We start from the raw sequence: 43,122 nt of genomic DNA, 5'->3' as shown, positions 1-43,122 counted from the left end.
TGTCATCGAGGCCTTGGTTTCGATTATTTTACAATGCTATATTGCAGCATAGCGCGTCCGTCCGGGCGCGCTTTTTTTGTATAGCGGTTCCAATCGCAACTGGATGAAGGTTGGGGGTCACGTCATGGGAACTCCATGTTGTAACATTGCATCAATTCCGGGACGATTGCGTCGTTTTTTGAATTTAAGCTGACTCCGGTCAACAAAGGCGCTAGAACTGTCTCACCGTCAGTGACGTTCGCCCGGCGCGAGCCTTGGGAGGGGATGCGAAAAAATCGCGCCGTGCCGGGCGTTACGTCAGACGAGTAGCCTTGTGAATTTCCGCGCGGCGGGTTTGGCTCGGCGATTCGTTTCCTGCCATTTGCTGCGATGCACGGACGGCGCTATAGACGGCGTTCGCGCAGCCCGGCGCTGTGTGACCGGTGGCGGTTGACGGATAGGCATCATGAGCCTCGGCTTTGCAGCGCTGCTTTCCCTTGCACTCATAGCATTGCTCTTTGCGGTTGCTGCGTTGGTCGAAGCGCGCACGAAGCACCGAGCGGGCGTCGCTTCGATTTCCCCGCGATTGCGGCACATGGTCTATACCTTGGGGCTTGGCGTCTACTGTTCCAGTTGGACGTTTTACGGCTCGGTCGGAAGCGTCGCCCGCGAGGGCTGGACGTATCTCCCGATTTATCTCGCGCCTTGCCTTGTACTCGTGCTTGCGCCCGGCTTCCTTCAGCGGCTTGGCGACGCGGTAGATGAGGAAAAGGCCGCGACGATTTCCGATTTCATCGCAGCGCGCTTTGGACACGACCCCGCTATGGCGCGGCTTGTCACCTTGACGGCGCTGAGCGCCATTGTTCCCTATGTCGCGTTGCAATTGCGCTCCATCGGTACGGCGATCGCGCTGCTTTCCGATCGCGCTGTCGCCGGACCGGTGATGATTGCGGCGGCAATGGTTCTGGGCCTGTTTGCGATTCTGTTCGGTGCGCGGCGCTACGAGGTTGCGGGGCGCACAGAGGGCATGCTGTTTTCGATCGCGCTGGAATCGGTGATCAAGTTGCTGGCCCTCGTGATTGTCGCCGGCGTCGGTATCGTCGTCATTGCCAAGGCGCCGCATGAACACGTCGATGCGGGGATCGCAGTGTTGCAGGCGCATTTTCGCCCGGCGGCGCTGACGATCGATTTCGCCGTGATCTCGCTTATTTCCGCGCTGGGAGTGGTGGTATTGCCGCGCCAGTTTTTCATGGGATTGGCGCAGGCGCGCGATCCGCATGATTTGCGTGACGCGCGGTTCGGCGCAGCCGGATATCTGATGGCGATGGCGCTGCTGGTCGTGCCGATTGCGCTTGCGGGGATGGTGGCGTTCCCCGGAGACGCCGCGCCCGACTTGTTCGTGCTGCGCCTGCCAGACGCGGCGGGAAGTCATTGGGCGGTGATCGCGGCTTTGCTTGGCGGCATCAGTTCGGCCGCAGCGATGGTTATCGTCGATACGACGGCGTTGGCGATCATGGTTTCGAATGACCTGATCTTTCCTGCGGTCTTGCGCAGCAGCGGTGGTGAAGGGGGGACGGGCCACCTCGGGCGGCAGATGATGGGCGTGCGGCGTCTGGCGATCATCGCGGTGATCGGGATGTCGTTGGCCTGGGCGCTGCTTGCGCCTGCGCGCAGTTCGCTGTCTTCGATCGGGCTGATCGCTTTTGCCGGGATGTCGCAATTTGCGCCGCATTTTCTGCTGAGTGTCTATGGCAATGGCCGTGACCCCGTTGCCGGGCGGCTGAGCCTTGCGGCGGGGTTTGCGCTGTGGCTGTGGACGCTGGCGCTTCCGCCGATCCTGCCGCCGTCGTGGCTGGCGGGCATGCAGGGAATGCCGTTCGATCCGCTGCACTTGTTCGGGGTGGGCCACGCGAGCCCGCTGGTCCATGGCGTGCTCTGGTCGCTGGCGATCAATTGTCTCGTGTTGTTCGCCACGACCGCGGGACGCGACGGCACGCGCGGGCGGCCCACTTTCCTGCGCGGCGCACGTCATGTGCGCAATCAGGGTGAGCTGGCGCAACTGGCGGCGCGTTTTATCGGCGAGGAAGCGGCGGAATCCGCATTTCCGCCGGCGTTGCACAACGCGCCGGTCGATCGCATCGCCGCGCGGCGGGCGCAGGATCTGATTGCGTCGGTGGTCGGTCCTTCCTCGGCGCGCGCGCTGGTCGCCTCGGCGCTCGCCGGCGGGCAGATGGGGCTCGACGATGTAACGCGCCTGCTCGACGAGGGCGGGCAATCGCTGCGGTTTTCGCGTCAGTTGCTGGCTGCCAGCTTCGAAAACCTGCCCTCCGGGATCAGCGTCGTCGATGCCGAGATGAAATTGATTGCGTGGAATTCGTTGTATGTCGAACTGTTCGGTTATCCGCCGGGTCTGATCCGTGCCGGTGTGCCGATTGCCGAACTGATCCGTTTCAACATCACGCGCGGGCATTTTTCCGGCCCGATCGAAGATCAAGTCGAACGTCGGCTCGATCGCCTGCGCGCGCGTCGACCCTATGTCTCGGAGCGAATTCGCAATGATGGGCGCGTGATCAAGTCGGTCGGCGGGCCGATGCCGGGTGGCGGCTATCTGACCAGCTTTACCGATGTCACGAACGAGGCGCAGACCCGCGACGAATTGCAACGCACGCTTGAGCAACTCGAAAGTCGTGTGGCCGAGCGGACGCACGAATTGTCCGAGGCCAATCGCCGCCTTGCCGAATCGACGCGAGACAAGACTCGCTTTCTTGCCGCCGCGAGCCATGATCTGTTGCAGCCGCTTCATGCCGCGCGCCTGTTCCTTTCTGCGCTCGATCGCCAGTCGGGCGAAGCGCAGCGGCCTTTGGTGGCGCGGGTCGAACGCGCGATCGGCGCGGCCGAAGTGTTGCTGCGCGCGCTGCTCGACATTTCCCGACTCGATGCCGGGGGCATACAGCCGCATCCGGAACCGATCGCGCTGGCCTCGTTCTTGCGCGATATTGCCGAAGGGGTGCGTCCGCTGGCCGAGGAAAAGGGGCTACGGCTGCGAGTGGGGCCCCTGTTTGGCGTGGTTCATACCGACGCCGGGCTGTTGCGATCCGTGGTGCAGAATCTCTTGTCCAATGCAGTGCGCTATACCGAGCACGGTGGCGTGCTGATCGGAGTCAGGCGGCGGGGAGCGGGGCTGCGCATCGATATTTTCGACAGCGGGGTCGGCGTTCCTGCCGATCAGAAAAAGGCGATCTTTGGCGAATTTACCCGGCTTGGCGCGGTCGAAGCCGAAGGTCTGGGACTGGGGCTGGCGATGGTTGAGCGTATCGCACGGCTGCTTCACCTGGGAATCGAGGTGGAGTCGACGGTCGGGCGGGGCAGCCGCTTTGGCGTGACGATCGCCGCGACGGCCATGCCCGCGCCCGAAATCGTGGCCGCGATTACCGACGCTGGTCGGGCTGAATCCACGCGGCCGCTGACTTTGCTGGTGGTCGACAATGATCCCCTGATCATCGAGGCCAGTGAGGCGCTGTTTGAGGGGCAGGGGCATCAGGTACTCGGCGCGCGCACGATTGCCGAGGCACTCGCGCTGGCGCCGGATGTCGATGCGGCTTTGATCGACTATGACCTTGATCGCGGGGAAACCGGACTGGAATTGATTGATCGGTTGCAGGAAACGGCGCCGCAAGTTGCGCTGGCGATGATCAGCGCGGCACAAGATCCGGTCTTGCAGGCCGCCTTGCGTCGGCGCGGCGTGCCGTTCTTTGCCAAGCCGGTTCAGCCCGAAGTGCTCGCCACGTTTCTGGCAAGCCTGTCAAAGCGCGAGGTCGAGCCCCAGTGAGCGCGCCGCCAGCGCGGCTTGCGTGCGGTTTTGCACGTCGAGCTTGCGCATGATGGCGGTCATGTGGGCTTTGACAGTGGCCTCGCTCATTCCGAGATCATAGGCGATCTGTTTGTTGAGCTTGCCTTCGAGCACGGCGAGCAGAACCTTGAGCTGGGTCGGGGTCAGCCCCGCAACGGTGCCGCGGACGCGATCGACCGGGTTTGGCGCCGGGGGTGCCGCCGTTTCGGCATTGGCCTCGGCTTCGTCATTGGCGGCGCGTAGGCGTGAGCCGTTGAGCGCAGCGCGAATGGCCGCTTCGATTTGCGGCAGGTCGGCATCCTTGCGCAGGAAGCCGACGGCGCCAAAGGCGCGCGCCTCATCGGCGGCATTGGCATTGTCGGCGCCCGATACGACCAGAATCGGCACAGTCGGACGTTCGGCGTGAAGCAGGGCAATGCCCGAATAGCCTACTGCGCCCGGCATTTTGAGATCGAGCGTAATAAGCGCGAGGTCGGCTGTTTCCGCTGCGGCTTTGGCCGCAGAGGCCAGCGTGCCAGCTTCAATCACGCGCGCTTCGGGCACTGCAGTAGACAGCGCGAGCGCCAGTGCCTGGCGGAACAGCGGATGATCATCCGCGATGAGGACCGTACAACTCAAGATTTCTCCCCGTTCCGGAAATCTCGTGTCGGCCCGTCGCCACGCCTCTTTGCGCAGTGTCCGCACCGACCCCCGTTTTTGGGCAAGTCCAGCCTCTTTATACCCCAAGCGAGCCACCGCAAGAGCGAGACTCGTGCAAATGCGTCCTCATTGCATCAAATTTTCGCAAGTCAGTGCCCGCCGGTGGACCGCACCGGCGGGCTATGCATTTTTTTCGCCCCGATCGGGCTTGTCATCTGGCCCTTGGGCGCAGCCCGGTTCAGGCCGGGCTGAGCTCCGGTCGGTTGGCCAAGAGGTTGTCGACCACCGACGGGTCCGCCAGCGTCGATGTGTCGCCCAGGTTCGAGAGGTCGTTTTCGCCGATCTTGCGCAAGATGCGGCGCATGATCTTGCCCGACCGGGTCTTGGGCAGGCCCGGCGCAAACTGGATGACATCGGGTGTGGCGATCGGGCCGATCTCATGGCGGACCCACTGGATCAAGGCCTTGCGCAGCGCATCGTCGGGTTCGACTTCGGCGTTGCAAGTGACAAAGGCGTAGATGCCCTGGCCCTTGATCTCGTGCGGCATGCCGACGACGGCGGCTTCGGCGACTTGCGGGTGGGCGACAAGCGCGCTTTCGATTTCCGCCGTGCCCATGCGGTGGCCCGAGACATTGATCACATCGTCGATGCGTCCGGTGATCCAGTGATACCCGTCTTCATCGCGGCGGCAGCCGTCGCCGGTGAAATACATTCCCTTGAACGTGGTGAAATAGGTCTGGAAAAAGCGTTCTGCGTCGCCCCAGACACCGCGCATCTGACCCGGCCAACTGTCGGTGATGACGAGGCAGCCATCGGCCGGGCCGTCGATGAAATTGCCGTCGTTGTCGACAAGCGCGGGTTTCACGCCAAAAATGGGCCGGCTCGCCGAGCCTGGCTTGAGCGCCGTCGCGCCGGGAAGCGGTGTGATCATCGCCCCGCCGGTTTCGGTCTGCCACCAGGTGTCGACAATCGGGCAGCGACCATCGCCGACCACTTTGTGATACCATTCCCAGGCTTCGGGATTGATCGGTTCGCCGACCGAGCCAAGCAGGCGCAGCGAAGCGCGGCTGGTCTTTTTCACCCATTCGTCGCCTTCGCGCATCAGCGCGCGCAGCGCGGTGGGAGCGCCATAGAAAATTTCGACGTCATACTTGTCGACGATCTGCCAGAACCGGCTGGCGTCGGGATAGTTGGGCACGCCTTCGAACATGACCGTGGTCGCGCCGTTCATCAACGGGCCATAGACCACATAGGAATGGCCGGTGACCCAGCCGATGTCGGCGGCGCACCAGTAGATCTGTCCGGGGCGATAATCGAACACGTATTCGTGCGTCATCGAGGCCCAGACAGCATAGCCGCCGGTGGTGTGCAGCACGCCTTTGGGTTTTCCGGTGGAGCCCGAGGTGTAAAGGATGAACAGCGGATCTTCGGCGTTCATTTCTTCGGGAGGGCAGTCCGCCGACTGTTGCGCGACGGCGCTTTCCCAGTCGATGTCGCGCCCTTCGTGCATGGTCACGGCGCCGCCGGTGCGCTTGAGCACGATCACCGTGTCGACATCGGGGCACTGCTTCAGCGCATCGTCGACATTGGCCTTGAGCGGCACCTTGCGACCGCCGCGCAGGCCTTCGTCGGACGTCAGGACGATACGGCTGTCGCAATCGACAATGCGCCCGGCGAGGGCATCGGGCGAGAATCCGGCAAACACGATCGAATGGATCGCGCCGATTCGCGCGCAGGCGAGCATCGCGACGGCCGCCTCGGGCACCATCGGCAGATAGATCGTCACCCGGTCTCCGCGCTTGACCCCGCGCGATTTCAACAGGTTGGCCAGGCGGCCGACATCGGCATGAAGCTGGCGATAGGTAATGCGACGTTCCGGCTCGGTCGGGCTGTCGGGTTCCCAGATGATCGCGATGTCGTCGCCGCGCGTCGCCAGGTGCCGGTCAAGGCAGTTGGCCGAAAGGTTGAGCGTGCCGTCCTCGAACCATTTGATGCCGAAATCGGCTTCGTGGAACGAGGTGTTCTTGACTTTGGAAAAGGGCTTGATCCAGTCGAGCCGCTGCGCCTCGTCGCGCCAGAAAGCCTCCGGTTCGTCGATCGAGCGACGATACATCTCGAAATAGCGCGCTTCATCGATCAGCGCTGATGTGGCCCACTCGGCCGGCACCGGATAAATTGCCTCGCCCATGTTACAGGCTCTCCTCTCTTATTTGCATCCAATCTAACCCAGCTGCGTCGTCGCCAACGTCTAGACCATGGTCGTAAGTATAGGACTGATTGGCGGTCGCTTGCAAAGCGGATCGCGCGACCCGGTCGCGGTAAGTGTCTCAGCAAACAGACACTGGCGGATGCTGCAAATGTCTTGCCCGGATGAGCCCTGCGACGAGCCCATGCGCCCTCGCAAACCCGTAAATACGCATCTCCGGGCGGCTAAGTAATAATTCTCATATTCATCAAGCCGTAGAATTAAAAAGAAAAACTCTATGAAATAACCTGCCGGTCCAGACGTTAGTCGTAGATCTAAGACCAATATCTCGCTGGTTGCCTGGGTGGTGTGCAGAGACAGTGACGCCAGTGCATCGGCAGAAGCTGGCACCAGGGAGAGGATAGCGATGAATAATTCGTTTGCGCGGCGCGCGGCCGCGCTCATGGTCGCCACCGCAATGGTGGTGCCCGCGGTGGCGATGGCCAGCCCGGCACACAAGAAAGGCGGCAGTCATGAGGCAGAGCTCGAAGCACGTCTGAAAAAGCTGGAACAGGAAGTGACGGACTTGCGCGACGCGCTCAAGACCGCCCACGCCGACACGACCCAGGCCGCCGCCACGCCGGTTGCCGTGGCCGCCGTCAGCCAGGATGCCGCCGCCGCCCATGCCGAGGCGATTGCCGCGACGCAAACTGCGCAAGCCGCCGATGCGAAAGCGGCCGATGCCGAGCGCAAGATCGCCGCGCTGACCGACGCCACGCCCAAGCTGGGCTTCCATTCGGGCAATTCCACCGTTTCGCTGTCGGGCTATGTCAAGCTGCTCGCCAGCAGTGCGCGTTACAGCGGCGGAGATGTTCCGACCAACACGCTCGGCCGCGATCTTTACTTGCCGCAGTCGGTGCCGGTGTTCAATCCAGCCAGCCCGACTTCGCCGACCCGCGTGACCGATTTCAGCGCGAAACAGACCCGCTTTTGGGTCGATGCCAATACCAAAGTCGGCAACCATGCGCTCAAGGCCTATATCGAATTCGACTTTCAGGCCGCGCCCGGCACGCCGATGGCGCTGGGCCAGGGCACGCAACGCACGACCAACGCCTATGACCTGGCCATGCGGCGCGCGTTCATTCAGTTCGATCGCTGGACCTTTGGTCAGGATTTCACCAACTTTGAAAACGTCGCGGTTCTTCCGGAAAGCACCGACTATGTCGGGGGCATCGACGGTCTGATCTTCATCCGCCAGCCGATGGTGCGCTATGCGCTGCCGTTGCAAAAGGATCTGAAGCTGATCATGGCGGTCGAAAATCCGGAAACCGCTTCGTCCACGTCAGGCTCTGCGGCGCTCATCGAAAATGGTGAAGACCATGCCCCCGACGCCACCGCGCGGCTGGAATATACCGGCAAGTTCGGCTTTCTCGATCTGGCGACGCTCTGGCGGCAATTGCGGATCGACAATGCCAAGGGCGGCGCTGCCCATATCACCGATTCGCGCCTCGGTTGGGGCGTCAGCGCTTCGGGCAAACTGTTCCTTAACGAAAGCCACAGCAGCGATCTGCGTTTCCAGGCGACGTATGGCGAAGGGATCGGCCGCTACATGGGTCTGAACTTCAGCCCCGACGCGGTGCTTCAGTCAAACGGATTGCTGGCCTCGGTGCGCAATCTCGGCATCTATGGCGCGGGCCATATTGCGCTCAATTCCCAATGGCGCGTCAACGTGATCGGCAGCTATCAGAAAGTGTCCTATTCTGACGCCCTCGATCGCAGTGCGGAAGGGATTGGCACCTATAACCGCGAAGCCTGGAGCGCCGCGGGCAACCTGTTCTATTCCCCGGTCACCAATGTCGATCTGGGCGTCGAATATCGTCACGGCAACCGCGAACTGGTGAACACGCTGAACGGCCATGTCGATCGTTTGGACTTTGCTGCAAAATATAGCTTCTGATGCATGATCGGCGCGGTCGATTCGGCTGCGTGGCTCAATAAAAACATAAAAAAGGGGGGGAGGCGGTTCCGGCCATCGGGCCGCCTCCTGCATACCGGCAACGCGCAGGCGCCGTTGTCAACGGGAAGGGATCCGGCAACCATGGCATCGACATTCGACGACATACCCAAACATCACGTCGCCACGCACAGTGAAAAGATGGTGATCACTGCCAGTTCGCTGGGCACGGTGTTCGAATGGTATGATTTCTATCTTTACGGCCTGCTGACGGCGATCATCGCATCGCAGTTTCTGACCGGGCTCAATCCGACCACCGCCTATATCATGGCGCTGCTGGTGTTTGCTTCGGGCTTTATCGTGCGTCCGTTTGGCGCGCTGGTGTTTGGTCACATCGGCGATCTTGTCGGGCGGCGCTACACCTTCATCATCACGCTTGCGGTGATGGGCGCTTCGACCTTTCTGGTCGGCTGCTTGCCTACCTACAAGACCGCAGGCGTTGCCGCACCGGCGATGCTGGTCGCGTTGCGCATGGTGCAGGGCCTTGCGCTTGGCGGCGAATATGGCGGTGCGGCCAGCTATGTCGCCGAGCATGCGCCCAACAACAAGCGCGGCCTTTATACCAGCTGGATTCAGATCACCGCGACAGCGGGGCTCGCCATGGCACTGCTTATCGTGATCACGGTCCGCTCTCCGGTGACCGGCGTGGGCGAGGCGGCGTTCAAGGAGTGGGGCTGGCGCATTCCCTATCTCCTGTCTGGCCTGTTCCTGGTGATCGGGCTGCGGCTGCGGCTGAAGCTGCACGAATCGCCGGTGTTTCAGAAGATGAAGGACGAAGGCACCGGTTCGAAAGCGCCGCTTGCCGAAGCGTTCGGGCAATGGGGCAACGTGAAGGTCGTGATCGTCGCCTTTTTCGGCGCGATCGCGGGGCAGGCGGTGATCTTCTATGGTTGCCAGCTCTATGTCATGACGTTCCTCGAAAAGATGCTCAAGCTCGACGGCCTGACCGCCAACGTACTGCTTGCCGCGGCGCTGATCCTGGGCAGCCCGTTCTACCTCGTGTTTGGCGCGCTGTCGGATCGTATCGGGCGCAAGCCGGTTATTCTGGCCGGCTGCCTGCTTGCCGCCGTGACGCTGTTTCCGGCGTTCGAAGGGCTGACCCGCGCGGCCAATCCTGCGCTCGCCGACGCCCAGGCCAATGCGCCGGTTATCGTGACCGCCGATCCCGCCGAATGCAATTCGCAGTTCGATCCGGTCGGCGGCAAGACCTATGACACGACGAGCTGCGACATCATCAAGGCGATGCTGGCCAAGTCCGGGATCAATTATCGCAATGTCGCCGCGCCGGTGGGCACGATTGCCTCGATCACGATCGGTCAGACGCGGTTTGCCGCGCCCGATCCGGCCAAGCTCAAAGGCGATGACAAAAAGGCAGCGATCGCCGAATTCACGGCGGCGGTTGTCGGGAAGGCGGCCACTCCGGCCAAACCCTCCGAAGGCGGCAAGCCGGCAGTCGCGGCCAAGCCTGCCGTGACAGGGGCGCTGGCCAATGTCGGCTATCCGGCCAAGGCCGATCCGGCGAAGATCAATACCCCGCTGGTGATCGCGATCCTGTTCTACCTCGTGATCCTGGTCACCATGTCTATGGCCCGATTGCGGCGCTGCTGGTCGAATTGTTCCCCAGCCGGATCCGCTATTCGGCGATGTCGCTGCCCTATCACATCGGCAACGGCTGGCTTGGCGGGCTGCTCCCGGCGATCAGCTTTGCCATGGTCGCGGCCAACGGCAACATTTTCTACGGGCTGTGGTATCCGGTGATTGTCGCCGGCGCGACGGCGGTGTTTGGCGCGCTGGCTCTGCCCGAGACGTTCCGCCGCAATATCGACGGCTAAGCGCGGGACGAAGACGCGGTACGCAAAGCAATGGGCAGGGCGGCAAAACCGTTCCTGCCCATTTGCACATCAGCCAAAAGTCGCGCTCGTCCCCGGCCAAAATGTGAGCCACAACACGCAGCATAAAGTTCGACGCACAGCGTAGAAAAAAAGGGATCGAGAGGATGAGCGAGGCTTACGCCCAGGCATGGCAGCGGAGCATGGACGACCGCGAAGGATTCTGGTCCGACGCGGCCCGCGCGATCGACTGGACGACCGCGCCCGACGCGGCCTGGTCCGATACGGACGGCTGGTTTCCCGGCGGCATGCTCAACACGTGCCATAACGCGATCGACCGCCATGTCGCCGCAGGGCGCGGCGATGCGCTTGCGCTGATCCACGACAGCCCGGTCACCGACACGATTCGCCGCTTTACCTATGCCGAACTGGCCGAAGAAGTGGGCCGGGTCGCGGCGATGCTCGCTTCGCTTGGCGTTGGGCGCGGCGACCGCGTGGTGATCTATATGCCGATGATCCCCGAAACGGTCTTTGCCATGCTCGCTTGCGCGCGGCTGGGGGCGATCCATTCGGTGGTCTTCGGCGGCTTTGCTCCGCTCGAACTGGCCAAGCGGATCGACGATGCCGCGCCCAGGCTGCTGCTCGCGGCCTCATGCGGGATCGAGGGATCGCGCACGATCGCGTATAAACCGATGGTCGATGAAGCGCTGCGGCTGGCCGATCATCCGGTGGACCATGTCGTGCTGCTGCAACGCGAACAGGCGCCCGGCGCGATCGAGGGGCCGCGCGATGTCGATTGGGCGCAGGCGCGCGCCGCGACTGCACATGACCCGATCCCCGAGCCGGTCCCGGTCAAATCCGACGATCCGCTCTATGTGCTTTATACCTCGGGCACGACCGGCACGCCCAAGGGCGTCGTGCGCGACAATGCGGGCCATGCGGTCGCTCTCGCCTGGTCGATGGCCAATATCTATGGCATCGGCGCGGGCGATGTGTTCTGGGCGGCGTCGGACGTGGGCTGGGTCGTCGGGCACAGCTATATCGTCTACGCCCCGTTGCTGGTCGGCGCGACCACCGTGCTGTTCGAAGGCAAGCCGGTCGGCACCCCCGATGCGAGCACATTCTGGCGCGTGATCACGAGGCACGGGGTAAAGACCTTTTTCACCGCGCCGACCGCCATCCGCGCCGTGCGCAAGGAAGACCCTGATGCCGCGCTGCTCAAATCCGTCGGCATCGGGCAGTGTCAGGCGATTTTCCTCGCCGGCGAACGCGCCGATCCTGACACGATCGGCTGGCTGGAAGAGCACAGCGGATTGCCGGTGATCGATCACTGGTGGCAGACGGAGCTCGGCTGGCCCGCGCTTGCCACATGCGTCGCGCTTGGCGATACCCGGCGGCGGCGCGGCAGCGCGGGCTTTCCGGTGCCGGGCTATGATTTCGCCATCCTTGATGAAGGCGGCCATCCGGTCGAAACCGGCGCCAGCGGCTCGGTCGTGATGCGCGAACCACTGGCCCCCGGCGCCTTTCGCACGCTGTGGAACAACCACGCCGGCTACGAAAAGAATTTCCGCACGTTCCCCGGCTGGTATGAAACGGGCGATGCCGGGTACATCGATGACGAAGGCTTCGTCCACATCATGGGGCGCACCGACGACATCATCAATGTCGCCGGCCATCGCCTTTCGACGGGCCAGATGGAACAGATCGTCGCCGCCACCCCCGGCGTTGCCGAATGCGCGGTCATCGGCGCCGATGATGCGATCAAGGGCATGATCCCGGTGGCCTTTGTCGTCCCGCGTGCGGGGATCATCGACGAAGGCGCGCTGCACGATGCCGTGATCGCCTCGGTCCGCCGCGAACTGGGCGCTGTCGCCGCGCTGAAGACCGCCTATGTCGTCGCGGGCCTGCCCAAGACGCGTTCCGGCAAGATCTTGCGGAACCTGCTGCGCAAGATCGTCAACGGCGAAGATTTCGTCACGCCGCCCACGATCGATGACCCCGCCGTGCCCGAGGCCCTCGTCGCCGCCGTCCGCCAACCCGCCACCGTGTGATAAGTGTTGCAATGGGCCCACAAACCCCATTGCAACCCCGCGTTCCCCCCGTTAAAGGCACCCAACCCGCCCAAGGGCGAGCCGCTTTAGCTCAGTCGGTAGAGCACATCATTCGTAATGATGGGGTCAGGTGTTCGAGTCACCTAAGCGGCACCATTTTTCTCCAATAAAATAAAAGCATTGGCGACCCAAGGGCCTCTGTCGAGGCTGGAGACAAAGGTCTCCCTGGAGGTCGTTGTCTCCATTTTGTCTCCAAATTTTGTTGCCCAGCGTCGATTTGCCGATGCCCATGTCCGCAGCAACCCGCTCCTGTGAAAGGCCGCTGATCAGCGCAATCCGTACCGTCTCGCGCTTGAACTCATCTGCATGCTTTGTCGTCATCTCGTCGATCCCCTGTTGCGAGCATAAATCGCTCAGGTGACCGGCGCAAAACCGTTACAAGTCCACTGAACCTGCATGTTCATGGGGAAAACCTCCATGACGGGCGCCGAAAGCCTCTCTCTCGGCACTCAACCCGTCACGGAAAACTCGTCCGCACTCTCACTCTCCTGGGGCGTTGCTAGTGGTCCGATTCTGACATTTGCTACCGCTCTCGGCTAGGTGGTGCGCAAATGTCAGAATCTTTTCGGACCACTAGAAGGTTTTGATTCTAGTGGATTTTCCGATTCTGACATTTGCGGCCGAGCTATCCGGATGGCGGGATGCAAATGTCAAAAACAATCCACTAGGTTGGCGTCCATGCCGTCAGCTGTTCAATTAGCCAGGCAATCGCGGGATCCGCGGCATGCGCGCGATGGCACTGGATCGTCGAGCGCATTGGCGGAATTTCCACCGGCAAGGGCCAGTAGCGAATAGGCAGGTAACGCGCGGCCTTGCGCGCCATCGATTCATGAAGAATGGCCAGATACCGGGTGCCGATCAGCATCTGCGGCAAAGCGGCGAAATAGCTGACAGTCAGGGTATGATCGAGTTCAAAGCCCAGGCCGCGCAATTCGTTGATGGCGTAGGAGCCGGTCCTTTGCCGCCCGATCACGGCGGATATGAAGCGGGCTTGGGTCATGTCGCTGATCGTGGTGGGCAGGGCCATCACCGGATTGTCGACCCAGCCCGCCACCACGTGATGTTCTTCCATCAAGGGGATCATCGGGTGGCGGTCGCTCAGATAATTTTGCGGCGTGATGATCAGATCCAGTTCGCCAGCCTCCAGCATGGCTGTCGCCTGATCGCCCGTCGGGGTTATCACAAACCGGATCCCCGGCGCGCTCGCCTCGATGGTGGGCAAAAGATCGCCCAACACCGTCACCAGAATGAAGTCCGACGCCATCAGGCGAAATGTGCGTGTTGAGGTCGCGGGGTCGAATTTGGCCGACGTGGAGATCAGCGCATCGACATCGGCCAGGACCGATTTGAGATGCGGCTGGATGCGCAAGGCATAGGCGGTCGGGATCATCTGCTTGCCATGCTGCACCAGCAGCGGATCATTGAAATGGCTGCGCAAACGGGCCAGCGCGGCGCTGATCGCCGGTTGGCTGATGTGCAATTGCTCGGCGGCACGGGTGACGCTCTGGCGCTCGATCAGCACATCGAGCGCGGCCAGCAAATTGAGATCAAGCCCCTTGAAGCGCATCGCATCAATCCGTTTTTGTGATCGTTTTTATAACAACAAACTATTTTTCAAATAACAAGCTCTGACGCACATTGATCTCAATCAAAAAACACCGGGGAGATCACCATGCGATTCCGTGCCATCCTGCTAGCATCTGTCGTTTTCAGCACGCCAGCCATGGCGCAAACAACAGCGCCCGCCCAGACCCCTGTAGCCGACGCGCCCGCGACCGGGCTGCAGGATATTGTCGTTACCGCGCAGCGCCGCGAGGAAAATCTGCAAAAGGCGGCCCTGGCGGTCAGCGCTGTGGCAGGCGATGATCTGGTCAAACAGTCTGTGACGCAGGCCAATGACCTGACCCGGCTCGTTCCGGCCATTCAGGTGGCATCGGCATCATCCTTCACCCAGATCTATCTGCGCGGCATTGGCAGTTTTGGCGCGAACGCCTTTGCCGAACAGGGCGTGGCCTTCAACCTCGACGGCATCTATCTCTCGCGCCCGGCGGCCCCTGCGGCGCTGTTTTATGATCTTGAGCGGCTCGAAACGCTCAAAGGCCCGCAAGGCACATTGTATGGCCGCAACGCCAGTGGCGGCGCGCTCAATGTCATCACCGCAAAGCCCAAGCTGAATGAAACCAGCGGCTTCCTCAATGCCGAAGTTGGCAATTACAACACATTCAAGACCTCGGCCGCCATCAATGTGCCGCTGGGGCAGCAATGGGCGGCGCGCGTGTCGGGGCAATATGCCCGCCACGATGGCTATTTCAGCGACGGCTATGATGATGAAAACACCGGCGCGGTGCGTGGCCAGCTGAAATTCGACAATGGCGCAGGCATCAATGCCACTTTGATGACCGACTATGGCCATGTCGGCGGCAAGGGTGCGGGCGGGACGATCATGCCGTTGATCGGCAATGGGCGTCTCGGGGTCAGTGACCCGGCGGTGCTCGCCGCTTATCAGGCCGCGCAACCGACCGCGCCCGTGCCGCAGATTCTCGCCAAAAGTGACGGGTTTCAGGACAACAACTATTATGGCGCAGCGCTCACCGCCAATGCGGATCTAGGCTTTGCCAAGCTAACCGTGATTCCGGCATGGCGCGAGACCGACCTCAATTTCCTCTCCTATGCTTCGTCCTTCCTGATCCGGGACATTGAAAAATCGCATCAGGGTTCGGTCGAAGCCCGGCTGGGCAATCGTTCCGGCGCGGTGAACTGGGTAATCGGTGGCTATTGGTTCAGCGAACACGTCAATGCGCTGCAGCATTACGATCAGGGCAGCAATTTGCTCGACATCAATTCCCTGCTGGACACCAGCAGCCTTGCCGCCTTTGGGCAGGCGACCGTGGAGGTCGCGTCGCACGTCCGCCTGACGGGGGGCCTGCGCTATACCGACGATCACAAGCAGCAATCGACCAATTTCACCAATGCGCCCTTTGTCGGCTTTGTCAGCCCCGCGACGGGTAATTTCACGCCGATCTTTGCCAGTATCCCGGCGGTCGCCACCAGCGATGTGCATTTCCGCAAGACCACCTGGAAGGCCGGGCTGGAATATGATGCCGGGCCGCGCAGCCTGGTCTATGCCTCGGTGGCGACGGGCTTTAAATCCGGCGCGCTCTATGCGGCAACCGGTCAGAATTACTCGCTGCCCGAAGGTCTGACCGCCTATACCCTCGGGTCCAAGAACCGCTTTCTCGACAATCGGCTGCAGTTGAATGTCGAAGCGTTCCTGTGGGATTACAGCAACCAGCAGGTCTCGCATCTCGGCCCGGTGCAGGTGGCATCCACCCCGGCTGGCGGCATTTATGCGCCGGTGTTTCTGACCGAAAATGCCGGATCGGCCAAACTTTATGGCGTTGAGGCGGAATTGTTGTTCAAACCAACTCCGCAAGATATGTTCAGCGCGGATATCCAGTGGCTGCACGCAAGGTACAAGACTTTTGCCTATCAGGCCTATTCGACCTCGGGCGCGACCCCGGTCGAAGGTTGCGGCGTCACGCCGACCGGCCTGATCGCGGCAACACCGGGCGCTGCCATTTTCAATGTGAACTGTTCTGGCCGACCGTTGGTCAATGCGCCCGACTGGACGATCAATCTGGCCTATGAGCACAAGTTTGCTTTGGGCAGCGGCGGCGAGGTGAGTCTGGGCGCCGATACGCGCATTCAAAGCGGCACCTATGTGTCGATCGACTATCTGCCGGATGGTCATCAGGACACCTATATGATGTCCAACGCGCATCTCGGCTTCGAGCCGGTGGGCGGTCGCTTCTCGGTCACCGCCTTCGTCAACAATCTTGAAAACAGGACCGTCTTTGCCGCCAGCTTTCAGAGCCCGGTGAAGAACGGCGTCTTGTACAACCAGTTGCGCCCGCCCCGCACCTTCGGCCTGCGCGGCTCGGTCAAGTTTTAAATCGCCAATCCGGCCAGTTGCGGAGCCGGTTCGCCCCGGCTCCCGCCTCCAACGACGAGATGAATGACTATGCGGCAACAACATATCCTGATCATTGGCGGCGGGATTGGCGGTCTGACGAGCGCCATCGCTCTGGGCAAGGCGGGCCATGGCGTCACGGTGATCGAGCGTGATCCGACATGGTCGGTCTATGGGGTGGGGATCATTCAGCAGTCCAATGTGCTCTCTGCCGCGCGGCAATTGGGCATATTGGATGGCTATCTGGCCGCTGGTGTCGGGTTCGATGCGGTGGAGGTCTATTCGCCCGATGGGCAGAAGATCGCGCGTGTGTCCGGGCATCCGGTGGCCGAGGGTCTGCCCGCCAATATGGGGATTGGCCGCCCTGCCCTGCACAAGCTGCTGGGCGACGCTGCCAAGGCGGCGGGTGCGCAGATCCATCTCGGCGTGACCGCCACCACGATCAACGATGATGGCGAAGCCGTGCACGTCGATTTTTCCGACGGCAGGACGGGCCGCTACGATCTGGTGATCGGCGCCGACGGTGTCTTTTCCCAGACGCGCCAGACCATCATGCCCGATGCACCGCGCCCGCAATACACCGGACAGGCGGTGTGGCGCTACAACTTCCCCCGCCCGGCCGATCTTGACGCGCTACATGTCTACAACGGCCCGACCGGCGTGGGCCTTGTGCCGATCAGCGCCGAGCTGATGTATATGTATGTCACCACGCCCGAGCCGGGCAACCCGCGCTATGAGACGGCGGGAATTGCGGCGAGGATGCGCGGGAAACTGGCGGGCGCCGCACCTGCCATTCAGGCGCTTGCGCAGCAGATCACCGATGACGAGAGCGTGGTCTATCGGCCTCTGGAGGGCATGATGCTCTATGGGCCGTGGCACAAGGGCCGCGTGGTTTTGCTGGGCGATGCTGTGCACGCCACCACGCCGCATCTGGGGCAAGGGGCGGGCATGGCGATCGAGGATAGCATCGTGCTGGCCGAGGAAATCGCCAGGGCCGCCACGCCGGAAGAGGCCTTTACCGCCTATCACGGCCGCCGTTTCGAACGCTGCCGTTTCATCGTCGAGAAGAGCCTGGAGATCTGCCACGGCCAGATCGGCAAAGGCCCGCCGGTCGATAACGCCAAGGCGACGGCAGAGATGTTCACCATCGTCTCGCAGCCCATTTGAACTTGCAAGGATTTGACCAATGAGTCGAGTGACTGAAATCCGCTATGTAGGCTATGGCGTCAGTGATTTTGACGCCGAGGCTGCTTATTATCAGCAGAAATGGGGGTTGGAGCGCGTGCCATCCGGTGACGGAATGGCCTGGTTCAAGACGCAGGGGCATGACGAGCACCACGTTGTCCGCCTGCGCAAGGCGGAGGAAAACCGCATTGATGTGATCGCGCTGGCTGCTGACAGCCGGGCCGATGTCGATGCGCTGGCCGCCCGGGTGGAGGCTGCGGGCGGCAAGATCGTCCATGCCCCGCGCGAACTGACGACACCGGGCGGCGGTTATGGCTTCCGCTTTTTCTCGCCCGATGGCATCTTGATGGAAATTTCCAGCGGTGTGGCGCGCGGCACCAGCCGCCAACTCCAGCGCTGGGAAGGCGTGCCGGTCAAGATCAGCCACATCGTGCTGCATTCGCCCGATCACAAGGCGCTGATCGCGTGGTTTTGCGATGCGCTGGGCTTCAAGGTGTCGGACTGGCTGGGCGATTTTATGTGCTTTTTGCGCTGCAATTCAGCCCATCACCGTTTCGCCATACTGCCCGGCCCGGCCTGCCTCAACCATGTGGCCTATGACATGCTGGGTGTGGATGACGTGATGCGCGGCATTCACCGCATGAAGCAGATGGATGTGAACATCGGCTGGGGGCCGGGCCGCCACACGGCCGGCAATAACACCTTCAGCTATTTCGTCAGCCCTTGCGGCTTTGTCACCGAATTCACCAGCGATCTCGAAGAGGTGGATTTCGAGACGCGAGCGCCGCATGTCTACACGCCCGCGCCGATGGTGATGGATCAGTGGGGTATCGGCACCGGTGGCCCGCAGACGCTGCCGCATCCGCACGAGAATGCGGGTCTGTTTGTGGCGGAAGGGGCATAAGCTGTGGCGCTCTATTCTCCTTTCCCGAACTACATCTGGAACCTCTCGGTTGCCATCGCGCTCGAAAGTGGCGGCCAGATCGGCGAGATCGTCGATATGTGCCAACCGATTATCGAGGCGGCGGCTGGCGGTGGCGATGTCGGCACGCCCGCCTTCATGAAGCAATGGGCGGCGATGGGCGACAAACTCATCGAGCTGGCCGCCGAGGATGAGGCCAGGGGGGGCGGCTTTTCCGCGAGTGACAAATTGGAACGCGCCGCGCTCTATCTGTTGGTGGCCGAGCGCATGCAGGGGCATGGCGCGCCGGGGCGCGAGGCAACCTATGCCAGGGCGCTGGCGAGTTTCGAGCAATCGACGGCGCTGGGCAAGATCAATCGTGAGCGGGTGGAAATTCCGCTCGAGCATGGCACGATGGCCGCGCTCTACACCCGCGCGGCGGGGGAAGGCCCCCATCCGGTCGTGGTCTATTGCAATGGTCTCGATAGCTGCAAGGAGATGCTCTATTGGAGCCGCCTGCCGCAAGCGCTGGCGCGGCGCGGGGTTTCCACGCTTTGCGTTGACCAGCCCGGCACGGGTGAGGCGCTCCGCCTCCAGAACCTGCCGGTCGATCCGCATTCGGAAAACTGGGCGAGCAGGGCGGTGGACTGGCTGGAAGCCCAAGTTGATGTTGATCCCAAGCGCATCGGCATGACCGGCATTTCGCTGGGCGGCCATTTCGCGCCGCGCGCCGTCGCCTATGAGCCGCGCTTTGCCAGCGGCGCCTGCTGGGGCGCGAACCACAATTGGCGCGAGGTGCAGGACAAGCGGATGAAGCGCGAGGGCGAAAACCCCGTGCCGCATTACTGGGCGCATGTGATGTGGGCCTTCGGGGCGAAGGATATGGACGAGTTCCTCGCGAAATCCGACGCGATGAATCTCAACGGCCATATGGATCGGGTGAAAGTGCCCTTCCTCGTCACCCATGGCGCGCAGGACCGCCAGATCAGCGTCGATTACGCGCATGATTGCTACGACCAGCTGGTCAATTCCCCCCGCCGCGAATTGAAGATATTCACCGCGCGCGAGGGCGGCGTGGAGCATGTGGGCGCCGACAACATGGCCTTTGGCCGCGATTATATCGCCGACTGGTTCGCCGAAACATTGGGAGGGCACACGGCATGACCCGCCGCTTCATCGATCTGTCGATCACGCTGTGCAACGATGTGGTGACCGATCCGCCGTTCATGAAGCCGGAGATCACCTATCAGACGCATGGTGAAACCGTGGCCGAGGCTGCGCACTTCTTTCCCGGCCTCACGGCAGAGCAGTTGCCCGGCGGCGAAGGTTTCGCAGCGGCCGAATGGGTACGGCTGACGACGCATAGCGGCACGCATCTCGACGCGCCCTGGCATTTCCACCCGACGATGGATGGCGGCGCGCGCGCGATCACCATCGATGAAGTGCCGCTCGAATGGTGCTTCCAAAATGGAGTGAAACTGGATTTTCGGCATTTCCCCAACGGCTATGTGGCAACGGCGCAAGATGTTGAGGACGAGTTGAAACGCATCGGCCATGATCTGCAGTCGCTCGACATTGTGTTGGTCAATACAGCGGCGGGCATGGCGGTTGGCAATCCCGATTACGTCAACATTGGCTGTGGCATGGGCTATGACGCCACCATGTATCTGACCACGCGCGGGGTGCGCGTCACGGGTACTGATGCTTGGAGCTGGGACGCGCCTTTCAGCTATACGGCACAGAAGGTGAAGGAAACCGGCGATACCTCGCTGATCTGGGAAGGTCACAAGGCCGGGCGCGACATCGGCTATTGCCATCTGGAAAAGCTGCATAATCTCGAAGCGCTGCCACCCCACGGCTTCACCATTTCCTGTTTCCCCCACAAGATCAAGGGCGCGTCCGCTGGCTGGACCCGCGCCGTTGCCATCATCGAGGAATAATCATGCGTCTTGCAACCCTTCGCGATGGCACGCCCGACGGGGCGCTGATGGTCGTTTCGGCCGATGGAGCGCGATATTTGCCCGCTGGCACCAGCCTGATTGCCGCCATCGCCGATTGGGGGAAGGCCGAACCCGCCTTGCAGGCGCTGGCGGCAAGGGTGGCTGCTGGTGAGGGGGAGGCTATGGCGGGGCAGGCCATTGCCGCGCCCATGCCTCGCTCGTGGCAATGGCTGGACGGTTCGGCCTTTGCCCAGCACGGCGACCTGATGGAGATAGCCTTCAACTCCCCGGCTGCCGACCGTTTGCGCCCGCTGATGTATCAGGGCGTGTCGGATCGATTTTACAGCGCCAGCGATGATATTCCCCTGCCCAGCGAGGCCGACGGCATCGATTTCGAGGGCGAGTTCGGCGTGATTACCGACGCCGTGCCGATGGGCGTAACACCGATACAGGCCGCCGCCCATATCAAGCTGATCGTGCAGATCAACGACTGGTCGTTGCGGACCATTGCACCGGTGGAAATGAAAACGGGTTTTGGCTGGGTGCAGGCCAAGCCTCCTTGCAGCATGGCGCCCTTTGCCATCACCCCCGGGGAATTGGGCGCGGACTGGCGCGACGGGCGGGTCTGCTCCGATCTGTTGGTGGAATGGAACGGAGCACGCTTCGGACTGGTCAAGGGCGATGAAATGGGTTTCTCCTTTCCCGAATTGATCGCCCATGCTGCGCGCACCCGCGATCTGGTGGCGGGCACCATCATCGGTTCGGGCACGGTGTCGAACAAGGATTATGCCACCCGTGGGTCAGCCTGCATTTCCGAACGCCGCGCCATTGAGATCATCGCGCAGGGCAAACCAGCCACACCCTTCCTGGGTTTTGGCGACCGGGTACGCATGGAAGCCATCACCAGCACCGGCGGAACTCCCTTCGGCGCGATCAGTCAAACTGTGGTGAAGGCATGATCGACGCTGCATCGGACAGTGGCCTGCTGCCAGTTCACCGCGTCGTTACCGGCCATGATGTTCAGGGTCGTGCGATCATAGCGGCGCAAGACGTCGCACCGACTCAGATGATTGCTTCAGGCGATGCAAGCTTTCTGACGATCTGGGCCACACAGGACGTGCCTGCCGACAACAACGACAACCGTGACGGGCGCGAGTTGCCGACTGGCCTGACGCTGGAGCGTGGTTCGGTGATCCGCGTTGTCGACATGCTGCCGGGCGGAGAAAGCCCGCTGCATCGCACTAACAGCATTGATTATGGCATCGTCCTCAACGGTGACGTCGAGCTGGAGCTGGAGGGCGGCGTGAAACAGACCGTGCGTGCAGGCGGAATTATCATCCAGCGTGGCACTAATCACCTCTGGCGCAATCCCACCGACAAGCCTTGCCGCATTGTCTTTGTGCTGATCGAGGCACTGGCCTATCGGCACGATGGTGAGGCCTTGCCGGAATGCAAACCGGATTAGGGCGCAAACTCAAAAACCATATCTTCTGTGAGTTTCGTTTGACCAAAACAGCTCATCGCGATGTCGGATCGACGCGGCCATTCGCTTTATGTCATCGCCCGCCGCCGTGCCACCCAACAGGAGCTTGTCATGATCGAACCCCGCCCACTCCTGATCACCGGCGCTGGTGGATTTGTGGGGCGGCAGGTGGTGCGACAGGCGCTGGCGCTCGGCCACCAGGTGGTGGCGATGGACAGCGTCACTGCGGGCATTCCAGAAGGCGCGCGCATCGTTGCCGGTGATCTGGGCGATCAAGAGGCCCGCGGTGAGGCGCTGGGGGATGGAGTTTGCGCGGTGATCCATCTGGCCACCGTGCCCGGTGGCGCGGCTGAGGCTGATCCCGCCGCATCGCGCCGGATCAATCTGGATGCTTCATACGACCTGCTGCTCGAGGCCTCCGCTTTTGGCAACCGGCTCCGCTTTATCTTCGCCAGTTCCATCGCCGTGTTTGGCGATCCGATGCCGGCCCATGTCGATGACGCCACCCCGCTCAGCCCCAAAATGATCTATGGCGGCCATAAGGCGATGATTGAACAGGCGGTCGCACTTTTCACCAACCGTGCCATGATCGACGGGCTCAGCCTGCGGCTGCCGGGCATTCTCGCTCGCCCCCAAGCACCGAGCGGCATGAAAAGCGCCTTTATATCCAACCTGTTTCATGCCCTCAAAGCGGGCGAGGCCTTTGTTTGTCCGGTCTCGCCGCTAGCTACCATCTGGGCGCAATCGCTGGACACTTGCGCGCGTAATGTGCTGCATGGATTGATGTACGACCCCGCGTATTTGCCGCCGGCCTACGCTCTCACGCTGCCCGCTCTGCGGTTCACGATGGGGGATTTGGTGGAAGAGATCGCGCGGCAATGTGGCAGCCGGGCCGAACTGGTGTCCTTTGTGCCCGAGCCGGCGCTTGAAGCCGCTTTTGGCGCACAACCCCCGCTTTTCACTCCGGCTGCCGAGCAGGCTGGCTTTGTGGCAGACCGTGATCTTGGAGCGCTGGTCGCCAGTGCCCTGACGGCGCTCGCCTGAAAGAAGCGTTCGACAGCCCCTGCCAGCGTGGTCCTGACCGATAGCATTCCGCACACCGCCAGCGGCAAGGTCCAGAGATAGCCTTGCGCTCGGCGCGGCCGCGTACAGACGGCGCGATGTCGCCAAGCGAGAGAAAGCGTTCGTCATCGGGCCGCGAAACCCACTCCGAGGACACGCGCCCAACCCGCGAGCCGCGGCTGACATCCATCTTGTATCCGCCGCCTGACACCGGGCGTGCGTCGAGAACCTGCATGTTCATGGGAAAACCTCCATGACGAGCTCCGGAAGCCACTCTGCCGGCCCAACCCGTCACGGAAACCATGTCCATCGTCTGACTCTCATCGGGCGGTCGAGACAGATGGTTCGGGCGTGGGGGGGGCTTTTCCCTTTCGCTTACCGGCAACAGCTCAGATCGGCTTGAGAAGTACCGCTTCCCACCTACGTGCTGTCAGCCATCGTCGCCGAAGAAATCCTCGTCCAGTCGCTTAACTTCAATCACGCGGCTGGCGCGCACACCGACGCCAAATTCCACCATCAGTTCAGTGAGCCGCGCCCCATCGATCAGGATCACCCGCTGTTGTAGCCCTTTGGCGTAATCCAGCGCCTGCTTGCTGAAGGTGGAGGTGGTGACGAACACGCCTTTGTTCGCACCGAGGCCAACGAGACTGCCGACAAAGCCTTGCACTTCAGGCCGCCCCACCGAGGAGCCCACGGCATAACGCTTGGCCTGCACATAGATGCGATCAAGGCCCAAACGATCCTCGTCGATAATGCCGTCGATGCCGCCGTCGCCGCTCTTGCCCAACTGGCGGGCAGCATCATCATGGGAGCCACCATAGCCCATGGCCACCAGCAAATCGACAATCAGCCGCTCAAAGAATGCCGGTGACTGCTCCAGCACACGAACCAGCAAGTCCGCCTTCAGCGCTTTGGTGAGAACGGCATAGGCTGCATCGATCTGCTCTTCTGGCGTCGCGTCAGACGAAGCGGCAGCGAAAGCAACATGACTTTGCTCCGCCGAAACCGACTCATCTCCAGCCTGATTGTAGAAACCAACAAAGGCCGGATAGCGTTTTAGCGTTTCAACATCGATGCGCGCGGGTTTCGTGGCAAGCAGATCCCGGCCAGCCGCCGATGCGACAAACACACCGCGCCTAGGGCTATCAATCAGCCCAGCCTTCGTCATGTAGAACTTGGCCCAGTGAACCCGGTTATGCAAGAGTCGCTGCTTGCCGCTTGGGAGCATTTCTTCACGTTCGTCCTCTGACAGCCCGAGGCGATCAGCGATGACCTGCGCGGCGGCTGGCACCCGCGTTTCGCCCTCAGCGGCGATACCGAGCAAGGGAAGCATCAACGATTGATAGTCGGGAATAGCCATTCGCTTGGAATAGCAAAGCCTCCGCTGTCCGCAACCGCGCAAATTCTGCCATCGTATATGAACAGACCACAGTCAGCTTGCGAAAGCCCTGATAATGGAATTACGGTGACAGGTACGGTAATCCCTAATTACACCGTGACTTTGGCCTTCGCTTACCAGGTAACCGCGATAATCCGGATTTTCGTTCCATATCCTTTAGGCACTTTGGGGTGTTGCGGTAACACATGCAATAGCCCCTAAACATCCGATAGTCGCCGACTTTGCTCGTCGCTTTCCGGCGCTCTTTGAGCTTTTCGCGGCGGGCAGGGTGGGCTGCGGCGCGTGCGGGTGATGGGATCTCGATGCGAGGCGGCGAGGCGGCACGGCGGGCGTGCGCCTACGCTTTTCCCCGCGCGGGGGATTTGGGTTCCTTAAAGCTGCGTTGACTATCGTTGCGATTGGCTTGGGCGGTGAAAAGGTATTGCGTCCGGCCGGAACGAGGTTTCGATGGCCACGCTTGCAGCTTTGTTCACGGATGATCGGATGCCGCGCGCTCAAAGCGCTGGGGCGGGCGAGCGCGAGGGCGGGTTTGAGGCGATCATTGGTCGGCTGAGCCAGGATATCAGCGCGCTGGCGATCCGGCTGAACGATGTGCTCGGCAATGCCGAACACATCGCGCGCGAAAGCGAGGAGGGGCGCGCTGCGGCGGAAAGCCTCAAGGGATCGACCGCGCAGTTTTCGCGCGAAACCCACGAACTGGCCGCTTCGATGCGGCAGATCGCCGGGACTATCGGCGATGCCGCGCGCGGAATCGATGCGACCAATGCCACGATCGGCGCCGCGCTCGCCAAGACCGGGGCGCTGACCGATGCGGTGCGCGATGCATCGACTTCACTGGGCGAATTGCAGGCTTCGCTGGCGCAGGCGTCGAAGATTTCCGGCGATATCAGCTCGATCGCGATGCAGACCAACATGCTCGCGCTCAATGCCGCGATCGAGGCGGCGCGCGCGGGCGATGCGGGCAAGGGCTTTGCCGTCGTGGCGCACGAGGTCCGCCTGCTGGCCAACAAGACGCAAAGCGCGACCGCCCAGATCGACCAGGCGCTCGACAGTGTGATCGCCTCGGCGCGTCACCTGATCGCACGGGGCGAAGACAATATCCGCGTGGCCGACGAAGTGCAGCGCGATACCGGCGCGATCATCGATCTGACCGCGACTGCCGCTGCCGATCTTGCCCGGATCCGCGACGAGGCGGGGCAGGTGATCGATGTGACCAGTCGGCACGAAGAGGCGTTTTCCGGGCTGATCGACGTGATCAACCATGTCAGCAACGCGCTGATTTCCACCGCGACCGAAATCGGCGCTGCCACCGACAGCCTGGGCGCGACCAGCGAAGTCGCCGAAGCGGTGCTGTGGACTTTGGCGCGCACCGGGGTCGCGACCGACGACAGCCCGATCATCGCCGCCGTGCGCGAAACCGCAGACGCCATCGCGCTGGCGTTCGAAGCGGCGATCGATCGCGGCGAAGTGAGCATGGACGCCCTGTTTGACGACCGTCTGCGCCCGATCGAATATTCCGATCCGCAACAGTTTCTGGCGCGGTACACGAGCTTTGCCGATCGCCTTTTGCCTGCGTTTCAGGAACCGCTGCTCGAAAGCGATCCGCGGATCATCTTTGCCTGCGCGACCGATCGCAACGGCTATATCCCGACTCACAACCGGCGCTTTTCGCAAGCCCAAGGCAATGATCCGGTGTGGAACGCGGCGAACAGCCGCAACCGGCGCCTGTTTGCCGACCGGGTCGGGCTGGCCGCGGGGCGCAACCGCGAACCCTTTCTGTTGCAGATCTATCGCCGCGACATGGGCGGCGGGCGCTATGTCCTGATGAAGCATGTTTCGTGCCCCATTGCCGTGCGCGGGCAGCATTGGGGCGGATTGCGCTGCGCCTTTTCGGCTTGATCGGGTTTTGGCAAGCGGCCCCGAACGCCTTATGTGATGCAGGACCGCAGCGTGGCGCTGGGGGCCGGGGGGAGCATGGGGCATGGCGTTTCGGATTGGCAGGGGCGCGCTGGCGGCGGGGCTGATGGTCTGCTCTTCCGGCATCTGGGCGCAAACGCCTGCAGCTATCGACCGCGATCTGATCGAGGTTTCGATTCCCCGGCTGCACGGGCTTTATGACAGCCATGCCTATACCATCCGGCAAGTGGTGGACTGGTATCTCGCGCGGATTGCCCGATACAATCCGGTCTATCGCCCGGTCGAACAGGTCTTTGCCGACGAGGCGCGGGCGCTCGCCGACAAGGAGGATGCAGCGGGCGGGGAAGATGCAGCGGGCGGGCCGAGCGCTGCGCACGGGCCCTTGTGGGGTGTGCCGATCGTCATCAAGGCCAATACCAGCATCGCCGGCAAAGTGACGACCGACGGCTGGGACGGCTATGTCATTGCCGGGCACGAACTGGTTGCGCCGCACGATGCGACCGTGGTGGCGCGGTTGCGCGCGGCTGGCGCGATCATCATCGGGCATACCAACATGCCCGATTTCGCCAATGCCGATACCAATCGGTCGAGTTCGTTCGGGCGCACGGGCAATGCCTATGACGTGCGCTTTTCGCCGGGTGGATCGTCGGGCGGGACAGTGACGGCGGTGACGGCGAATCTGGCGCTGCTCGGCAATGGCACCGATACCGGCAATTCGATCCGCATGCCCGCCGCGACGAGCGCGCTGGTCGGCGTGTTTCCGACGCGGGGGCTGGTCAGCATCGCGGGGATCGCGCCGCTCGACTGGCTGCTCGACAACACCGGGCCGATTGCGCGCAATGTCACCGACGCGGCGATCGCGCTCGGCGTGATGGCGGGCGAAGATCCGCTCGATCCGGCCACGCTGGGCTCTGCGCAAAAGGCGCAAACCGGGCCTTATACCCGCTATCTGAGGGCCGATGCCTTGAAGGGCAAACGCTTTGGCGTTCCGGCTTTCATCATGCAGGGGATCGGCATTCCGTTTCACGGCACCCCCGCGATCGTGCCCGAAGGCGCGGCGGCAAAGCAGGCGGCCAATGCGGCAGTGGCGCTCGACCCGCGCACCCGCGCCGCCTTCATGAAAGCGATCGACGAATTGCGCGCGCTCGGCGCGACGGTGGTGATCGATGACGGCGTGCTGCCTGCAGGCTTTGCCCATGATGCCGCGCGGATCGCGACATATCCTTATGTGCGCGAAGGGACCGATCGCTTTCTCGCCGCATTCGGCCCGGCACACTATCATTCGAGCGCCGATTACGAACGCGTGATCGGCGCACCGATCGGGGCGGCGGTCATCGGCACCGAGCCGAACAATGCCGAATTCCTGTCGGGCGACATCAAGATCCGGCAGGCAATCCTCGAAACCGACCCCGATGCGGAAAAGAACCTGTTCGGCCCGCGGCGGCGCGTCTTGCAGGCCTATCTCGAGACGATGGATCGGCTCCATCTCGACGGTTATGTCTATCCGGCGATCCAGATGCCCCCGGTCGACGAGACCATGCCGCAAAACGGCGGGCTGAGCGATGGGCCGCATTCGGCGACAAGCTGGGTCAATATGCTCGGCGTGCCTGCCGTGGTCGTGCCGGGCGGGTTTTATCCGGGCGGATTGCCGTTCGGGCTCGAAATCGCCGGGCGTCCCTGGCACGATGGCGATCTGCTCGGGTTTGCCTATGCCTATGAACAGGGCACGCGCCATCGCCATCCGCCGGTTCTGGTCGAACAGGGCTTGCTGCCCGACGCGCCGTGATGCCGGGGCGCGTCGGGCAGGGCCCCGGCATGGTCGGCCTCAGAAGTGAACGATCAGGTCGCCCGCAACGAGCAACTGATGGTTCTTGGCCTGGCTCGCATCGCCGGTAGCCACGTTGATATTGAACGCATTGGCGTCGATCGAGCGGTAATAGGTCACTTCGGGGCGGACCTCGATCTGCGCCGAGAACCAGTGCTGCCAGCCGAGGCCCATTTCCCAGTACCGCGACTTGGTGCCGGTGCGCTGGCCCTGTTCGTCATTGTAGTATTCGGTGCGCAGCGACAGGTTGTTCATCGGCGAAAACTGCCAGTTCCAATAGGCCAGCGCGGTAAAGACGTGCGCGGTGCATGATGTTGCGGTGGGGTCGGCGCACTGGGCTCCGCTGGGGCCGTTGTAGGGATAATATTGCGGGCTGAACGGCGTGCCACCGGCATAATACAGGAAATATCCGGGCGATCCTGCATCAACGTTGACGACGTGTTTCTGGTAAAGCGTATAGCTTTCCAGCGCGACATGCATCGTGTCGGAAAACTTGTGATAGTACGTCCCGCCAAACCATTGCAGATTGTTATAGCCCCATGTCCCCGAATTGATCGCATCGGCGCAGAGGTAGATATTGTCGCGCGCAGAACTGGTCTGATAGCGCACGCAGGCAGTAATCGACGGCACCGCCCCGGGATCGCGCTTGAACGTTGCGCCCGGAAACAGCGTGTTGCTGATCGCGCCATAAGGATGGCCGTTGGCATCGGCAAAGGCGGCGCCATTGCCGTTTTGCGCCCAGAGCGCGGGCGTGATCATTTGCGCGAGATTGGGGATCTTTTGCCCCGCGTTCCATGGTGCGGTGTCCGAGCCATAGGTAAGGCCCAGTTGAAGAAACAGGTTCTTCGTCGCCGCGAGCGTGAGCTGGATACCCTGGTTGGTATAGTTGTCGAAAGTATAGGCCAGAGAATGGGTATACATATAGTTGTTTGGCGCGAGCTGCGCCTCGATGTCGGGCAATGAAATGAACCGCCCGAAGCGGATCAGCAGCCCTTGCGCCACTTGCGGCACGAACACTTCGCCATAGATCATCGGCATGTCGAAGCCCATGGCCTTGTTGCGCTGATAGAGCCCCTGATCGACAAGGAACCCGCGCGAGGCGGTGTAGCGATAATTGGTGCCATACATGCCCGCAACGCGAAAGCCCCAGTCGACATGATCGCTCTGCACGGTGTCGGGCGTGCGTTCGACATAGAGCACGGCCTGATCGAGTGTGACGGTGTTGGGCGCAAAGGCATACGCAGCCGGCTGGTTGCCCTGGCGCACGCTGCTGGTCGACAGATTTCCGCCGACATCAACCCAGCCATAAGCCTGGATATGCGCGCGGGACATCGCCTTGCCGAGGCCCGTATCGGCGATCGCGACCATCAGCGGGCTGTCGACCGAAGCCGGACGGTTGACGCCGAGCAGGGTGGTGCCGCCATAGGAATATTCGGTGAAAGGATAAGGCGGCGAAGTTTCCGGCGCCGGGGCCCAGTCCGCCCGCCGCGAAGGCGGCGCATTGGGATCGGTTGCCAGCGGTGAGGCCGCCTTGCCCCATTCCGCCGCCTGATAGGCGAAGAACCGCCCGATCACGCTCGTGCCAAGGTCGGCATCGTTTATCGTGCCGGGGTTTGCCGTGGCGGCGGCGGCAGGCGTGGCGGGTACGGCAGGCGTGGTGTCGGCGGCATCGGTCGCGGCGGCGGCACTGGTCGCGCCAAGCGCGGTGCCCAGCAAAAGCCCTGCGAAAAGGCCCACGGAAGAAATGCTCATGAAATGCCCTCATGCCGTGTGATCGGCGGCGCGCCCTGTGATGCGCCTTGGTGTTTCCGGTCCGGCGGGCACGGCATCTAGGTCCGGGGGCGATTAAGGTGCAAAGGCGAATGCGCCATGTGCGCGTAAAGGTTCCATAAAATCACGCATTGACAAGCGTTTGCCGGAATGGCCGAGCGGCAGGGTTGAAGTGATCGCGGCAATCGGGGATGAAGCGGGCATGGGTGTTTCAAGGATTCCTGCCGCAGTCCTGCTTGCGCCGTGCGCGGGCGAGCGATCATGATCGGCCTGGCGACGGGGCACAGGCCATGGCTGCGCCAGCCCGCGATGCTGGTGCTTGGCGTGACGTTTGTCGCGCTGCTGGTTTCGGCCGGGGTGCGTTCGGCGCCCGGCGTGCTGATGCTGCCGTTGCAGCTGCATTTCGGCTGGGACCGCGCGACGATCTCGTCGACGTCGGCGGTGGGGATCGTGCTTTATGGGCTGGTCGGGCCGTTTGCCGCGGCGCTGATGATGTCGGTCGGCATTCGCCGGACGATGGCCGGCGGGCTTCTGCTGATGGGCCTTGCGACATTTGCCAGCCAGTGGATGAGCGCAAGCTGGCACTATCTGCTGACCTGGGGCGTATTGTCCGGGCTGGGCAGCGGCGCGGTGGCCAGTGTCCTGGGCGCGGCGGTCGTGGCCCGCTGGTTCGCCACGCGGCAGGGGCTGGCGATGGGTGTGCTGTCGGCGAGCACGGCGACCGGGTCGCTGGTGTTTCTGCCGGTGCTGGCCTGGCTGACCAGCGCGGGGGCGTGGTTGCCGGTGGTGCGCGTGGTCGGCACGGCTTGTCTCGTGCTGGTGCCGCTGGTGCTGTGGCTGATCCCCGAACATCCGCGCGATGTCGGCGCCCGGCGTTTTGGCGAGGATCACGATGTGCCGCCCGCGCCCCGCGTGGCGGCGGGGGCGGCGCTGTCGCTGGCATTCGGTGCGCTGGGCCGGGCGGCGCGGGTGCCGATGTTCTGGCTGCTGTTCGGCACGTTTTTCGTCTGCGGGCTGACTACCAACGGGCTCGTCGGCACGCATCTCATCGCCTATTGCGGCGATCATGGCATTGCCCCGGTCGCGGCGGCGGGGCTGTTGTCGACGATGGGGCTGTTCGATCTGGTCGGCACGACCGCTTCGGGCTGGCTGACCGACCGGTTTGATCCGCGCCGCTTGCTGGTGGCCTATTACGGTCTGCGCGGCGTGTCGCTGATCGTGTTGCCGTTCTGCAATTTCGGCCCGGCGAGCCTTGGCGTCTTTGCCGTGTTCTATGGGCTCGACTGGGTGGCCACGGTGCCGCCGACCGTGGCGCTGGCGACGCGCGCCTTCGGCGCGCGCGAGGCGCCGGTGGTGTTCGGCTGGGTCAATGTCGGGCATCAGCTTGGCGCGGGGGCGGCGGCGTTTGGCGCGGGGCTGGTGCGGCAGGAATTCGGGCGTTACGATCCGGCCTTCATGATTGCCGGACTGTTCGGCGTCATCGCGGCGGCGATCCTGATGCTGGCGATCGCGAACGGTCGCAGCACGGTGGCTCAGCTTTCGGTCTGACGCATCGCGCCGACGATGCGCGGCTCGTGGCTGGCGAGGTCGGGTACGATCCAGCCGATCCGCTTGCCGCCATCGTCGTAATGGCGCAGCCGCACGGCCGCCGCAAACCACGGATGCGCCGCGAAGGCGGCGATTTCGGCGGGATTCATCGCCCCGCCCTGCAAGGCCAGGCTCAGCTTCGATGCGCCGGACAGCGTTTCGGCATAGCCCGGCTGTGTCGCGCAGAGATAGCGCTTGGCCGCGACATGCAGCCGCACCGGCTCGGTCACTTCGGGGCCGAACCAGCGCGCCAGGTAATCCGCGCCATGCTCTTCGTGCCGCGCGTCGACTCCCAGTGTTTCGGCGGCATTGCCGGCATCGTCGATGAATTGGCCGACGTCGTGAAGCAAGGCCGCGACGATCATGGCGTCATCCTCGCCCGCTTCGACTGCCAATTGCCCGCATTGCACGACATGGCCCATCTGCGTGATCGCCTCGCCGTAATTCTGGTCGCCAAAGCGAGTGATAAGCGCGCCGATTTCGGCAAAGCGGGGGTCGGTCATCGCAATTCCTGTGTTGGTGTGTCGAAAGGGGCGGCATAGCGCGCCTGCGCCCCGGGCGCGAGCGTGCCTGCCGATTGTGACATTGCCGTCAGACGCTTTGACGGCTCGCGCACAGCGCAGTAGCCAAGGGCAGAATTATCCGTTTGCTATCCGAGGACAGACATGCGCCGCATTGCCCCCTTTCTGCCCGCCTGCCTTATGGTCGCCGCCGCGGTGTTGCCGGCTATGGGCCATGCCGCCCCCGCGCCCGATTATGCGGTCGTCGCAACCATTCCGGGCGCGGATGGTGGCTGGGACTACGCCTCGGTCGATCCGGTGCGCGGGCGGCTCTATGTCGCGCGTGCCGCCGCTGTCATGGCGGTCGATCTCGCCACCGGCAAAGTGATCGATACGTTCGCCCCGGCGCAGCGCGCGCATGCCGTGCTGCCGATCGACAACGGCGCGACGCTGGTCGAAACCGACGGGACGACCGGGCTGACCCGCTTTATCAACGCCGATACCGGCGCCGACATCGCCAAAGTCGTGACCGGAAAAAAGCCCGACGCCGCCTATTTCGACAGCGCCACCGGGCTGATCGTGGTGATGAATCCCGGCAGCAGCGCGGTGACGCTGCTCGATCCGAAAACGCATGCGCTGGTCCGCATGATCAGTGTTCCGGGTGGGCTCGAAGCGGGCGAAGGCGATGGCAAGGGCCATGCCTTCATCAATCTCGAAGAAGCCAATGCGCTGGCCGAAGTCGATCTGGCGGCGGGCAAACTGGTGCGCAGGATCCCGCTGGCCGGGTGTGACGGTCCGACCGGGCTGGCCGTGCTGGCAGGCGGCACGCGCGTCCTGTCGGCCTGTGCCAATGGCGTCGCCACCGTGGTCGATGCGGCCAGCGGGAAATTGCTGCAAACGCTCAAGGTCGGCGAAGATCCCGATGCGGTGATCGCCGATCCGGCGCGCGGCCTTGCCTTTGTGCCGAGCGGGCATGACGGCACGCTGACCGCGATCGCGATCGACGACCCTGCAAAGTTTGCCGTCGTGGGCACGATCCCGACCCAGGTCGGCGCACGCACCGGCGCGCTCGATCCGCGCACCGGCCGGATCTATCTGCCCACCGCGACGATGACCCCCGCCGAGGGCGCCTCGCACCATGGTCAGGCCAAGCCGGGCACGTTCGTCGTGCTGGTGGTCGCGCCCAAGGGCTGATGGACCGCCTTCGGCGCGATCACGATGGATTGCATGGCTCATCGCCGCCCTATACGCTGGCGCCTCTTTGGCTGAGGAACTTGCGTGATGCGTGCGATGCTGCCTGCTGTCCTGGTGCTTGCTGCCGCGTTCTCCGGCGGATCCGTCGCCGCGCAAGGCTTGCCCGCCGCGCTCAGCGTCGATCCGCCGCGTGATGGCGCCCATCCGGCCCGCCTTGTGCAGATCCGCTATCCCACCGGCGGGCTTGCCGTGCCCGCGCGGCTGTTTGTCGCCGCCGGGGCGGGGGCGCATCCCACGGTACTGCTGCTCCACGGCTTTCCGGGCACCGAGCTCAATCTGGACCTTGCCCGCGTGTTGCAGCGCGACGGGTGGAATGTTCTGGCGATCCATTATCGCGGGGTATGGGGCGGGCCGGGCGATTTCAGCCTTGGGCATGTCGTCGAAGATGCCCACGCCGCGCTGGCCTGGCTGCGATCCCCGGCGGCCGGCGCTTATGGCATCGATCAGAAACGAATTGTCGTTCTGGGCCACAGCATGGGCGGCTTTGCCACGACCATGTTGGGCGATGACCCGCTAGTGGCCGGCTATGTGCTGATTTCGGCGGCGGACATGGTGCAGGCAACGCTACGCAGCGCAAACGATCCCGCTGCGCGCGCCGAATTTGCCGACGATGCCAGCTATACCAATGCCAGCCTCGAAAGCCTGCAGGCCGAGGCGCGCGCGCATCTTGCCGATTGGCAGTGGGCCAAACGGGCGGCTCTGCTCGCGCCGCGCCCGGTTCTGGTCATCACATCGGACGACGGCCTGGCACCCGGCGGTGAGGCCGTTGCAGCCGCCGCCGCGACGGCGGGCAGCCCCAAGCCGCAAGTCATCCACATGACCACCGACCACAGCTTCAACGATCATCGCGTGGCGCTCTGTGCGGCGGTGGTGAACTGGCTTGACGCCAATTTTCCCCAACATTGAGCCGGAACCGCACACGATGAGCCGACCCAAGCCCGATTCCCCGCGCATCACCATGGAGGAACTGGCCAAAGCGGCAGGCGTTTCGAAAATGACGGTCTCGCGCGCCCTGTCGGGCCATCCGCTGGTCAAGGACAGCACGCGCGAACGCATTCGGCAATTGGCCGAAGCGCACGGATTTCGCATCAATGTCGCCGCGCGCAATTTGCGCCAGCGCAGCACGCGCACGATCGGCGTGGTCATCGAGATGACCCCGTCGCACGACCGTTCGATGAGCGAGCCCTATCCGCTGTCGCTGCTGGGCGGGATCATGCAGGAATTGACCAGCAACGCCTACAACATGGTGCTGACCACGCTGCCGCTGTTCGTCGCTTCGCCACCTGCGGTCGACGGGCTGATCCTGCTGGGGCAGGGGGTAAACGAGGACGCGGTCGAAACCGTGCAGCGCGCCGGCATGCCTTATGTGATCTGGGGATCGGTCGACGGCAACGAGGATCATATCACCGTCGGTTCGGACAATGTCGCGGGCGGGCGCCTCGCCGCCGATCACTTGCTCGCGCGGGGGCGGCGCGCCTGTGCCTTTGTCGGCGATGCCACCCACCTTGAAATCGCCGACCGGTTGCGCGGATTTCAGGAGCGGCTGGCCGAAGCGGGCGCCGACCTGGCAGGCACCGCGCCGAGCCCGTTTACCCGGGAGGGCGGCTATCAGGCGGCACGAGCCCTGCTGGCGGAGGGCAGTCGCTTTGACGGCGTGTTTGCCGCCAGCGACGCGATCGCCATGGGGGTGATTGCCGCCTTGCGCGATGCGGGCCGCGCGGTGCCCGACGATGTCGCGGTCATCGGCTTTGACGATGCGCCCGGCGCGGCGCTGTTTACCCCCGCAGTCAGCTCGATCCGGCAGGACTGGGATCGCGGCGGCAAGCTGCTGGCGCAGAAAATTCTTGCGCTGACCAAAGGGGCAAGGCCGGATTCCGAATCTCTGCCTGTCGAAGTCAAGCCTCGGAAATCATAGGGTAAATCTGGGATATTTGAGGCGCCTTGGCGTGTCGGCTTTGGCTTTTCCAAAAATGGTATCGATAACTTGACAACGATACCATTCGCTCTCTATTTCACCTCTTCATGGAGTCGACGCCCGATCTCAGGGCGCGGCCGGGAAGAGGATCGAAAGTGCCCAGCGTCTCGTCGAGCCCGTGCGTCCAGCCGATTCATCAGCCTGCCTCGCAAGAGCCGCTGGCGGATTCCTTTGCCGCGCTGTTTGCGCTCGCCAATGGGCTGATCGGCATCAAGGGTTCGGTCGATGAGCTGGCCACTGCGCCCGACCTGATCCTGCCCGCGGCTTTCGTCACCCGGCCGATTGCCTATCACGAAGCCTTTCCGGGCTATGCCACCGCGACCGAAACGCGCGTGCTTTGCCCCAGCCCGGTGGCTTTGCGCATCGCCATCGACGGCGCCACGCTCGACATGACGCAGGCGCGGCTGGAGGGCTTTGCGCGCCATCTCGATCTTGCTGCAGGCGTGCTGCACCGCACTGCGCGCTGGTGTCTTGCCGACGGGCGCACATTCGAAGTGGCCGTGCAGCGTCTTGTGCCGCTCGACGGCGGGCCGATCGTCGCCACGCGGTTTCGCCTGACGGCCATCGACTTCGCCGGCACGGTAACGCTCCAGCCCGTCTTTGGCCTCGGCCATGACAGCGCGGCGGGCGATGCCGACGATCCGCGCATTTCGGCCCGACTGGTGCGCCAATGGCAGGCGCACCGCATCGATGCCGTCACAACGCGCTTTACCAGCGGCGATCTCGCGCTGAGCTATCGCCAGGCGATCGCGGCCCGCCCGGATACTGTTCAGGGCAGCGCGATCGTCGCCCATCTCGCGCCGGGCGAAAGTCTCGGCTTTGACCGGATCGTTTCCGCCACTTCTGCCGGCGCTGTCGAAAGTTCCCCTCTCCCTTCTTTCGACACGCTGGCAGGAGATCAGGCGGCATGGCTCGGCCGCTTCTGGGCGGGGGCGGCCTGTGCCATCGAGGACGACGCCGCGCTCACTCGCGCGCTCGCCTTCAACCAGTTCCAGATCCTGCAATCGGCCTCGCGCGATGCGGCCTTTGGCACGGCGGCCAAGGGGCTGACCGGCGACGGCTACGAAGGGCATACGTTTTGGGATACCGAGGCATTTCTCCTGCCCGCACTGGTGTTTACCGCGCCTGATCGCGCGCGCACGCTGATCGCCTATCGCATCGGCGCGCTCGATGCTGCGCGCAGCAATGCGCGGCTGCTCGGCCATGGCAAGGGGGCGCTCTATGCCTGGCGCACGATTGCCGGGCGCGAATGTTCGTCGCACTATCCGACCGGCGCCGCGCAAGTGCATATCAATGCCGACATCGCTTATGCGCTCAAGCTTTATGTCGAGGCCACCGGCGATACCGCGCTGTTGACCGAGGCTGCCGAAATGCTGTTCGAGACGGCGCGTATCTGGCCGTTGATCGGGCGTTTCGATTCGGCGCGCGGCGGGGCGTTCTGCATTTACGGCGTGACCGGGCCCGACGAATATACCGCGCTGGTCGACAACGATTTCTATACCAACGCTGCCGCGCGTCAGCACCTGGCCTTTGCCGCCGCGACCGCCGCGCAGATCAAGGCTGCGGACCCCGACGCCTTTGCCGCATTGGCCCAGCGGATCGGGCTTGACGACGATGAGCCTGCGCTGTGGGCGCGCGCCGCCGCTGCGATGGCGCTGCCGGTCGCCGGCAGCGGCGGCGTCAGCGCGCAGGATGACAGCTTTCTGTCGCGCCCGCCGTTTCCGTTCCCCTTGCGCGTGCCGGGTCGCCCCTTGCTGCTCGATCATCACCCGATGACGCTGTTTCGCCATCAGGTGTGCAAACAGGGCGATGTGATTCAGGCGCTGGCGATGGGGCTGGTCGATATGCCGATCGCGCGTCAGGCGGCCAACTATGCCTTTTACGAGCCGATCACCTCGCACGATTCGACGCTGTCGGCGCCTGCCTTTGCGATTGTCGCCGCGCGGATCGGCGCATTTGGCCCGGCGCACCGGTTTCTCGACGAGGCGGCGTTCGTCGATCTCGAAAACCGTCATCACAACACCGATCACGGGCTGCACATGGCCGCGCTGGCGGGCAGCTGGAACGCGCTCGCTGCCGGTTGGGCAGGGCTGTCGGTGCGCGACGGCGCCTTGCATTTCCGCCCGCAATCGGCGCCGGGGCTCGTGCGCTATACGCTGCGGCTGCACTGGCGCGGCAGCGTTCTGGCGCTGTCCGTCGCGCCCGAAGGGGCAACCTACCGGCTGATTGCGGGCGCGCCGGTCGCGCTGTTTGACCATGGCCGCGCGCTGGAGATCGGGGCAGAGCCGGTCCATGCCCCCGCGCTCGCGCTGAAGGCGCTGATTTTCGATCTCGACGGCGTGCTGACCGACACGGCAGAGGATCATTGCGCGGCCTGGGGCGAGCTTGCCCGGCGCCACGGTTTCACGTTCGACCGCGCGTTCAACGAGCGGCTCAAAGGCGTCGATCGTGCCGGGTCGCTGCGCCTGATTCTCGACCATTCGGGCGTGACTTTGTCCGACGAGGCCTTTGCCGCCTGCCTTGCCGAAAAGAACGCGATCTATCGCGACCGGCTGGCCGCTTATACCCCGGCCCATCTGTTCGACGGCGTGACCGCGCTGTTTGCCGCCGCGCGCGCCGCGGGCCTCCGCATCGCGCTCGCTTCGGCCAGCCGCAATGCGCCCGACGTGCTCGCCCGGCTCGGCATTGCCGATCAGTTCGATTTCATCGCCGATGCCGGGGCGATGGCCGCGCCAAAGCCCGCGCCCGACATCTTTCTCGCCTGCGCCGATGCGCTGGGGCTGGCGCCGTCGGCCTGTGTCGGGATCGAGGACGCGCAGGCCGGAATCGCGGCGATCAACGCGGCGGGCATGGTCGCGATCGGCATCGGCCCCGCCGGATCGCTCGACGGCACGGCGCACACCGCGCCGCGGATCGGCGATCTGACTCTGGCCCGCATTCTGACCACACACAGCACACCATTGGCAGCGACGCACGAGGCGTAGCGCCATTTCGAGGGAGGACGTACCATGACCAAAAGAGGATCATTCATGACGCACCGGCACTTGCTGCTGTCGACGATCGCGGCGGTCGCCTTGCCGACTGCGGCTTTTGCGCAAAGCACGCCGACGGCTCCGGCTTCGGCCCCCGCCGCCGACGCCGCCGCGCCGGACATCATCGTCACCGGCCGCGCGGCGGGCAACGGCATCAGAAAGCTCGAAGCCGGCTATTCGATCACCACGATCTCGTCGAACGACATCGCCATTCAGAACCCGAAGAGCACGGGCGACCTGTTGAAATCGGTTCCGGGCATCTGGGTCGAAAGCTCGGGCGGTGTGGGCACGTCAAACGTCATGGTGCGCGGCATTCCGACCACCGGCGATGCGCCGTTTGTCACCATGCAGTTCGACGGCGTGCCGGTCTACGGTGTCAACAGTCCCTCGTTCATGGATCAGACCGCGCTGGTGCGCCTCGATGAAACCGTGGCCAATATCGAAGCGGTCAACGGCGGCCCGGCGGCGCTCTATTCCGACGGTCAGCCCGGCCTGACCGCGAACCTGATCCTGCGCGAAGGTCATGAAGCGACTTCGGGCGACGTCAAGGTTTCGGCGACCGACTATGGCGCGCGGCGTATCGACGGATACTTGTCGGGCAAGCTGGCCGAAGACACCTATTACATGGTCGGCGGCTATTATCAGGCGGGCGACACGGTGCGCTCGGCCGGGTTCGACACCGAAAAGGGCGGACAGATCACCGCCAACATCACGCACACGTTCGACGCCGGAAAGATCAACTTCTTCGCCCGCTATACCGACGATCACGGCGAATGGTTCCTGCCTTTTGCCACCAAGGTCCCCGGCCTCAATCTGGGCACGTACAATCAGCTCAACGCCAACAACCGCTATCTGACGATCGTCACGCCCGGCTCGGGCGGATCGTCGACCGAACAATTCGACATCGGTTCGGGTCGCGGCTGGAAGGGCGTGATCGGCGGCGGCAACCTGTCGCTCAGCCTTGGCGATCATCTCGATTTCGCCGACCACTTCGGCTTTACCAGCGGCACGTTGCAGACCACCGGGCTGGTGCCGCAGGGCGCCGGCGCGATCACCGTGGCGACGGCTCTGGCCAACGGCGACGGCAGCGAGGGGCAGACCACGGTCACCGGCCTTCACACCCAGCAGGCGCTGGCGGGTAACGATTATGTTCAGCAGTTCGGCGCCTGGGTCGTCGAAAAGCAGCTCCGCGCGGTCAGCAACGAAGCCGCGCTGACGTTCAAGGCGGGCACGCACAAGATCACGGCGGGCTATTACTTCAATCATTTCAGCTCCGACGACATGTGGAGCCTGGGCAACAATTACTGGATGCAGGTGGGTGGCTCGGGCGACCTCGTCAATCTGAACAACGGCGCGCTGAGCTCGTTTGCCATCGCCGATTTCGGCTCTGCGGACGAAAACGCGTTCTACCTTGCCGACAGCTGGCAGATTACCGAGCAGCTGCGGCTTGACGCGGGTATCCGCTACGAAGTGCTCAAGACCCGTTTCGACATCGAGCAGAACGGCGCGCCCGCGTCGCTGTCCAAAAAGAACGATGCCGCGCCCTGGTCGGTCGGGCTCGATTACAAGGCGATGCCCAATCTCAATCTCTATGTGCGCGCCAGCCAGGGCTATCACATGCCGACCTTTGACGATCTGCGCTCGCAGATCGGCAACACCGGGCCCTCGCTTGATGAAAAATGGAAAGTGCTGTCGATCGAGGCCGGGGTGAAATACCGCGAACACGGGCTCGACCTCGCGCTGACCGGGTTTTACGACAAAGTCACCGGCGAAGTGTACAACGATGTCGGCGTCGCCCCGACAGTGGCCGGTTCGAAGACCTGGGGTCTGGAATTCGCAGGAAGCTGGACGAGCGATTTCGGCCTGAGCATCGCCACCGATGCCGTGCTCGAAAATCCCAAGACCTGGGCACCGGGGCAGAGCATCGTCGATAGCTTGACCGGGGAGCTTATTCCCATCGATGGCAAGCAGGCGTCGCGGATTCCCAAGTATCAGTTGCGGCTTACCCCGGCGTACAAGGCCTCGTTCGGCAATACCAACGCCACGCTCTATGCTACGTTGGAAGCGCTGGGCCAGCGTTACAGCGATCTGGGCGAGAAGCAGGCGCTGGGTGCCTATCAGACGCTGAGCGCCGGTCTCCTCGTTGAGCATGGCGGCCTCAGCTTCCAGGTCGCGGCTGACAACCTCACCAATACGCACGGGCTGACCGAGGGCAATCCGCGTTTCAATACGGCTTCGGCGACGGCGGCCATCCCCGACTTGCGTCCGATCTTTGGCCGTTCGTTCCGGTTTACGGTCGGCTACAAGTTCTAGGATCCATGGTGTAACTTCCACCCTCGGGGGCGGCGGACCTTGCGCCCGCCGCCCCCGTTTTTATGCAGGATACCGTCGGCCATGACCCAGCGATCGCGGCTCATTCTCGCCATGGTGCTGACGTACCTGGCCTACGGCATGCTGCTCAATACGGTGGGCACGGTCATCCTGCGTTCGATCGCCAGCCTTGGCGTGACCAAGGCCGGGGCGGGCTGGTTCGACGGGTGCAAGGATGTCAGCATCGCCGCCGTTTCGTTCCTGACGGCCAGCTATCTGACGCGGATCGGCATTCGGCGCGCGATGGCGGGCGCGCTGGCCTTGTCGGTGCTGGCTTGTGTGATGATGCCGCTGGCCGGGGCCTATTGGGCGATCTGTCTGCATTTCGCGCTGATCGGCACGGCCTTTGCGTTCATCAAGGTCGGCATTTACACGCTGATCGGGCAAGTGACCGACAGCCCGCGCGCGCATGCCGCGCTGACCTCGATCATCGAAGGCGGGTTCATGGTCGGGGTGCTGTCGGTCACCGTGCTGTTCAGCCTGTTCGTCGGGCACGGCCTGATCGACACGAGCCGCGACTGGCTCGATGTCTACTGGATCCTTGCCGCGTTGTGCGCGCTGTGCCTTGCGCTGCTGCTGGCGGCGGGCCATGCGCCCGAAGCTGCGAAGGGCGAGCCGCCCTCGATCCTCGCGATGCTGGCGCTGGCGCGGCTGCCGCTGGTCATGGTGTTCATTCTTTGCGCCTTTTCCTATGTCTTTGTCGAACAGGGCATCGGCACCTGGCTGCCGACGTTCAACAACGAAGTCTTGCGCCTGCCGCAATCGATGAGCGTGCTTGCAGGCAGCTTTTTCGCCGGTTCGATCGCGCTGGGCCGATTGGGCGGCGGCGTGCTGATTCAGCGGTTCGGCTGGTATCGCGTGGTCAATGCCTGCCTTGGCGCCGTGGCGCTGGCGATCGCGCTGATCGTGCCGCTCAGCCGCCATCTCGGGGCTGCGCCGGTTACCGACTGGTTCCACGCGCCGCTGGCGGCCTGGCTGTTTCTGGGGGTCGGGCTGTTCATGGCGCCGATCTATCCGACGCTGGTTTCGGTGTTGCTGTCGTCCAGCCCGCGCGCGCGCCATGCCGAATTGATGGGGCTGGTGGTGATCTTTTCGGCGCTGGGCGGGACCACCGGATCGCGGCTGACCGCGATGCTGTTTGCCGGGCTCGACGGCGCCACGGCGTTCGGCTGCATGGTCGTGCCCATTGCCGTGCTGGCGATCGGCGTCAGTCTGCTGCGCCGCCGCCAACTGGCCACGGGCGTTGCGGATTGAGCGCGTTTATGCGGCGTCTGCCGCAATCGCCGGCTCGGCGCCCATCGCTTCGCCCAGCGCGGTGAAGAACCAGCGCGATTGCGGGTTGCGCTCGGCGTCCCATTCGGGGTGCCATTGCACGGCGAGGATTTGCGCGGTGCCGATGCGGGCCGAAAAGGCCTCGATCAGGCCATCGGGGGCGTGCGCTTCGGCGGTCAGGCCTTCGCCGAGAGTCCGGACTGCCTGAAAGTGGACCGAATTGACCGTCATCGGCGCCGTGCCGAGCGCCGATGCGATCACGCCGCCGGGGACCGGGGTGACGCGGTGGCCGTGTTCGAACATCGCGTCGAGCGAGACGCCGTCGGGGGCGTGGTGCAGCGCCTGGCGTTCGCGCGGCAGGTGTTGCAGCGTGCCGCCGAACACCACGTTCAATTCCTGAAACCCCCGGCAGATCCCGAACACCGGCTTGCCCGCGTCGATCGTCGCGCCCGCCAGCGTCAGCGCGGTGGTGTCGCGGTCGGGGTCGAACGGGCCGTGATCGCTGTTTGCGCCATAGCGCCAGGCTTCGAGATTCGACGTGCTGCCGGTCAGCAACAGGCCGTCGATCCGCGCGGCGAGATTGCGCTGATCGGCAAGCAGGCCCAGCGCCGGGATCAGCACGACATCGACGCCGGACCATCGCGCGGGCGCGCGCAGATAGCGGTCGATCACGCGATGGATCGTTTCATCCTCGAATTCGCGGGTACAGGACACAATCCCGAGCAGCGGGCGACTCATGCAGGAAAACTCACCGAGATCGATTTCAGGTCGGCGTACTTGTAAAGCGCATGAAGGCTGCGGTCACGCCCGAAACCCGATTGCTTGAACCCGCCAAAAGGCATCGTGATGTCGCAGGCATCCCAGCCGTTGATCCACACCAGCCCGGCGCGAAGGGCGCGCGCGAAATGGTTGGCGGTCGTCATCGAGCCGGTCCACAGCCCCGAGGCGAGCCCGAAATCGCTGTCGTTGGCCAGCCGCAGCGCTTCTTCGGGGGTGTCGAACGGGATCACCGCGAGCACCGGGCCGAACACTTCCTCGCGCGCCAGAGCACCGGCCGGATCGACATTGTCGAA

The 43,122-nt window shown here is 63.5% G+C and carries 29 protein-coding genes, 1 tRNA gene and 2 pseudogenes (1 of these 32 running past the window's edge); 22 read left to right on the top strand and 10 right to left on the bottom strand.

What is annotated here, in order from left to right; genetic code table 11:
* The first annotated feature begins 574 nt into the window (after positions 1–574).
* Entirely contained in the window at positions 575–3,808 is a 3,234-nt protein-coding gene (locus AQZ50_RS01975; RefSeq protein ID WP_369801353.1) for a hybrid sensor histidine kinase/response regulator, read from the top strand.
* Here AQZ50_RS01975 and AQZ50_RS01970 read toward each other — a convergent pair.
* Both AQZ50_RS01970 and acs read right to left on the bottom strand, forming a co-directional pair.
* On the bottom strand, positions 3,782–4,447 hold the full coding sequence (locus tag AQZ50_RS01970; RefSeq protein WP_067741781.1) for a LuxR C-terminal-related transcriptional regulator: 666 nt from the start codon (positions 4,445–4,447) through the stop codon (positions 3,782–3,784). The genes AQZ50_RS01975 and AQZ50_RS01970 overlap by 27 nt on opposite strands.
* A gap of 259 nt (positions 4,448–4,706) precedes the next feature.
* Positions 4,707–6,656 (bottom strand): acetate--CoA ligase, encoded by a 1,950-nt coding sequence (gene acs, locus AQZ50_RS01965; protein WP_067741779.1) that lies wholly within the window; start codon positions 6,654–6,656, stop codon positions 4,707–4,709.
* Positions 6,657–7,080: 424 nt separating this feature from the next.
* On the opposite strand from acs, the gene AQZ50_RS01960 reads away from it, so the two are divergent.
* From AQZ50_RS01960 to AQZ50_RS01945, 4 genes and pseudogenes are all read left to right on the top strand, one after another.
* On the top strand, positions 7,081–8,610 hold the full coding sequence (locus tag AQZ50_RS01960; RefSeq protein ID WP_067741776.1) for a DcaP family trimeric outer membrane transporter: 1,530 nt from the start codon (positions 7,081–7,083) through the stop codon (positions 8,608–8,610).
* A 141-nt stretch (positions 8,611–8,751) separates the two neighbouring features.
* Positions 8,752–10,499 (top strand): annotated as a pseudogene (locus AQZ50_RS01955) (MFS transporter).
* 164 nt (positions 10,500–10,663) lie between these two features.
* Positions 10,664–12,547, top strand: coding sequence for an AMP-binding protein (locus AQZ50_RS01950; RefSeq protein ID WP_067741773.1), 1,884 nt, complete (start codon positions 10,664–10,666; stop codon positions 12,545–12,547).
* Positions 12,548–12,627: 80 nt separating this feature from the next.
* Positions 12,628–12,703: transfer RNA gene (locus tag AQZ50_RS01945), tRNA-Thr, on the top strand.
* Here AQZ50_RS01945 and AQZ50_RS21220 read toward each other — a convergent pair.
* Entirely contained in the window at positions 12,674–12,928 is a 255-nt protein-coding gene (locus tag AQZ50_RS21220) for a hypothetical protein (RefSeq protein WP_156427193.1), read from the bottom strand. The genes AQZ50_RS01945 and AQZ50_RS21220 overlap by 30 nt on opposite strands.
* A gap of 343 nt (positions 12,929–13,271) precedes the next feature.
* The gene (locus AQZ50_RS01935; protein WP_067741770.1) at positions 13,272–14,174 is read right to left on the bottom strand and encodes a LysR family transcriptional regulator; all 903 of its coding nucleotides are present in this window, start codon (positions 14,172–14,174) and stop codon (positions 13,272–13,274) included.
* A 156-nt stretch (positions 14,175–14,330) separates the two neighbouring features.
* On the opposite strand from AQZ50_RS01935, the gene AQZ50_RS01930 reads away from it, so the two are divergent.
* The 8 genes from AQZ50_RS01930 (at position 14,331) to AQZ50_RS01895 (ending at position 23,130) form a co-directional block, all read left to right on the top strand.
* The gene (locus tag AQZ50_RS01930) at positions 14,331–16,559 is read left to right on the top strand and encodes a TonB-dependent receptor (RefSeq protein WP_231730062.1); all 2,229 of its coding nucleotides are present in this window, start codon (positions 14,331–14,333) and stop codon (positions 16,557–16,559) included.
* 69 nt (positions 16,560–16,628) lie between these two features.
* Positions 16,629–17,744, top strand: a complete 1,116-nt coding sequence (locus tag AQZ50_RS01925; protein ID WP_067741765.1) for an FAD-dependent oxidoreductase — start codon at positions 16,629–16,631, stop codon at positions 17,742–17,744.
* Positions 17,745–17,763: 19 nt separating this feature from the next.
* On the top strand, positions 17,764–18,666 hold the full coding sequence (locus AQZ50_RS01920) for a VOC family protein (protein ID WP_067741762.1): 903 nt from the start codon (positions 17,764–17,766) through the stop codon (positions 18,664–18,666).
* A gap of 3 nt (positions 18,667–18,669) precedes the next feature.
* Positions 18,670–19,827 (top strand): alpha/beta hydrolase family protein, encoded by a 1,158-nt coding sequence (locus AQZ50_RS01915; RefSeq protein WP_067741759.1) that lies wholly within the window; start codon positions 18,670–18,672, stop codon positions 19,825–19,827.
* Entirely contained in the window at positions 19,824–20,603 is a 780-nt protein-coding gene (locus tag AQZ50_RS01910; RefSeq protein ID WP_067741756.1) for a cyclase family protein, read from the top strand. The genes AQZ50_RS01915 and AQZ50_RS01910 overlap by 4 nt, the downstream gene beginning before the upstream one ends.
* A gap of 2 nt (positions 20,604–20,605) precedes the next feature.
* The gene (locus tag AQZ50_RS01905; protein WP_067741753.1) at positions 20,606–21,562 is read left to right on the top strand and encodes a fumarylacetoacetate hydrolase family protein; all 957 of its coding nucleotides are present in this window, start codon (positions 20,606–20,608) and stop codon (positions 21,560–21,562) included.
* Positions 21,559–22,068: a cupin domain-containing protein gene (locus AQZ50_RS01900; protein WP_067741750.1), complete on the top strand. Its 510-nt coding sequence runs from the start codon at positions 21,559–21,561 to the stop codon at positions 22,066–22,068. Before AQZ50_RS01905 ends, AQZ50_RS01900 begins: the two co-directional genes overlap by 4 nt.
* Positions 22,069–22,197: 129 nt before the next feature.
* Entirely contained in the window at positions 22,198–23,130 is a 933-nt protein-coding gene (locus AQZ50_RS01895) for an NAD-dependent epimerase/dehydratase family protein (RefSeq protein WP_067742391.1), read from the top strand.
* A gap of 85 nt (positions 23,131–23,215) precedes the next feature.
* Here AQZ50_RS01895 and AQZ50_RS20860 read toward each other — a convergent pair.
* Both AQZ50_RS20860 and AQZ50_RS01890 read right to left on the bottom strand, forming a co-directional pair.
* Positions 23,216–23,389 (bottom strand): annotated as a pseudogene (locus tag AQZ50_RS20860) (DUF932 domain-containing protein); the annotation flags it as partial.
* A 189-nt stretch (positions 23,390–23,578) separates the two neighbouring features.
* Positions 23,579–24,508 carry a restriction endonuclease gene (locus tag AQZ50_RS01890; protein ID WP_067741748.1) on the bottom strand — a complete coding sequence of 310 codons (930 nt, stop codon included), beginning with the start codon at positions 24,506–24,508 and terminating at the stop codon, positions 23,579–23,581.
* 522 nt (positions 24,509–25,030) lie between these two features.
* Between AQZ50_RS01890 and AQZ50_RS01885 the strand changes: the two genes are divergently transcribed.
* Together AQZ50_RS01885 and AQZ50_RS01880 are read left to right on the top strand one after the other, a co-directional pair.
* Positions 25,031–26,446: a methyl-accepting chemotaxis protein gene (locus AQZ50_RS01885; RefSeq protein ID WP_304437921.1), complete on the top strand. Its 1,416-nt coding sequence runs from the start codon at positions 25,031–25,033 to the stop codon at positions 26,444–26,446.
* An 82-nt stretch (positions 26,447–26,528) separates the two neighbouring features.
* Positions 26,529–28,250 (top strand): amidase, encoded by a 1,722-nt coding sequence (locus AQZ50_RS01880; protein ID WP_082703349.1) that lies wholly within the window; start codon positions 26,529–26,531, stop codon positions 28,248–28,250.
* 39 nt (positions 28,251–28,289) lie between these two features.
* On the opposite strand, the gene AQZ50_RS01875 is transcribed toward AQZ50_RS01880, so the two are convergent.
* The gene (locus AQZ50_RS01875) at positions 28,290–30,041 is read right to left on the bottom strand and encodes an outer membrane beta-barrel protein (protein ID WP_082703348.1); all 1,752 of its coding nucleotides are present in this window, start codon (positions 30,039–30,041) and stop codon (positions 28,290–28,292) included.
* A 279-nt stretch (positions 30,042–30,320) separates the two neighbouring features.
* Here AQZ50_RS01875 and AQZ50_RS01870 point away from each other — a divergent pair, with 279 nt between their 5' ends.
* Positions 30,321–31,607: an MFS transporter gene (locus AQZ50_RS01870; protein ID WP_067741744.1), complete on the top strand. Its 1,287-nt coding sequence runs from the start codon at positions 30,321–30,323 to the stop codon at positions 31,605–31,607.
* Here AQZ50_RS01870 and AQZ50_RS01865 read toward each other — a convergent pair.
* Positions 31,592–32,149, bottom strand: a complete 558-nt coding sequence (locus AQZ50_RS01865; protein ID WP_067741742.1) for an HD domain-containing protein — start codon at positions 32,147–32,149, stop codon at positions 31,592–31,594. The two genes, AQZ50_RS01870 and AQZ50_RS01865, sit on opposite strands and share 16 nt — an antisense overlap.
* 162 nt (positions 32,150–32,311) lie before the next feature.
* Here AQZ50_RS01865 and AQZ50_RS01860 point away from each other — a divergent pair, with 162 nt between their 5' ends.
* From AQZ50_RS01860 to AQZ50_RS01835, 6 genes are all read left to right on the top strand, one after another.
* Positions 32,312–33,340, top strand: coding sequence for a YncE family protein (locus AQZ50_RS01860; protein WP_156427192.1), 1,029 nt, complete (start codon positions 32,312–32,314; stop codon positions 33,338–33,340).
* 87 nt (positions 33,341–33,427) lie between these two features.
* On the top strand, positions 33,428–34,306 hold the full coding sequence (locus tag AQZ50_RS01855; RefSeq protein WP_067741739.1) for an alpha/beta hydrolase family protein: 879 nt from the start codon (positions 33,428–33,430) through the stop codon (positions 34,304–34,306).
* Positions 34,307–34,322: 16 nt separating this feature from the next.
* Positions 34,323–35,315: a LacI family DNA-binding transcriptional regulator gene (locus AQZ50_RS01850; protein ID WP_082703347.1), complete on the top strand. Its 993-nt coding sequence runs from the start codon at positions 34,323–34,325 to the stop codon at positions 35,313–35,315.
* 155 nt (positions 35,316–35,470) lie between these two features.
* A complete protein-coding gene (gene pgmB, locus AQZ50_RS01845) occupies positions 35,471–38,359 on the top strand; it encodes a beta-phosphoglucomutase (RefSeq protein WP_231730061.1) in 2,889 nt (962 codons plus the stop codon).
* A 45-nt stretch (positions 38,360–38,404) separates the two neighbouring features.
* Positions 38,405–40,720, top strand: a complete 2,316-nt coding sequence (locus AQZ50_RS01840; RefSeq protein WP_067742377.1) for a TonB-dependent receptor — start codon at positions 38,405–38,407, stop codon at positions 40,718–40,720.
* An 81-nt stretch (positions 40,721–40,801) separates the two neighbouring features.
* Positions 40,802–42,031: an MFS transporter gene (locus AQZ50_RS01835; protein ID WP_067741734.1), complete on the top strand. Its 1,230-nt coding sequence runs from the start codon at positions 40,802–40,804 to the stop codon at positions 42,029–42,031.
* 6 nt (positions 42,032–42,037) lie between these two features.
* On the opposite strand, the gene AQZ50_RS01830 is transcribed toward AQZ50_RS01835, so the two are convergent.
* Both AQZ50_RS01830 and AQZ50_RS01825 read right to left on the bottom strand, forming a co-directional pair.
* A complete protein-coding gene (locus tag AQZ50_RS01830) occupies positions 42,038–42,787 on the bottom strand; it encodes a gamma-glutamyl-gamma-aminobutyrate hydrolase family protein (protein ID WP_067741732.1) in 750 nt (249 codons plus the stop codon).
* A protein-coding gene (locus AQZ50_RS01825; RefSeq protein ID WP_067741730.1) for an aldehyde dehydrogenase crosses the window boundary here: on the bottom strand, positions 42,784–43,122 show its 3' portion. 1,131 nt of this gene lie beyond the right edge of the window; 339 of the gene's 1,470 nt are visible here — the last part of the coding sequence; its start codon lies off the right edge, out of view; its stop codon occupies positions 42,784–42,786. The genes AQZ50_RS01830 and AQZ50_RS01825 overlap by 4 nt, the downstream gene beginning before the upstream one ends.

The organism is Novosphingobium sp. Fuku2-ISO-50, from assembly GCF_001519055.1.
GTDB lineage: Bacteria > Pseudomonadota > Alphaproteobacteria > Sphingomonadales > Sphingomonadaceae > Novosphingobium.
The sequence above is the reverse complement of the archived record's forward strand: the minus strand, read 5'-3'. Positions and strand labels throughout refer to the sequence as shown.

Coding starts and splice junctions, on each gene's coding strand:
- AQZ50_RS01975 (WP_369801353.1), top strand. CDS start 575: ATGGTCTATACCTTGGGGCTTGGCGTCTACTGTTCCAGTTGGACGTTT.
- acs (WP_067741779.1), bottom strand. CDS start 6,656: ATGGGCGAGGCAATTTATCCGGTGCCGGCCGAGTGGGCCACATCAGCG.
- AQZ50_RS01960 (WP_067741776.1), top strand. CDS start 7,081: ATGAATAATTCGTTTGCGCGGCGCGCGGCCGCGCTCATGGTCGCCACC.
- AQZ50_RS01950 (WP_067741773.1), top strand. CDS start 10,664: ATGAGCGAGGCTTACGCCCAGGCATGGCAGCGGAGCATGGACGACCGC.
- AQZ50_RS21220 (WP_156427193.1), bottom strand. CDS start 12,928: ATGACGACAAAGCATGCAGATGAGTTCAAGCGCGAGACGGTACGGATT.
- AQZ50_RS01935 (WP_067741770.1), bottom strand. CDS start 14,174: ATGCGCTTCAAGGGGCTTGATCTCAATTTGCTGGCCGCGCTCGATGTG.
- AQZ50_RS01930 (WP_231730062.1), top strand. CDS start 14,331: ATGGCGCAAACAACAGCGCCCGCCCAGACCCCTGTAGCCGACGCGCCC.
- AQZ50_RS01925 (WP_067741765.1), top strand. CDS start 16,629: ATGCGGCAACAACATATCCTGATCATTGGCGGCGGGATTGGCGGTCTG.
- AQZ50_RS01920 (WP_067741762.1), top strand. CDS start 17,764: ATGAGTCGAGTGACTGAAATCCGCTATGTAGGCTATGGCGTCAGTGAT.
- AQZ50_RS01910 (WP_067741756.1), top strand. CDS start 19,824: ATGACCCGCCGCTTCATCGATCTGTCGATCACGCTGTGCAACGATGTG.
- AQZ50_RS01905 (WP_067741753.1), top strand. CDS start 20,606: ATGCGTCTTGCAACCCTTCGCGATGGCACGCCCGACGGGGCGCTGATG.
- AQZ50_RS01900 (WP_067741750.1), top strand. CDS start 21,559: ATGATCGACGCTGCATCGGACAGTGGCCTGCTGCCAGTTCACCGCGTC.
- AQZ50_RS01895 (WP_067742391.1), top strand. CDS start 22,198: ATGATCGAACCCCGCCCACTCCTGATCACCGGCGCTGGTGGATTTGTG.
- AQZ50_RS01890 (WP_067741748.1), bottom strand. CDS start 24,508: ATGGCTATTCCCGACTATCAATCGTTGATGCTTCCCTTGCTCGGTATC.
- AQZ50_RS01885 (WP_304437921.1), top strand. CDS start 25,031: ATGCCGCGCGCTCAAAGCGCTGGGGCGGGCGAGCGCGAGGGCGGGTTT.
- AQZ50_RS01880 (WP_082703349.1), top strand. CDS start 26,529: ATGGCGTTTCGGATTGGCAGGGGCGCGCTGGCGGCGGGGCTGATGGTC.
- AQZ50_RS01875 (WP_082703348.1), bottom strand. CDS start 30,041: ATGAGCATTTCTTCCGTGGGCCTTTTCGCAGGGCTTTTGCTGGGCACC.
- AQZ50_RS01870 (WP_067741744.1), top strand. CDS start 30,321: ATGATCGGCCTGGCGACGGGGCACAGGCCATGGCTGCGCCAGCCCGCG.
- AQZ50_RS01865 (WP_067741742.1), bottom strand. CDS start 32,149: ATGACCGACCCCCGCTTTGCCGAAATCGGCGCGCTTATCACTCGCTTT.
- AQZ50_RS01860 (WP_156427192.1), top strand. CDS start 32,312: ATGCGCCGCATTGCCCCCTTTCTGCCCGCCTGCCTTATGGTCGCCGCC.
- AQZ50_RS01855 (WP_067741739.1), top strand. CDS start 33,428: ATGCGTGCGATGCTGCCTGCTGTCCTGGTGCTTGCTGCCGCGTTCTCC.
- AQZ50_RS01850 (WP_082703347.1), top strand. CDS start 34,323: ATGAGCCGACCCAAGCCCGATTCCCCGCGCATCACCATGGAGGAACTG.
- AQZ50_RS01840 (WP_067742377.1), top strand. CDS start 38,405: ATGACGCACCGGCACTTGCTGCTGTCGACGATCGCGGCGGTCGCCTTG.
- AQZ50_RS01835 (WP_067741734.1), top strand. CDS start 40,802: ATGACCCAGCGATCGCGGCTCATTCTCGCCATGGTGCTGACGTACCTG.
- AQZ50_RS01830 (WP_067741732.1), bottom strand. CDS start 42,787: ATGAGTCGCCCGCTGCTCGGGATTGTGTCCTGTACCCGCGAATTCGAG.